This window comes from Planococcus ruber, from assembly GCF_022819085.1.
In the GTDB taxonomy this organism is placed as follows: Bacteria; Bacillota; Bacilli; order Bacillales_A; family Planococcaceae; genus Planococcus; species Planococcus ruber.
In genome coordinates, this window is record NZ_JALHAG010000009.1 from 1 (window position 1) to 56943 (window position 56943).

The following is a 56943-nucleotide window of genomic DNA, read 5'->3' on the forward strand; positions in this document are numbered from 1 at the left end:
GTATTGATTGCTCAATGCTGGCGCATCGCCGCCTCTAATGAGGCGCACGATTCGCTTTGATCTGGCTGAGCCTGATCAGTAATTTATTGACGTTTTGCTGTTCAGTTTTCAAGGTTCATGTTCGCCGCACTCATTGGCGACTTTATTAATATACCTTAGGTCCGACTTGTTGTCAATACTATTTTAAAATATTTTTTCGGTCGTCTTAAGGACATATATAAATATAAACCGCCGAGCGCAGAAAATCAACCCCTTTTTCTAAAAAAGAATGATTTTATTTTTCCGTAGTCTGCTACGAATAAGATTATGCCGCATAATACCACTGTTCCGCCTATAATTTGAGAAGAACTTAATAGCTCTCCAAGTATGAAATAAGCCAGTATAGCAGCTCCCACGGGCTCAAAAAGAATCGCGATCGAGATGACGTTCGTACTCACCCACTTCAAAGACCAATTGAATAATGTGTGGCCAAGTAAGTTAGGAATAATCGCTAAAAGTAAAAACCACATCCATTCGGAAGCAGGATACGGGCCAAAAGATTCGCCTTTTGCAATTATATAGAAGAACAATGTTATTGTACTAAAGCTATAAACAACAAAAGTATAGGTGATGAGCGATAATCTTTGGCGTACATCCTGGCCAAATAGCAAGTAACCTGTGATAAGGGCACATGCAATCAACGCTAATATATCTCCATATAAAGCGGAACCGCTAATTTTAAAATCTCCATAGCCAATTAATACACTGCCGAGTACAGCGATTGCTCCAGAAACGAGCGTTTTAACTGATAGCTTCTCTTTAAAAAAGAAATAGGTTCCTGCGAATGCGAATAAAGGCTGTAAGGTAACAAGAACCGTTGAACTGGCAACAGAGGTGTAATTCAACGATTCAAACCATAGAATGAAATGGAATGCTAAGAAAATCCCAGCTATTGAAGTGAAGGCCCAATCTCTTTTGCTTAGCTTCTTGATTTCCTGGGTATATTTCATAAAGAACACCGGACTCATAAGTAGAACGGAGAAAAGCATCCGATAAAAAGCAGTGACTCCAGAATCAGCAGAAGTCATTTTTACAAAAATCGCTGACAGCGCGACAGAGAATACGCCAATGATGATTGGGATCAAAGGATGAACAACTGGTTTTTCCATAAAGACGCCTCTTCTCTCTATTGCTTATGCAAAGTTTCACACTTTAAATAGTGTGACATGTCCCCCTTTCTTTATCAACCATCATTTGAAAGGAGTGCTGATATGGATTTTTTCACCTTTCTTCCTCTCGCTTCCTTTGAAACTTTTATCAAACTTTTGGTTGCCGCACTTTTAAGTTTAGTTATTGGGCTTGAACGAGAATTGAAAAGAAAACCTGTCGGCTTAAAGACGAGCATCGTCATCGCGACATTCAGCTGCTTATTGACCATCATATCAATTGAATCTGCTTATCTTGCAGAAGGAAGTGAATTTGCGAATGTTAATATCACGATGGATCCGCTGCGTTTAGCTGCACAGATTGTTTCCGGAATCGGTTTTCTTGGTGCCGGCGTTATTTTAAAACGCGGCAATGATTCCATCTCTGGTTTAACTACTGCTGCTATGATTTGGGGTGCTGGCGGCATCGGTATCGCCGTAGCAGCAGGTTTTTATGTAGAAGCTGCATTTTCAGTGCTGATTATCCTGATCGGAATCGAGGTTGTCCCTCCCCTTCTTTTCAAATTCGGGCCAAAGCGATTGCGGTTAATAGAAGCGAATATCAAGATTTTCATTTCAGACCCCTCCCATATTGAGGAGGCCATTAAAGAAATAACGTCAGAAGGCGTTATTATAGAAGCTATGTCTTTGTTTCAACACAGAGAAGAAGATTTTCCTTGCCATGAAATTGCGATACGCGCTTCTTTTTTGCAAGAGACAGAAACTGTAGCTTTATATGAAAGGATTTTAAAAATAAAGCATGTTGAGAAAGCGGAAATTGAATTGATCAGCTGAGGAGGAATTGGGATGGGTGAATTTTTTACATTATTAAAAGGCGGGAATAAACCATCATTGCTGGCTGCAGTGATGAACACAGTAATCGCAATCATGAAAGGAATTGCATTTTTCTTTACAGGAAACGTTGCCATGTTTGCTGAAACGATGCATTCCATTGGAGACGCCGCAAACCAATATTTTGTTTTCATCGGGTCTGCTTTATCTAAAAAGGCGCCGACCAAAAGATTTCCGAATGGGTTTGGCAGGCTTCTAAACCTTGTGCTGTTAGGAGCAGTCTTGGTAGTTGGCATCATGGCTTACGAAACAATTGTAGAAGGTTGGCATCAGCTGACTCATCCAGTTGAAGCAGAAGGTTTTATCATTAGTGTTGTGGTCTTATCGATAGCCGTTATTCTTGAATTTGCTGTTCTTTATAAAGCCGGCAAAGAAGTGTTGCATGAAGCTGGAGTGAAAGGCGGCATCATGGCCCCTGTCACGACAAGCTTTGGCCATTTAAACCGTGCAAAGCCTGCTACTAAACTTGTATTTATGGAAGATTTGGTCGCAACAAGTGGTGGCGTACTTGCATTGATCGCTGTCCTAATTGCACATTTTACCGGCTTCCTTGCAATTGAAGGGGCTGCTTCCATCGCAATCGGCCTCATGATGTTTTATGTAGTCATGAAGGTGTTCCTCGAAAATGCCCGCGGTGCGATTGGCGAAACGGATGAGCAAATGGTCAACCACATTGCCCATGTTCTGTTAGACCACTCAGGGGTGCGGGATATTAAAGAACTTGAAGTGGTAAAAGAAGGCGAGTTTCTGCATGTTGAGACAAAAATTGAAATCGATCCTGAATTGTCCATTAAAGAAGCAGATGAATTGCAGGATTTGTTAGCACAGCTTATTTTAAGCCAGCCAAGCGTCGATGATGTCCTTGTAACATTTGATGCAGACGATGGCGAAACACATTGGAAACATTTAAGCACACGCCCTGAATCCCTGCCACCTCTTAGAGAACCGAAAGCATAGAAAAAGACCAGGCTCATTGCCTGGTCTTTTTTATGATTAGAGCGAAGCTTGAAGAATTTGTTTTACATCTTCTCCATTTAATTTAGCAAAATTGCCGAATTCACCATAGACCATCGCTTTTTCAGCCATTAAATCGATTTTTGAATCGTCTATGCCATAATAATCCAATTTCGTCGGCGCTCCTAATGAAGTCCAGAATTCCTGTAAACGGTCGATTCCTTCAAAAGCAATCGCTTCTTCCGTTTTTCCTTCCGGCTCTACGTCAAATACACGAACTGCCAATTGGGCAAATTTGCTTGGATTTTCTTTTGCATTGTGGCGCATCCATTGTGGGAACAGAATGGCCAGCCCGCCAGCATGCGGAATGTCATAAACTGCTGATACCGCATGTTCGATATTATGCGTGCCCCAGTCTCCGCGATAGCCCATTTCCAGGAATTTGTTCAAAGCAATCGTACCTGCGAACATAATGGTTTCACGGTGTTCGTAGCTTTGAAGGTCTTCCATCAACTTGGGCGCCGTTTCAATTACCGCTTTTAATACTCCTTCACACATCCGGTCTTGAACCGGAGTATGGCTTGCATTATTGAAATACTGCTCGAAAATATGGGACATCATGTCGACAATTCCATATACCGTATGGTTTTCCGGTACCGACATCGTATAAGTAGGGTCCAGAATTGAAAATTTAGGGAATGAAAACGGGCTTCCCCAACCGTATTTCTCTTGCGTTTCTTCATTCGTAATAACAGATCCAGCGTTCATTTCAGAACCGGTTGCTGCAATGGTTAATACTGTACCGAAAGGCAAAGCGCCTTGGGGCTGGGCTTTACGGGAGACGAAGTCCCACGCATCCCCATCATATGTAGCACCACATGCGATTAACTTCGTACAATCAATGACTGAACCGCCACCGACTGCCAATAAAACATCGATGTTCTCTTTTTTGCAGATTTCAATGCCTTTTTGAGCGGTTGTAATCCGCGGGTTCGGCTCTACTCCACCTAATTCGAAGATTTCAAGGCCTGCTTGGTTTAAGGTATCCATTACTTCATCATAGAGGCCATTCTTCTTGATGCTGCCGCCACCATAGACTACTAAAACTTTTTTGCCATAATTCGGCAATTCTGTTTGGAGTGATTCGAGTTGGCCTTTGCCGAAGATCAATTTCACTGGGTTATAAAAAGAAAATGAATTCATTGTTTTAACCTCCTTTTCCTTTACTATTATGTCGATAGCCTAAGGAAAACGCAAAAATTATGCACTAAAAAAAGCCGCCCCTTAATTCAAGGGGCGGCCATTTTTTCTTATACCCAACCACGGAAGCGTGCAGCTTCTGCAGTTCTGCGGGCACCTACCATATAAGCGGCAAGTCGCATGTCGATATTGCGCGTAGTTGCAACGTTATAAACGTTTTCAAATGCATCGACCAGCTTTTTGTTCAGTTTTTCGTCTACTTCTTCCTGTGTCCAGTAATAACCTTGGTTATTCTGTACCCATTCGAAGTAAGAAACTGTAACGCCTCCGGCACTTGCCAATACATCCGGAACAAGGAGAATCCCTCTATCTGTGAGGATCTTCGTCGCTTCTGCCGTCGTTGGACCGTTAGCTGCTTCTACGACAATCGAAGCTTTGATGTTCGGTGCGTTTTCAGCGGTAATCTGATTCGAAATCGCAGCAGGAACGATGATATCGCAATCCAGTTCAAACAATTCCTTATTTGAAATCGTATTATCGAATAGCGTAGTCACAGTGCCAAAGCTATCACGGCGATCTAGCAGGTAATCGATATCCAATCCGTCCGGATCATGCAATGCACCGTACGCATCCGAAATGCCGACTACTTTTGCGCCTGCATCGTGAAGGAATTTCGCAAGGAAGCTTCCTGCATTGCCGAATCCTTGGATCACGACACGTGCGCCTTTCATATCCAAACCGCGTTTTTTAGCAGCTTCATTAATAACAATGGTTACCCCTTGAGCAGTCGCTTTATCCCGGCCTTGAGAACCGCCTAGGACAATCGGTTTACCGGTAATGAAACCAGGTGAATTGAATTCATCGATTTTGCTGTACTCGTCAAACATCCAAGCCATGATTTGAGAGTTTGTAAATACATCCGGCGCTGGAATGTCTTTGTTCGGTCCAACAATTTGGCTGATCGCTCTTACATAGCCACGGCTCAATTTCTCGATTTCATGCATGGACATTTCACGTGGATCACAGATGATGCCGCCTTTACCGCCACCATAAGGCAGATCGACAATGCCGCATTTAAGCGTCATCCACATCGACAATGCCATAACTTCTTCACGGTTTACTTCCGGGTGGAAACGCACTCCGCCTTTTGTCGGCCCTACTGCATCGTTATGCTGTGCACGGAATCCGGTGAATACTTTTACAATTCCATCGTCCATTCGAACCGGAATGCGCACTTCCATAATCCGCATTGGTTCCTTAAGAAGTTCATACATCGATTCTTCGTATCCAAGTTTATCCAATGCAGTTTTGATCACGTTCTGCGTTGACGTCAACAAGTTCAGGTTTTCAGCCATTGTTTTAATTCGCCTCTTTATATTTATAGTAATTACTCCGCCACTAGTGTAACATAATTGACTTTGCATTTGCTAGGTTGATATTATTTTGCGAATACTTTTTGGATGCGCTCAATCGCCCAGTCCAAGTCCTCTTTCGCAATAATCAAAGGCGGCGCAAAACGGATCACCGTATCATGCGTTTCTTTGCATAATAAACCAAGCTCTTTTAGCTGCTCGCAATAAGGGCGAGCTTCTTCCGTCAACTCCATGCCGATGAACAATCCGCGTCCGCGCACTTCTTTAATAGAAGGATGTTCGATTTCGCGAAGTCTTTCCATGAAGTATTCTCCAAGTTCCTGAGAACGCTGTGCCAGGTTCTCTTCTTGCAGCACTTCCATCGAAGCAATCGAAACCGCACATGCAAGCGGGTTGCCGCCAAATGTCGAGCCGTGCGAACCCGGGTTGAAGACTCCCAGAATATCGCTGTCAGCGACAACGCATGAAATCGGGAATACTCCGCCGCCAAGCGCTTTACCGAGTATGTACATATCCGGATTTACGTCCTCCCATTCGCATGCAAACATTTTGCCCGTACGCGCGAGCCCGCATTGAATTTCATCTGCAATGAATAGGACGTTGTTTTCACGGCAAAGTTCTCTTGCTGCTTTCAAAAAGCCTTCTTCCGGCATAATGATTCCCGCTTCGCCTTGGATCGGTTCGATCAGGAATGCAGCCGTATTCGGCGTGATGGCATTTTTCAAGGCTTCAAGGTCTCCAAAAGGAATCAAATTGATCCCTGGAAGCATCGGACCGAACCCTCTGCGATATTCAGGATCAGAAGATAATGATACCGCTGTCATTGTACGGCCATGGAAGTTTCCGTTGCACGCAATAATCTCCGCTTTTCCATCTTCGACGCCTTTCACATCATAAGCCCAGCGACGCGCTGCTTTAAAGGCTGTTTCAACAGCTTCTGCCCCGGTATTCATTGGCAATGCCATTTCTTTTCCAGAAATTTTGCAGATCATTTCATACCAAGGAGCTAGCATATCGTTATGGAATGCACGTGAAGTTAATGTGACGCGATCCGCCTGGTCTTTTAGTGCCTGAATGATTTTCGGATGGCGATGCCCCTGGTTTACTGCAGAGTAAGCTGAAAGCATATCCATGAATTTATTGCCTTCCGGGTCTTTTACCCATACGCCTTCCGCTTCTGTGATAACGATTGGCAGCGGGTGATAGTTGTTGGCCCCGTATTTTTCGGTTGTTTCGATGATTGTTTGCGTCTTAGTCATGTCAATTCCTCCTTATTTTTAAAAAAGGCAGACAACCTGTCTGCCTTTTAATGAATAATTATAACATCAACGGAATGATTATAACATTTCAGATGTAGTTTTTGCTTGCATATGAAGTGTTAGGTAATCTGGTCCGCCTGCTTTGGAATCTGTCCCTGACATATTGAATCCGCCAAACGGCTGGTAGCCGACGATTGCGCCTGTGCAGCCGCGGTTAAAGTAAAGGTTTCCGACATGGAACTCTTCACGAGCTTGCTCCAGGTGTTCACGGTTGTTCGTGATAACGGCTCCAGTCAAGCCGTATTCCGTATTGTTGGCAATTTCAAGTGCATGGTCGAAATCTTTCGCTTTTGAAATTCCGATGACTGGCCCGAAAATTTCTTCTTGCATGATGCGTGAGTTCGGATCCAAATCTGCAAAGACGGTTGGGTTTACGAAGTAGCCAGTTGAATCATCGCCTGTTCCGCCAGCTACTAAACGGCCTTCTTCTTTGCCGATTTCGATGTACTCAGTGATTTTCTTGAATGCCGCAGCATCGATTACCGGTCCCATGAAGTTCGACTGTTCCACTGGGTTGCCGATTGTTAGCTCTTTCGTCAATTCGATCACGCGCTCAAGCACGGTATCGTACACATCTTCGACGATAACTGCACGTGAAGCTGCTGAACATTTTTGTCCACTGAAACCGAATGCTGATTTCACAATCGTTTGAGCAGCCAGTTCAAGATCGGCTTCTTTATCAACGACCATTGTGTCTTTACCGCCCATTTCAGCGATTAAACGTTTGATCCAAATTTGCCCTTCATTCACTTTTGCAGAACGTTCGGCAATGCGAAGTCCGACTGCACGTGATCCTGTGAATGAAATAAAGCGAGTTTTCGGATGGTCAACCAAGTAATCCCCAACTTCTCCGCCTGGTCCTGGGATGTAGTTGACGACACCTGCAGGCATGCCCGCTTCTTCAAGAACTTCGATGAACTTATAAGCTACGATCGGAGTTGTTGAAGCAGGTTTTAATAGAACCGTATTTCCTGTCACCATTGCTGCAACCGTAGTTCCTGCCATGATCGCAAATGCAAAGTTCCATGGGGAAATGACAACGCCGACGCCTAGTGGAATATAGTCATAGCGGTTGTATTCACCCGGACGGCTTTCTACTGGCATGCCGTCTTTTAGGCGAAGCATCTGGCGGCCATAATATTCCAGGAAGTCAATTGCTTCCGCTGTGTCCGCATCCGCTTCGTTCCACGGTTTGCCCGCTTCTTTTGTAAGAAGTGCAGAGAATTCGTGTTTGCGGCGGCGAATGATCGCTGCTGCTTTGAACAATACGTCTGCGCGCACTTCAGGTTTTACTTTTTTCCATGATTTAAAAGCTTCAAGAGCACTTTGCATCGCTTTTTCAGCTAATTCTTTATTCGATTTAGAAACACGGCCAATGATTTCTTCTTTATCTGCCGGGTTGAAGGAAACGATTTTATCTTCAGTCGTTACACGTTCGCCGCCGATGATTAATGGATAGTCTTGGCCAAGATAAGCTTCAACTGTTTTTAACCCTTCGAGGTACGCGTTGCGGTTTTCTTCTTGTGAAAAATCAGTAAATGGTTCGTGTTTATAGGGAATCATGTGAATCCTCCTTGAAATTTGTTTAAGCGCAAAAAAAATTTGCACTTACAAACAGTTTATACTTATAATAATGCAAAAGATAATTGCATTTTTCAAGTATTTTATCGGATAACGTCAAAATAATTTTGGAGTGAAGAACGTGAGCGCGTCAGAAAAAGATCTTTCCTTGTTTTATCAATTCGCTGTTGAACGTGTGGCAGTAGGCATTCATGCCATTGACACCAAAGGAAAAACCATCTTATACAACGATAAAATGAAAGAAATTGAAGGATTTGATTTTGAAGAATTAGCGGATCGTTCACTGTTGGAAATGTTTCGATTCGACCAGCATGAAAGTACGCTGCTGCAAGTGCTGCAGAGCGGCATGCCGGTTTCGAATCGAAAACAGACTTATTGGAATCGGAAAGGGCAGGAGATCACGACGATTAATGATACCTATCCGGTTTTTGATCACAGTCAATTGGTCGGAGCGATTGAAATCTCCCAAGATGTCACCACGCTGGAAAAAGTGGTTTATCAGCCATTGAAAAAATACGAGGAGCCGATTACTTTCAATAGCATTTCCGCCATATCGGACAGCATGCAGCAAGTTATTGCGACAGCCCAAAAAGCGGCGATGATCAAGTTGCCGGTATTGCTGATTGGTGAAGCGGGCACCGGAAAAGAGCTGATTGCAGAAGCTATCCACTTCGCTTCATCTTCTGAAGGACAGCTTCATACTTTGTATTGCCACGGCACAGATCAGGAGAAGATCGACCGCCTCGGGCTCGATCTGGCGGAACATCCAAGCGGCACAATCTATTGCGAACGGATCGATCTTCTCTCCCTTCCGCTTCAAGAGCATCTCTTGAAAATGGCCAAGTCCCGTGCTACGAGTGACACCTATTTCATTGCCAGTGTCGGTGAAGATCCGGTAGACCTCATCAGTTCGGAAAAATTGCTGAAAGAACTATACTATTTCTTTTCAGCTATGACGATTCAATTGGAGCCGCTGCGCAATCGGAAAGAAGATATCGTGCCATTCGTCGAAGACTATCTGTCACGCCATCGCATGCATTTTGGCTCGATTGTTTCGGGGCTTGACGCAGAAGTGGAAGAATTGTTTTTATCATACGACTGGCCCGGCAATTTAAAAGAGCTCGAACTGATACTGGACGAAGCGACTTCCCTATTGACCACTCAAGAAAAAATTACGTACCAGCTGCTGCCGCAGCATTTTAAAGCCAAAACCCAAAAAATCGGATCGGCGACTCCCGAAGATTTCATCTTCCACTCCGGGAAAGACTTGTTGCCGCTGGATGATTATTTGCGGGAAGCTGAAATCTATTATCTTCAAAAAGCGATGGACCTCCACCGCGGCAATGTCACGAAAGCTGCATCCGCCCTCGGCATGAGCCGGCAAAATCTGCAATACCGGCTCCGGAAAATCAAAAAAAACGAAGCGCAAGGATAGCCTCGCGCTTCGTTTTTTTGTTGCCGGCTTTTCAGCCGACTCCACTTTTCTTCCTGTCTAGCTCCGTCGGCCAGCCCCTCGAGGTCGCTTCGACTTCACCTCAATGGCAAAATGCGCCATTTCCGGCAAAGTCTCCAGCGCTTGTCGGGGCTAGATGGCCGACTCCACTTTTCTTACTGTCCAGAACGCTTGATCCACTCTTGCATTTTGTCTTTCAACGAGTTGAATCCTTCTGAATCATTTTCGTTCACGTGTGATTGAAGAGATTGTTTTGGCTTTTCGCTGCGCTGAGCTGCTGGTGGCTGCTCTTGCAATGCGCGGATTGACAAGCTGATTTTTTTAGACTTTTCATCAACTTCCAAAACTTTTACGTCTACTTCTTGGCCAACTGAAAGGTATTCGCTGACTTCTTTAACGTAGCCGTGTGTGATTTCTGAAATGTGGACCAATCCTTGAGTTTGCTCATCAAGTGCTACAAACGCACCGTATGGCTGGATTCCTGTTACTTTTCCTGAGACTGTGTCTCCTGCTTGATATGTTTTTGTCATGTTCTACCCGCTCCTAGTCTTATCTAAATTATCCTATACACCTATTGGCATCTGTATATTATAGCACAACATAGGCAGCAGAGTAAAATCAGTACATATCCATATTGCCAATTCGCCATCCTTTATCCGTTTGGAACAAGGCATGGCCGTTGCCCATCATGTACTCAGCATCTGCCTCTTTCAGTTCATATTGGATTCTGCCGGATCGCCGCAAATTGAGATCGTAATGCAAGGTTTCACTTGAAAACAGCAGGCGGCCAATCTCTGAAAGTTTCGGAACACCCCGTACTTTTAATTGGTGGACAAAATAATCAGCGTCCAGGGCTAACACGTCTTCATCTGACAGTTTCTGCATCGCTGCATAGTCCTCCACCTCTCTTGCGTAGAAAAACATCCCGGAAATTTCGCCCGCTGTTAAGTCCTCAAGCATGTCCTGATCAAAATCAATTGCAAATTTTTCATACAAGGCTTTGACTTTCGCCACAAATTCAGGTTCTTCTTCGAGCACATACGATTCGACCAGCTGGTTTTCAACCAGCCACGTATGGTTTTCCGCCATAATCAGCTTTGGCGTAGGCTCGCTGATCACACCTTGCATTCCATAGCCCATTGAGGGATACAAAAATAAAGTTCGGCCGTTCCGCTCAAAGCCGTCTTTCGCTGTTTCCACCCACCGGACGTCCTCAAACAGATCCGGTTGCTTTCTCCATTCGGATAAGAATTGGTCCTTTTCTGGCTTCCAGCCATTATCGGCTGTCAAATGCCACATCGTTTCTTTATCTTCTTGATTGTTCGCATAATAATAGAGGAATAATATATCCAGCGGGTCGACATTTTCCAGTACAGTAACATCATGGTTTTGGGAAAATGCTTCATACAGTTTTTCGGTCTCAGCGAAATCAAAATTCGCTAAATCAACCATCCGATGTTCCACTTTCACATCGCCATTCGGCATTTTTTCAGCCAGCTGCTCCGCTTTCTCCAAGTAAAGTGCCTGGACAATATCGGTATAGGCCAATGCGTCATAGCTCTCAGACTTGGTCCAGCCGCTCGCTTCCATTTCCTCGACAATCGGAAGAAGCGTATAAATCAGCGGATTTCCAGATTGAATCAGCATTTGTTTCCAGGCACTTTGATACTTTTCATGGACGACGCCTTTGCTGTCGAATATCGGGTCTGCATCCGAACCTTTGACCATGAGCCAAAAACTATGCTGGAAAATGTATTCAAATTCCAAATACAAACGAGAATAATTTTCCGATTCAATCAAAGCCCTTTCCATCCCATTCAACACGTACGACATGAATTCGACATCAACCAATAAACCCTGTTCATCAAAATACGGTTCGTCTTGCAATAAATGCGTGTATTCGCTCGTGTAAAAATCCATGCTCAGCCCTTCATTCGAGAAAAGAGCGTCCATGTTGCGCCGCAATATAAACCGTTCTTCGTATGGGTGCGTGGAAATCACCAAGCCTTGTTCATGCATCCCGGCTAGCAAACGCTGAAGCTCCTCCGGCATTCTTTTCTGATTGCCCATCAACTTTTCAGGGGAAAGCTCCCCCTCGAATTTCATTTCTGCCAACTCTTCCTGATGCGCAAGAAGAGCCGTATCTACGACCCCCATGATTTCTTTCGTTTTCAATGCGTATTCATGAAGGAATTCCTGGGCTTCTTCTGCCGGCAATACCATCCCGCTTAAACTGGCAACCATCCCTTTAGGAGTTTCGATGCTCACTAAAGCCTTTGTCATTTCCTCTTCCAGTATTTTAGGGTTGTTTTCCATCTTTTTGATGTTTTTATCGCTTAAAATACGCTTCAGCTTGGCATCGGCTTCTTTGACGTAGCCAAATTGATCGAACACTTCCTGCTGGATGCCCATCCGCTCAGGCGCTGTTTTACGCGCTTCTTTGTATTGGGCCCGCCAGTCCTCAATCAATTCTCTTGTGATTTGGTCCTCTTTATCTGCAGAAGCCGTAACTTTCGGATTCTCATCATTCAATACAAACGATGCGCCGATTACACCGGTCAAAAACAAGCCCGCTGTGACCAGCAGCGCAGCTACTTTCTTGGTAGGGGCAGCATTTCGGGCGACTGCCGCTATTGCAAGCTCCGGTTCTTCTTCCGATACACCGCTCAGCAAATCTTCCTCCTGAACATGCACCTGGATGCGGTTATACGATTTCTCCAAGAATTCGATTCTTTTCATCGTTTGGCTGATGCTTTCCAACTGTAAAGCATCAGCCAGAAGTTCTACCGCTTTAGCCAACTCTTCCTCGATTTTTTCAGTTGACTGGCCAGTCAACGGCGCAATTGCTTCATTGTCCATATGCTGAAAATAAAATAAAGTGAAGATCACTCTTCTGTCTTCCGCTAATTGCTGGATGGCGCGATGCATTTCCAGGTCTTCCTCAAAACGCAGCAATTCTTCCGTTTCGCCCGATGAGGTTTGGCGTGCATATTCTTTAAAGGCAGCAATTGCCTCTATATATAAAGCTTGTTCCGCTTGATCAACTTCTATTTTCAGGAGCTGCTTTCCAATGGCTCGATAGACGGCTTCCTGATAGAGGACCAGATCGCCAGGCGGCACACCATTTTGATAGCCGAATTGCCCGATACGCGACCCGTGGTTCCTGCACCATTCCCCAAATGCTGCGCCATCGCCGGTCTGTGCAGCATGAAATAATTCTTTCTCTCTCAAGTGATGTCGCCCCTCGCGTTAAAGGAATATTCAATCTTTTCCTTTTTCTATTTATTATACACGATAAATAACCTGTGATTTGAAATATGGCTATTTTTTTCAATGGAGCTCGTGTAGAATGAAAAAATCTATAGATTATAGGAGTGAAGAAATGGAAAAACGCGAACAATGGACTTCGAAGATCGGCTTTATCTTGGCTGCTGCCGGCAGCGCCATCGGTTTAGGAGCCATCTGGAAATTCCCTTATGAGACCGGCTCGAACGGCGGAAGTGTCTTTATTTTAATGTTTATCGTAAGCACCATTGCCATTGGGCTGCCTGTGCTGCTTGCTGAATTTGTCATCGGGCGCCGCGGCCAAGCGGATGCCGTGACGGGGTTGAGAAAGCAGGCTCCCGGCAAGAAATGGTTTTTAATCGGCTGGTCCGGATTCTTTTTCTCTTTCATGATTTTGTCTTTCTACAGTGTAGTCGGCGGATGGATCTTATCGTATCTTGGCCGCTCTTTGCTTCTGCAATTATCAAATCTTGGCGACAATGCATTTGCTGAATTGTTTAATGGCATTATCGGAAATCCTTTGGAAGTCCTGCTCGCCCAAGCAGTCTTTATGTTCTTGACGATTTGGATCGTCCAAGGCGGAGTGCAAGCCGGCATCGAACGCGCTAGCAAAATCATGATGCCTGCTTTGCTGATTTTCTTTGTCGTTTTGATGATCCGTTCATTGACACTGGACGGCGCGATGGCTGGAGTGGAATTCATGTTTGTGCCGGATTGGTCTTTCTTTAATTTCGAGACCGCTTTGACCGCTCTTGGCCAAGCATTTTTCTCGCTTAGTGTCGGGGTTGCTGGTATGATCACGTACGCGTCCTATTTAGACAAGTCGGAGAATCTTACACGCTCAGCGCTCAGTGTCGTTTCGTTGAATATCATCATCTCAATTATGGCGGGCTTGATCATCTTCCCGGCAGTTTTTGCCTTAGGCTACTCGCCTGACCAAGGGCCGGGGCTTGTTTTCATCATCTTGCCAGCGATTTTCGATCAGCTGTTCATGGGTGAATTTTTAATCATCATCTTCTTCATCTTGATGTTATTCGCTACGTTGACTTCTTCCATTGCCATGCTGGAAATCGTCGTTTCAATCGGTGTCAAAAACAAATACGAACGGCGCCGAAAAATTGCTTGGCTTTACGGTTTAATGATTTTCCTGGTGGGAATCCCAAGCGCCTTGTCTTTCGGGGTCATGTCTGATCCGTTCTTATTCGGCTATACGTTCTTTGATTTTGTTGATGTTCTGACAAGCAAAATCGGCTTGCCGATCGGCGCATTGTTCATCTCCTTGTTTGCGGGCTATGTTCTGAAAAAAACCGATACACAAGCTGAACTGGGAGGCGCCTCCAGATGGGTAAGCATTTGGAGCGTTCTTGTCCGATACGTGGCTCCAATCGCCATCGTCATCGTCTTTATCCAAGGAATCATCGACGCTTTCTAAATGAATTGTCTGTAAAATGCCATAATATTCGACTAGCGAAATAAAAAGATTATGGTATTATTTCCATATAGGAAAGTATCACCACGCGAAGGAGTGTTTCACTATGAAAAAAGATTTAGCGGCTCAATTAAAATTTTTGCGCGAAGAGCGCAACTTATCGCTTGATGAATTAGCATTAAAAGCAAGAGTCGGAGTAGCCCGCCTCCAAGCATATGAATCCGGAGAAGAAGTGCCTTCGCTCCAAACCATCTTGAAACTCTCAAATGCGCTTGAAGTTCCGTCCTCCAATTTGACAGACGGTTTGTCAGCAGCAAAATAAAAAGCTATCGGCAGCCAGAGCTGCCGATAGCTTTTTTAGTTAGATGATGGATTTCGCTTCATATTTTAATGCCAAGAGCTTGTATGAAATATCTACGCATTTTTCCAAAGGAATCCACTTCTCATAAGAAACTTCATAAATGCTTTGGATTTGTTTGGCTAAATCGGAAGGATGGTCCAATACGTGCAATTGGTCCACCACATTGCCAATTTCCACGCCGTACCGCTCTTCCCCGAGAGCAAACGGATCCCATTCTTCCAAGACTCTCACCGCTCTTCGGTTCATCTCACTCATACTCATCTTTTTCACCTGACATTTCTATAGTTATAGAAGCTATAATAGCACATTGGCCAAAAAAGAAAAGGGAGCCGGTTCGCAAAACCAGTTCCCTTTTTCTTATGGTTGAAGCACTTCAATGGATTCGATAACGATATCTTCAACCGGCTTGTCGGCTTCAGCCGTTTCAACCGCGGCCATGGCGTCAACGATGTCCATGCCTTCGATCACTTGGCCGAAGACCGTATGCTTTCCGTCAAGCCAAGGCGTACCGCCCAGCTTTTCGTATGCTTTCACGATTTGATCCGTATGGATTTCATTGAAAGCATTCGGGTCAGCGACAGGAGCCTGAACAATGAAGAATTGGCTGCCGTTTGTGCCTGGCCCTGCGTTTGCCATAGACAACGCGCCTTTGAAGTTGTAGAGATTTTCACTGAATTCATCTTCAAAGCTTTCACCGTAGATGCTTTCGCCGCCTCCGCCTGTACCGGTCGGGTCGCCGCCTTGGATCATGAAGTCTTTAATCACCCGGTGGAAAGTGACGCCTTCATAGTAGCCTTCTTCCGCATGCGTCAAAAAGTTCTCAACGGTTTTCGGCGCATATTCCGGGAACAATTTGATTTTCATGGTGCCCATGGACGTTTTCATCTCGACAAGCGCTTCATTTTCCGCCACTTCATTGGAAAGCTGCGGCAATTCCACTTCTTCTTGTGTTTCAGAAGCAGTATCCGAAGCGGTTTGGGCTTCTTTTGGTTCAGCCTTTTCGCCCGCCGTTTCTTCCCCGCTTGAACAAGCAGCCAATACTGCAGCCAATAAAAGCATTAATGCAATTTTCATTTTCATCTCGATTCACCCCGCTCTAGTTTATCACAAGATTTTTGCGAATTCACCCACAGTTCATCATACTTTTTTCGTGAGGCGAAATAATATATAATAAGAGGTAGATGAGTGGTTCAGAAAGAAGGGATTCACGGAATGGATACACAAAAAAAGAACTTTTTCATTATCATGTTTTCCAATTTCCTTGTAGCAGGAAGCACCACTATGATCATGCCTTTTCTTTCTCTTTATATCGAATCGATGGGCAATTTCACGGAAGAATATGTGCAGCGATGGGCAGGGCTGGTTTTCGGGGTCACGTTCGTCGCAGCTTTGGTCATGTCTCCGATTTGGGGGCGGATTGCCGATAAGTACGGCTACAAACCGATATTGATCATCAACGGGTTCGGTATTGCGATCAGCATTTTCCTCATGGGTACAGCTGATTCAGTGCCGCAATTGTTTTTTATCCGCTTGTTTATGGGGTTAGTCACCGGCTTCATCCCGACTTCCCTCGCTTTTGTAAGTTCGCAGACTGCGAAGGAAACGGCCGGGAAAACACTTGGTACGCTTCAGATGGGCAGTGTTTCCGGTACGCTTTTCGGACCGGTGATCGGCGGTTTGATGGCTGACACGTTCGGTTTCATCTACACTTTCGTCATCACTTCCGGCGTCATCGGGTTCGCTGCGTTGATCGTGGCAGTCGGCTTAAAAGAAGTGAAGAAAGTGAAGAAAAAGAATGCCCATGTCTATGCCCGAAAAACCATTGTACAGGGAATCATAAATCACCGGCTTCTTTTTAACGTCATGATCATCACTTCCCTGATCCAAATCGGGAACTTCAGCATCCAGCCTCTCCTGTCATTATACGTTTCCCATTTAACAGACAGCACGAATGTCGCCTTGCTTGCCGGCATCACCTTCAGTGCGACAGGCGTCGGGAATTTGCTTTTTGCCCGGCGCTGGGGCCGGCTCGGGGATCAGATTGGCTATGAAAAAGTCTTGACGTTCTTGCTGATTCTCGCTTTTGTGTTCATCGTACCGCAAGCTTTCGTCACCGAACTTTGGCAATTGATGGTTCTCCGTCTCTTGTTCGGCATCGCTGTCGGCGGCATGATCCCAACAACTACGGCGTTGATGCGCCGGGAGGCGCCGATTGAAATTCAAGGCGAAGTAATGGGCTATAACACCAGCTTCCGCTTCCTCGGCAATATCGTCGGTCCGATGTTCGGCGGAATCGTCAGCGGATTTATTGGCATCTCCTCTGTCTTCGTTGTCACTGGCGTCCTGTTCCTATTGTCGTTTTTCTTCCTGAAATATACGACCTCTAAGCCCGAACAGGATTTCGAAGACGTTCTGCTTGAACAGGAACTGAAATCCACATAGGAAATTCAAGAAAATTTGTGAACATGCACCGGTTTCTTTTTAGGAATCGGTGCTTTTTTCGGCTTTATAACCGGTTTCACAAATTTTTCTTAATTGAGTTTCTTCCTATTTCTAAAGCGTTGGAATTTTGCCTTCTTTTTCAGGCGGACAATTGTGCAACGGTGCAAAATCTTGCTATGTACGTTATAATTTTTCTAGAAACTCATCATGAATGCGCTTGGAAGGAGGATTCATTTGTCACTTGTGTTTTTGATTTTTTTACCATTGATTGCAGCTTTGTTCATTCCGCTGCTATTTAAAAAACTTGGCCGCATCCATACGGGTTGGTTTGTCTTGATTGTTCCAGTGATTCTGTTCATCTATTATTTAACGCTGCTGCCGACTACGCTTGAAGGCGGTACGCTTGTTTCTGAGTTGAGTTGGATTCCTTCAATCGATCTTGCCATCGTTGCCTATATAGATGGGTTAAGCCTGCTATTCTCGCTTTTGATCAGCGGAATAGGAGCACTCGTCGTTTTATATTCCATTTTTTATTTGGATAAAAAACGCGAACAGTTACATAATTTTTATGTTTATTTGCTGATGTTCATGACCGCCATGCTTGGCGTTGTCCAATCGGATCATCTGATTTCCCTCTATCTTTTCTGGGAATTGACTTCGATTTCCTCGTTCTTGCTGATCGGCTACTGGTATACCCGGGACCGTTCGCGTTTTGGAGCGTTGAAGTCGATGATGATTACCGTATTCGGCGGCTTAATGATGCTCGGAGGATTTGTTTTGCTGAGCATTATGGGCAATACTTATTCCATTCGGGAACTGATCGCCCAAGCCCCGGAACTTGCAGGGCATGATTTCTTCGTCTGGGCTTTAGTTTTGATTTTGCTTGGAGCCTTTACAAAATCTGCGCAATTTCCATTCTATATCTGGCTGCCGGATGCGATGGAGGCGCCGACGCCAGTCAGTGCGTATCTCCACTCCGCGACCATGGTCAAAGCTGGCCTCTATCTTGTCGCAAGGTTCACGCCTATTTTTGCGGTTTCAGGCACATGGATTTGGCTTGTCACGGGAGTTGGCTTGTTTACTTTGTTCTGGGGTTCATTCTTTGCCTTAAAACAAAAAGATTTAAAAGGCATTCTTGCCTTTTCGACCGTTTCCCAGCTCGGGTTGATCATGAGTTTGCTTGGCGCATCTGCGATGGGCTTCCATGTTGAGAATGCAGCAGAAACCGTCTTTAAATATGCCGGCTTTGCAGCAATTTTCCATCTCGTCAATCACGCTGTTTTCAAAGGCAGTTTGTTTATGATTGCCGGCATTGTCGATCATGAAACCGGCACACGCGATATCCGCAAGCTCGGCGGCTTGATGAGTTTAATGCCGATCAGCTTCACGATCGCCATGATCGGTTCGTTTTCCATGGCCGGCATTCCGTTATTCGGCGGCTTCCTAAGCAAAGAAATGTTCTTAACGGCCATGCTTGCCATCACGGAATTTGACCTTTTCTCCATGGATGTCTGGGGATTATTATTCCCAGTAGTTGCATGGATTGCGAGCGTGTTTACGTTCATCTACAGTTTCTATTTTGTGTTCCATACATTCGCCGGCAAGCATAAGCCGGAAGAATTGCCGAAGCAAGCCCACGAAGCGCCAATCGGCATGTTGATTTCTCCCGCTATTTTAGCGGTATTGGTTGTCGCCATTTTCTTTGTTCCAAACTTTGTCGGCAAGTGGATTGTGAATCCTGCAGTTGCGGCGATCCAGCCTTTCTTGTATGATTCGCCATCTGATGTCCATGTCCACGTAGCAGCTTGGCACGGAGCCATAACGCCGGAACTGGCCATGACAATCGGCATTTTCCTAATCGGCGGTTTGATGTTCTGGACGCTCCGCAAATGGCAGCGCTCCTATGACGCCTTCCCAGACAAGGTGTCGCTCAACCGCTTATATGATCATTTCATGTACATGAGCGACGGCGGGGCCAATCGTTTTTCAGCCGTTTATATGACAGGGTTCATCCGTTCTTACCTTGTTTATATGTTTGGCTTCTTTTTCTTGATCGTGCTGAGCACGCTATTTTTGAACGAAGCTTTCGCATTCGATCTGACAAATTTAGCTCCGATCGGCTTTTATGAAATTGTCATCGCGCTTGCTTTAGTCGGCGGCACCATTACCATTTTGGCAGCAAAATCAAGGCTTACGGCCATTATTGCGCTTGGTGCGGTCGGCTATTCGGTAGCCTTGTTCTTCGTCATATTCCGGGCACCGGATTTGGCGCTGACCCAATTGGTCATTGAAACAATTTCTGTTGCCTTATTCCTTTTGGCTTTCTACCATTTGCCGAAGTCCAGCAAAAAAGAAGAGCGCATAGGCTTTAAGGTCGGAAACGGATTAATTGCATTAGGCGTCGGGGCCACTATGACATTAGTAGCTTTATCTGCCCATTCACAAAAGATCCTGCCTTCTATTTCAGAATATTATAAGGAAACGGTCTATTCGGAAGCAGGCGGCGGAAATATTGTCAATGTCATTCTCGTTGATTACCGCGGATTTGATACCTTATTTGAAATCACTGTTCTCGGCATCGCCGGCATTGCGATTATCACCATGATCAAACTCCGTTTAACAAAAAAGGAGGGCCAACATGAGAACAAATGATGTGATGCTGAAAACGGCGACAAAAGTGGTCACTTTCATCATCCTGATGTTTGCCGTCCATATCTTTTTTGCCGGACATTACACACCAGGCGGCGGATTTGTAGGCGGCTTGTTAACCGCAAGTGCCATCGTCCTGCTGATGCTGGCGTATGATATTGAAACCGTGAAGAAAATCATTCCGGTTAATTACGTTATGCTGACAGCAATTGGCTTATTGATTGCTCTTTCTACAGCCGCCGCTTCCATTTTCTTTAACGTACCTTTCTTTACGCATGCTTATGATTATTTTGACTTGCCGCTATTCGGCAAAACGTCTTTGCATTCTGCAGCGTTATTCGATTTAGGTGTCTATCTGGTTGTTGTTGGCGTTACGATGACCATTATTCAAACGATTGGAGAGGATGAATAATGGAAATTATTATGTCTTTTGTCATCGGCTTTCTTTTCATGGCCGCTGTCTACTTAATGCTTTCTAAAAGTTTGATCCGTATTATTATCGGAACCGGCCTTCTAAGCCATGGCGCCCATCTCTTAATTTTAACGATGGGCGGGCTCGGTGGAACTGCGCCGCCAGTCGTTGCTGATGGCGTCAGCGTGAGCGACTATGCTGATCCGTTGCCTCAAGCCTTGATCTTGACAGCCATTGTTATTTCTTTTGCTGTAACTTCATTTTTCCTGGTCCTTGCTTACCGTGCATACCAGGAACTCGGCACCGATAATATGAATTTGATGAGAGGAACTGAAGACAATGATTAATTTACTTCTGTTTCCGATTTTAATTCCCCTATTATTTGCTGCCATCTTGTTATTCTTTCCGAAAAATATTAGCCTGCAGCGCATTATTTCGGCTGCCGCTGCTGTCGCTACTTTAATTTCGGTGCTGTTCCTTCTCTTGAAAGTGAAAGCCGATGGTGTCCAAGCGGTCACCTTGGGAAGTTGGGATGCGCCGTTCGGCATAACGATGGTATCAGATATGCTGTCCGTCCTACTTGTACTAAGTGCGACCATCATCACTTTGTTCGTCATTTTCTACAGTATGCCGACAATTGGAATCGATCGGGAAAAATCTTTTTACTATCCAGCTGTGCTGTTTTTATTGGTTGGGGTCAACGGAGCATTTACCACAGGAGACATCTTTAACTTATTTGTTTTCTTCGAAGTACTGCTCATGGCTTCCTATATGCTGATTGTACACGGCGGCGAAAAGCCGCAACTGCGGGAATCCATCAAATACTTGTTGGTGAATGTCATTTCTTCTGCCTTATTTGTAGCGGCCGTCGCCTTTCTCTATTCAGTGACAGGAACGTTAAATATGGCGGATTTGGCCGTGAAAATTCCACAGATTGAAGAGACTGGCATATTGACCGTCATTGCCGTCATGTTCTTGGTCGTGTTTGGCTTCAAAGCAGCTATTTTTCCGCTTTATTTCTGGCTGCCTGGCGCTTACCATGCGCCCCCAATTCCCGTTTTAGCTTTATTTGGAGCTTTGCTGACAAAAGTCGGTGTCTACGCAATTATCCGTACATACACTTTGTTCTTCACCATGAACATAGCTTTTACGCACGAATTGCTCGGCATCATTGCTATCTTGACCATTCTTGCCGGATGCATCGGTGCCCTCGCCTATTTTGATGTCAAGAAAATCATTATTTATAACATCATTATTGCTGTCGGGGTCATCTTATTCGGGATTGCCCAGATGAACGAAGCAGGAATCGAGGGAGCACTCTTTTATCTGGTCCATGACATGTTGATCAAAGCCGCCTTATTCTTCCTCGTAGGGATTGTGGCAGTCATTTTCGGCACTTCCAATCTTCGGGAGATGGGCGGATTGATGAAGACTTACCCTGTGCTTGGCTGGGTCTATCTTATTGCCGCTTTCGGCTTAGCCGGCATTCCGCCGCTTAGCGGTTTCCCTGGTAAGCTATTAATTGTCCAAGGCGGATTTGAAGGCCCTCAGTTCTGGGGCAGCATTGTCGTGCTTGCGACAAGTTTGCTCGTACTGTTGAGTGCGATCCGTATTTTCATCTATGCGTTCTGGGGCGAGCCTGTAAAAACCGTTCCGCTTAAAAAACGCAGTTATTACCAAATGTTCGTCCCTGCTGTCATCCTGGTCGGAATCACCGTTATCCTCGGTGTGGGCGCAGAATTATTCATGCCCCTCATTAATGGAGCAGGAGAAGTTCTACTAAATCCATCCATCTATATAGATGCGGTATTAAAGGAGTAGATGACGATGGCTTTGCAAATTTTACTTAATTTCTTCTTGGCAGGCGTTTGGATGTTCATGACGAACTCCTTCTCGCCTACCGGATTCGCAATCGGTTTTTTGGTCGGGCTTCTTCTCGTGATTTTAATGCGAAGATTCTTCAGCCATCGCTTGTATCTTGTAAGAATCTGGGCAGTGATTTCCCTCTTCTTCCTCTTCTTGAAAGAGTTGGTGATGTCCAGCATTTCCGTATTCAGGTTAGTGATTCAGCCGCGATTGAATATCCGCCCTGCTGTTTTTGAACTTGAAACAGAGTTAAAGCAAGACTGGGAAGTCACGCTGCTATCAGCATTAATCACCCTTACGCCTGGCACTTTAGTTATCGGAATTTCCGATGATCAGAAAAAATTGTATATCCATGCCATTGATTTTGCTGACATCGATGAGGCCGTTTCTTCAATCAAAAATACATTTGAACGTGCCATTATGGAGGTGAGCCGTCCATGATGATGTTTTATTGGATAGCCTTAGTCGTTATCAGCTGTGCGTTCGTAGGACTCTTATATCGGCTCGTAAAAGGGCCTACAGTGGCTGACCGGGTAGTGGCACTCGATGCCTTAGGCGTCGCATTAGTTTCCATCGTCGCCCTTTTGTCACTCATCATCGGCACAGAATTCTTTTTGGAAATTATTCTGCTGTTGAGCATCCTGTCGTTTATCGGCACGACAGCTTTCGCAAAATTCATTGAGAGAGGAGAGATTTTCGATCGAAACGACAATCGCTAATATCCTCATTATTATCTTAATCAGCACTGGGGTTCTTTTCAGCGCTGTTACGGCACTCGGCCTTGTGCGCCTGCCAGATGTGTATACACGCACTCACGCCGCTTCTAAAAGCTCTACACTCGGCGTCATGTGTATACTGGGAGGTACATTCATCTACTTTTGGCTGATTGAAGATCATTTCAACTCCCAATTGATCATCTCCATCATTTTTCTGTTTATTACGTCGCCGGTAGCCGGCCATTTAATTGGCCGTGCCTCTTATATGTCCGGCATTAAACTAGCGGAAGAAACGGTGCGGGACGATATGAAAGAAGCCGTAGCCAAGAAAAAACGCCAACAATAAAACAAGCGGGTATGCTATTGTCGCATAACCCGCTTGTTTTTTTATTCTTTTACGCTTCTTCCGCCATTTTCTCTACCATCATGGCCAGCGTCCGCACCATCGCGCCTGTTCCGCCCTGTGGTCCAAGATCATGCGCTGACGCTGCATGGGATGTGCCGGCAATATCCAAATGGATCCACGGCGTATTGTCGACAAACTCCCCGACAAACCCGCCGCCGAAAATCATGTGGCCATCGCGTCCCGGTGAGTTGTTCAAATCCGCTACATCGCTTTTGCGGATCCGTTTTTTGTCGCTCTCTGTCAGAGGCAATCTCCAAACAAATTCCCCGGTTTCTACTGAAGCTTCCAGGAACGTTTCAAAGAACGCTTCATCGTTCGTCAAAGCGCCTGTTTTATCATTTCCTAATGCCACGATGACGCCGCCTGTTAACGTAGCTACATCAATGATATGCGTTGCCCCCATCTGTTTTGCATAAGTCACAGAATCCGCAAGCACCAATCGCCCTTCCGCATCCGTGTTCAAAATTTCGATGGTCTTGCCGCTTAAAGAGGTAATCACATCATCCGGCTTGAAGGCATTGCCTGACACCATATTGTCTGTCGATGCAATGACCGCAATCACGTTTTTCTCTGGCTTCAATTCGCCGATGACTTTCATCGCACCGAGAACGGCTGCCGCTCCGCCCATATCGCCTTTCATGCCGACAATGCCGTCTTTCGGCTTCAAGGAATAGCCGCCCGTATCGAACGTAATCCCTTTGCCGACTAGTGCAAGCGGCTCTTCAAAATTTTCCGTCGCTTTATATTTCAATACGATTAAGCGAGGCTCTTCGATAGAACCTTGGTTGACTGCTAAAATCGCCCCCATGCCCAGCTCTTCCATTTCGGCTTTGCCCAGGATCTCTGTTTCGAATCCGTATGTTTCTCCTAATTCTTTTGCGTAGTCCGCCATTGCTGTCGCCGTCAATAAATTCGCTGGCATGTTGACAAGTGTACGGGCTTCATTGACCGACTGGCCGAAAACCTGTCCAATGAAAGCAGAAGCCTGCAGTTCTTCTGCATCGTCCTCTGAGAGAATAGAAAGCGTCTCGAGTGACACATCGGCTTCATTGGATGAAGTTTTGTAGTCATCAAATTTATACGTGCCCATCGTGATGCCTTCTACAGCCAAATAAGCGGCATCTTCTGAAGAAATATCATCGTTTAGGAACGAATCCAAATAAACAGCGGCATGTTTGATTTTCTTTTTCGCCAGCTCTTTTCCGATATGGCCAAAAGCGATGCGAAGCGCATCTTCCGTTAATTTCTTGCGGTCATTCAAACCCACAAAAAGAACGCGCGGAATAGATCCCGACAATGCCGGATATGTAATCAATGAATTTAAATCAAATGGCAGATCGCCTTTGACCCATTCTTCCAGCATGCCATTGAAGCGCTCTGAAAACACTTCCCATCCTTTGCTGTTTTCCGGATGCCGGCTTAAACCGACGATTAAAATGTCAGCTTCTGCTTGAGCTGCATCAGCTTGTATGCGTAATTCCATTTTGTCTCCCCCTCTATTTTACTTGCTCTTCCAGTTTAGCATTTATTCAGTAAACGGGGTAGTTCGGCGCCCGAAATGATTTTCCATTAACCCGTAAACCCAGTGTGTTATACTAAACCAATATCAAGGAATGGAAAGGTTGTTTACGGGATGGAATTGTTTTCTAATTTGCCGCTGATGATTGCCCTTTTCGCTATTGTCTTTGCCCAATTTGTTAAAATCCCGATTCAGTATGCGGTGACCCGTGAACTGGATTGGAAATTGTTCACCTCGACCGGTGGGATGCCCAGTTCGCATTCGGCTGCTGTGACCTCCTTGACGACGGCTGTAGCTTTCGAGCACGGGGTGGATTCCACTATTTTTGCTGTGGCAGCGATGTTCGCCGTCATCACGATGTATGACGCTACGGGCGTTCGCTTCCAAGCTGGCCAGCAAGCGTTGACGATCAACAAAATGCGCAACGACTTCTATCTATTCATGGATGAGACGAGAAAATGGCCGCAGAAAAAAGAAGAAGAAAAAATAGCAGAACTGAAAACGCTGCTTGGGCACAAACCGAGTGAAGTGTTTATGGGCGCGCTCACCGGCATTGCCATCGCAATCGTTTTCTATAGCATCCTGCGTTGATAGGCCCACCCCTCGCATACAAAAAACCGCCAGACCTTCCATCGGTCCGGCGGTTTTCTATCGTTAAATTTAGAACATTTGATAACCGTTTTTACGCAAGATTTTCATAACAAATCCGGAAGTGATCGCTCCTGCCCAGCCGGCAAGCAACACGGCAATATCGCTTCCTGTAAGAGAGGCGATGGTATCGCCGAGCATGGAGAAAGACTCGCCTGGATCTGTGAAATAGCTGAAAAAGCTGACATCGTCAATGACCAGCAAAATGACGATTGGATAGACGATCGCCATCAGCCACGTCATCCGCAGCAGCATATTCAATAAAAAACCGATGCCGAAAAACATTACGTAAAACAGTAGAACCGAAATGATCAATTGGACAATGCTAAATGAAGTATTCATGAATTCTAACCTCCGTTATTCCTTTCATCAGTTTACCCGAAAGTCCTGCCCCTTTCAATCACACAATCCCGTGTTCATTGCTTTGTCACATAAAAACCGGCCTTAAGGAATAAATTTGAACAAAGCGTCAGCTTTGTATAATCTACGCATTTCAACGGTGTTTTTTGCAAACTAAAAAAGCATCCACAGGAGGCTTCTCCCATGGACGCTTACATTGATGACGCCGTTATTTTTTGCCGGATCCTGAACAGCAGGAGCACGTTTCCGAACCGCCTAAACGCAACTGGAAATAGCCTTTGCCGCCGCAATAAGGGCACTGGTTCGCAGACTTTGCTTTTTTGAAGATAGTCATTCGAAACACCTCCTCCTGTTATCGTTTTAATATTCTGATAATATAACACGGTTATTTTATACTTGCAAGAAAATTCAATAAAATGTAAACGGATACATCCATCTTTATCTCACGTATGCGCTTTTTTCCTCTTTTATCCTCTATTTTTTAAAGAATAGTTTATAGGAAGAATACCCGAATACATCCCCCGGATCTACGTCTTCAATGGCTTCAAACCCTTCATCAAGCAGAAAATCCGCCATTTCATGAAGCATGACCGAAGCGTCTAGATCTGCCGATAGCTCTTCAGGAGATCGCCACGCCGCTTCGTATAATTCGTCTTGCTGCGCTTGGATTCTTTGCTCGTCATCTACCGGCTTCAATAGGAATATCCCCATATTATCGCTCACTTCTTCTCGAATGACTCCTGAACGGAAACCCACGAACCCAAGCAGCGTACAGTCGATTCCGGTTTCTTCTTTCACTTCTCGCATAGCGGCCTGATCGATGGTTTCATCCCCATTTACAAACCCTGCCGGCAATGACCATTTGCCATTAAGGCCGCCGTATCTTTTCTTAACAACCAGCCATTGGTTTTTTGAATTCATCACTAAACCCGCTGCCCCTAACCAGACATTGCCCCGTTTGTTCCTTTTCATGCCTTCAGCTCCTTTAACAAAAAAAGCCCCCAACTAAACGGCGCTTCCATTGCCAGATGATTATCCAACAATTTCAGTGCAGTTCAAGATGGGAGCCTTTGCTTCTCTTATAGAACGTTGAATTTACCTTTTTTCATCACTAATCCTGGTCCGCCAACCATCAGAAGTGCACGGTTATCGATCATTTTCTTCATGAAGGAAGCGCGTTTACCAGTGATTTTCTTACCGAATACCACACCGATTGCGTCATTTTCACCTAATGAGCAAACTGTTCCTTTAAGGTCAGGAACGAACGGATGTGTTTCTTCGCCTTTGATCAAAGCATTGATGTTGTTTGCCACTGCCTGCCCTTGCTGCATTGCAATTTGAGCAGTCGGTGGGTATGGACGGTTCGTTTCTTCGTTGATCATCAATGCACAGTCACCGATCACGAATACATCTGAATGTCCAGGAGCACGAAGGTCTGCATCCACTTTTACGCGAGCACGCATGTTTTCGATGCCTGATTCTTCGATTAGCTTGCTTCCGCGAACTCCAGCAGCCCAAACAACTGTCCCTGCTTTGATGAATTCAAACTCATCATCGCCTTTTTTGATGTTAACGCCTTCTGGAGTAGCTTCAACGACTGGAGTGCCAATTGAGAACTCGATGCCTTTAGATTCTAAATGGCCAACTGCATAGCTGACAAGTTCAGGATCAAATCCAGGCAATACCATTGGGGCCGCCTCTACACAAACTACGCGAACTTTTTCGCGAGGAACGTCATACTCTTTGCATAATTCCGGTACACGGTTACCCAGTTCCCCTAAGAACTCGATTCCTGTAAATCCGGCTCCGCCTACAACGATTGTCAAACGGCTGTCGTCTTTTACATCTTCTGTAGACCACGTCGCAAATTGGAATTCAATATGCTCACGGATATAACGGGCAGCTTTGACGTTCGCAATTGAAAGTGCGTATTTGTCCAATCCAGGAATTCCGAAAGTTTCTCCTTCGAAGCCTAAACCGATCACTAGATAATCGTATGTAAACACACCATTGTCAGTTGTCACTTTTTTGCCTGCAACATCAATTGCTTCAACTGTCGCTTGGACGAATTTTGTTTTTACGCTGTCAATAACATCTTTGATATCATAGCGAACTTGCTCTGGCAACAATGTACCAGCTGCTGCTTCATGCAGCCAAGTGCTTTCGTAATGGTATTCGTTTTTATTGATCAACGTAATATCTGCGGCATCAGTGCCAAGAACTTTTTGCAAGTTAACTACAGTCATCAATCCACCGTAACCTGCTCCTAATACTAATATTGACGGTCTTTTCAACACAATCGCAACCACCTTCAAGTCATTTTTTTAAACAGAAAAAGTTTAATTAGAAATCATAGTAGTGCCAATAAACTCCTACCCTCTATATTAGCCCTTTTACCAGTTGATTTCAACTGGATTCTCCCGCTTTCCAAGAGCTTCGGCCCGTATTGGCAAAAGCTTTCACGAGATAGCCATTCCAGCGTTCGCTTTTCTGCCGCAAAACAGCACATATCGGCAAAATAAAACACCTGCCTTCTACAAAGTAAAAGGCAGGCGTTCTTTAAGTATCAGCAGTTCTCAGGTGTACCCGCTTTTTTAGCCGTCCGGAACGAAGTCCCGCATCCGCATGAAGCGATCGCGTTTGGATTTTCGATCGTAAATCCGCCGCCCATCAACGACTGTTTGTAATCAACGACTGTCCCATTTAAAATAGGGGCGTCTTCTTTTGCCACCAAAATTTGAAGCCCAAATTGTTCGAGCACATCGTCTTCTGGACCGTGCTCTTTTTCAAACCCCATGCCGTACGTCAATCCGCTGCAGCCGCCGCCTTTTACAGCGACACGAAGAAATGCGCCTTCTTCTTCGTTATGGCGCATCATTTCTTTCACTTGGAAAGAAGCTGCTTCTGTAAGCTCCACTACTTGTGCCATATTATCGCCTCCTTATACCCATCATAGCAAGATTGCGCAAAGCCATTCAAGCAACCCGCTCTGCCAGTTTCAATATGTAGCAAAAAAGGGACCTATGAAAGGTCCCTTGGCATTAAAATACTTGTTCTACTTCAACAACGCCAGGAACTTCTTCCATTAACGCACGTTCAATCCCCGCTTTTAAGGTAATGGTCGAACTTGGGCAGCTTCCGCATGCACCAAGAAGACGAAGTTTTACGATCCCATCTTCTACATCCACTAATTCACAGTCCCCGCCGTCACGCAAAAGGAATGGACGTAATTTATCTAAGACTTCCATTACTTGATCTTCCATCAAAGCTTCAGTCATTAATATCGACTCCTTTCATTATAATCATTATAATGTGATTGAGTAGAAAAAGCCACTATTGAATTTCCAGGAGGTCTAGAAAATGACAAAAGAAATTTCCATCGAAGTGTACGGAACCGAAGTGATCTGTGCAAGCTGCGTGAATGCCCCTTCTTCCATTGATACGTATGAATGGCTGCAAGCGGCAATTTCTCGAAAATACAAAGGCCAGCCATTTTCAATTACGTATATCGATATTGAGAAACCGCAAACGGAAGCGCACCAAAAAGACTACGCCGAGCGCATCCTAGACGATGAATTTTTCTACCCGCTTGTGCTGGTGGAAGGCGAAGTGGTCGGCGAAGGCTACATTCAACTGAAGCCGGTCTACAAAGAACTTGAAAAACACGGCTTTGCCGCAACCGAATAAATACTAATATAAAAAAGCGCACTCATCATCAGATGAGCGCGCTTTTCTTGAATCAGCCATTATGCCATTTGTACATCCAAAGCACGCCGGATTTCATCAGACGCGCAATTCGTCCGGTAACCGTCCGGTCGGCCAGGTAAGCAAACCCTTGTTTTTTCCCGAGGGAGCCAAGGAAGCCTTTTAATTTAATTTCCGGCATGCTTTCAGGAAGCGGCTTGTCTCTCCAAGTCAGCTTCAATACTTCAACAATCTGTTCCGCCTGTTCTTCAGCAAGCTGCGCAGATGGAGCCATCGGCAGCGCTGCACAGTCCCCAACTACATAGACATGTTCGTCGTTCGGCAATTGATGGTATTGGTTGATGACAACGCGTCCGCTGCTGTCGCTTTCAAGTCCCAGATCGCGAACCGGTTTAACCGGCTGAATGCCGGCTGTCCAGACAACAGCGTCAACTGGAATCGTTTCTTCGTGGTTATAAAGAAGATTCGGCTCCACTTTTGTGATATTTGAATTGGAAACTACATCTACATTGTGGTTATCAAACCACTTTTTCACGAAATTACTCAAACGCTCCGGGAAATCACGCAAAATCCGCGGGCTGCGGTCGAATAATTTAATGTTCAAATCGCGTCTGCTTTCGCGCAATTCACTTGCGAGCTCAATCCCGCTAAGGCCGGCTCCGACAATGCCGACGACTGCGCCTGACGGCAATCCTAAAAGTGTTTTGAATGTTTCGCGCGACTTGCCGATCGTCTGGATGCTGTATGTGAATTCATCCGCTCCCGGCACGCTGTGGTATTTGTCTTCGCAGCCTAATCCGATCACCAGATCATCGTATTGAACGCGGTCTCCATTTTCCATCAGCACGCATTTGTCTTCCAAATCGATTTCCAGAATTTCACCATGAACGAGCGATAAGCGGTCGCTTTCCGGGAAAGCTACTCGAACCTCATGGTCGGATGCTGTTCCCGCTGCAAGTGCATAGAATTCTGTTTTCATACTGTGGAAAGGGGTGCGGTCGATCAAGATGATTTCTGTATCCAAGGGTAAATTGTTTGGCAACAAACGAAGCAATATACGCATATTGCCGTATCCTCCGCCAAGTAAGACTAGTTTTCGCATAAAAATCTCCTTTAATTTCATCTGTCTGCTTAATTTCTCAAATATGAGTATAGCTGATTGTGATAACTTTCACAATACATTCTAAAGAAATCAAATAATTGACTATCGCTATAAAAAAAGGTAGGATTTCGTAGTAGCGAGGTGACCAAAATGAAACCGATTGTTGAATTTTGTATTAGCAACATGGCAAACGGATCACAGGAATCGTTTGAGAAATTGGAAAGCGATTCAAATTTGGATGTATTGGAATATGGCTGTTTAAGTTACTGCACCCAATGTGCAGAATCCTTATATGCGTTGGTTAACGGCGAAATCGTTGAAGCCGATACGCCTGAAGAGTTGACTCAGAAAGTCTATGAGTTTATAGAAGAAAACCCATTATTTTAGGCCGCTTTCCGCGGCTTAATTTTTTTTGCCCGAAATTCACCAGGCTTAAACTTCCCATAACGCCAGATTCTCTAAAGCATAGGTAGGCTGAACATCTTTCTCCAGCACTTCTTCCATCGGCGTGACGCCTGTATTGACATGCACAGTATCAATACCGAAATGGATGCCCGCTAAAATATCCGTTTCGTAGTTGTCCCCTACCATGACCATTTCTTCTTTTTCGAATCCGTGCTCATAAAGAATGGCATCCAGCATATGCCCTTCCGGTTTGCCGATATATACCGGCTCCACGCCCGTCGAAGCAGCCACCAATGTAGTAAACGCTCCGTTTCCAGGCACCAGCCCGCGTTCCGAAGGAAAAGCGAGATCGCGGTTTGTTGATAAGAAAACTGCCCCTTTTCGAATTTCCAGGCAGGCAACCGCCAATTTTTCATAATTGATATCGGGATCGATCCCCATCACTACAACATCCGAATTTTCTTCCACTTGCTCAATGCCTTCCTGCTGAAGCGCATCCTTCAACCCATCGGAGCCGATCATATAAACGCTTTTATTTGGATACCAGCGGCTGATGTATTTGGCAGCAGCAATGGCAGACGACATGATTTGCTTATTTTCCGTCACAATACCGAACGTTGCGAGTTTCGCATTCAGCTGCGCCTGCGTCATCGAAGCATTATTCGTGACAAAGAAAGGTTCGATGCCCTTAGCTTGAAGACGCGCCACAAATCCTGGCGCATCCGGCACGGCTTCTTTTCCCCGGTAAACCGTTCCATCTAAATCCAGGCAATAAGCTTTATAATTTTTCATTTTTATTCTCCGGCAAAAACGCTGAAACTGGCCCCAATTCGTGCTCCAAGTAATATTCCACTTTTGGCCCGAAACTCTTTAGCTCTTCCAGGTTCTGGTTCAACACTTCCTGCAGCTCCTGATGATTGACAGCCGCAAATTCACGCACCAGCATTTTCCGCAAGCCAATGACCTGTTTTAACGGTTCATCCATTTCAGGCGTCACTACTTTTTCATCCGTCAAGATATCAATAATGTCTTCGTAGCTTCCCGGATCGCGCATGATGAACCCATCAATCATCGAGTTGCCTACATCAACAATCGATTCAATGATATTGCTTGCTATGCGTTCCAAGGCAAGTTCTTCCGTGAAAGAAGCCCATTGCTCCTTCTCTTCATAAAGATCGATTAATTTCCCCATATAAGTTACGGTGTCTGTAATTTTGTTCCGGTCAATAAAATACATCTTATACCCTCCTGATGGTCTGTTCTTTTCATCGTATTCCCACCTTCTATCATATCATAGGCGCAAAGAAAAACCCTCGGCGGATCATGCATCCGCTTCGAGGGTTTCAGTAGCTGGTTCTGGAATTTCTTTCGTTTCCGGTGCTGGCTCCGGCGCTTTTCCGACTTTTTTGATGACAAAATAAGCGCAGCCAAAATTGCAGTATTCATAGAGATAATCCTGCAATGTGCTGATTTTTGTATCGTACGTAGCTTTATGGTTCGTATCTTCAAAAAAGCCCTTCAAACGCAATTGGCCGTATCCCCAATCGCCCAGAATGTAATCGTATTTGGAAAGGATTTCGCTGTAACGATTGTTCAAAGCTTCTTCTTGGAAGCCGTCGCGGTAATCGATCACCACTTCGTATTGCCATTTATCAACTATAATCATGTTCGTCTTCACCTCTTAACTGTTCACTCCTGCAACTTGCTGATCTCCGAGACGTTGACGTTCTTTTGCAGCGGCATTCACTTGCTCATCCGCGTGATAGCTGCTCCGCACCAATGGCCCTGCTTGGCAATGCGAGAAACCTTTCGCCATTGCAATTTCCCAGAGCTCTTTGAATTCTTTCGGCGAATAATATTTCAACACCTTCAAGTGCTTTTTGGAAGGCTGCAAATATTGGCCGATGGTCATGATGTCTACGCCATTGGCACGCAAATCATCCATCACTTCCATAATTTCTTCTTTCGTCTCGCCAAGTCCGATCATCAAAGAAGATTTAGTTGGAATGTCCGGATACATTTCTTTGGAGCGCCGAAGCAGCTCCAGCGAACGGTCATATTTTGCACGTGCTCTTACTCTTGGCGTCAAACGCCTTACCGTTTCAATATTATGGTTTAAAATATCCGGCTGTGCATCCATCAACGTCCTTAAATTCTCTTCGCTTCCTCCCATGTCGGAAGGCAGAACTTCGACTGTCGTAAACGGATTTTTCCGTTTGATCGCACGAACCGTTTCTGCAAATACTTCAGAACCGCCGTCTCTTAAGTCGTCACGGGCAACCGCCGTGATGACCGTATGCTTTAAATTCATGAGCTTCACAGAATCTGCGACCCGCTCCGGCTCTTGAAGATCCAGTTCATTCGGAAGGCCGGTTTGAACCGCACAAAACCGGCAAGCCCGTGTGCAGACTGCCCCTAAAATCATGAAGGTGGCCGTACGGCGGCTCCCCCAGCATTCATGAATATTAGGGCATTTCGCTTCTTCGCAGACGGTATTCAAGTTATTTTCACGCATCATTTTCTTTAAATCTGTGTAGTTTTCATTTGTATTAAGCTTAATTTTTAACCAATCGGGCTTTCTAAGATGTTCCTGCTTTTCTGACACAACTACATCATCCCTTCGTTCCTTGGTTTTCGGTATTCGCTTATTATCCTTTCCAAATGTACCATATTCTATCTTTGCTCACAACAGCATCTGCCATCTTCTGTAAAATGAAAAACCCGGAAGCGGGTTAGCTTCCGGGCTACTGCTATTGCACTATGGAAAGGGAAGGTTATACACTTCGCTTAGCTTTGCTTTTACTAACGGCGTTCCCAATACTGGCAGCTAAGCCGCCCCAGATAATTACCATTCCAATGATCATGACGATAATTGCACTTGTTGACATATGGTGAACCTCCCTTATTTGTTTTCTTCGTATTGCGCATGGTCTTTATGCCATTTGCCGATGGAGAAGAGGATCCCGAGAACAAGTGCACCTGCCGCTACTGCGACTCCTCCAGTTAATGTAAACATATTGGAGTAGCCCTCATAGTTCCCAGTTTCATTATCAAATTCCTGAAGGATATTCAGTTTCAATAGTCCAAACATCATATAACCTAAAACGATCGGTGTGATGATGCCTAAGCTGAATTTCCACCAGCCGCCAAGGCGGATATCGGAAATAGCATTGGCGTGTTCCTGAAGCATACCGGCTTTGCGGAATACCCAAACAACCAGGACCACTTCGACTAGTCCGATGAATGCAACACCGAATTGGTTGATGTAGTAATCGGCAAGATCCAAGAAGAACAATCCACCCTGAGTTGCAAATAGGATAGAAATCAATGCAGCAAGACCGCCGCCGAACAGAACCGCTTTTTTGCGCGCAATGCCGAATTTCTCAGAAAAACCAGCTACATAAGTTTCAGTGATGGAAATCAAGGAAGTCAATCCAGCAAGCGTTAATGACAGGAAGAACAATGCACCGAACAGGCCATTGAATCCTGGGAATTCATTGATGATCTGCGGGAATACCACAAATGCCAATCCGACGCCAGCTGATGCGACATCCGCCACGGCAACCCCTTGTTGGCTAGCCATGAATCCAAGTGCTGCGAAAACGCCGATCCCTGCCAATAATTCGAAGGCCGAGTTGGCAAATCCAGTGATAAAGGCATTATTGGTAATATCCGATTTTTTCGGAAGATAACTTGCATAAGTAATCATAATCGCAAATGCTACCGATAAACTGAAGAAAATATGGCCATAAGCCGCTACCCAAACCGAAGGATCCATGATGGCATCAAAATTCGGTTTGAAGAATGCATCCAATCCCATAGACGCTCCGTCCAATGTGACAGCACGGATAACAACAATCAAGAAAATTACGACTAAAGTTGGAATGAAAATGCGGTTAGCCATTTCAATTCCTTTTTTAACTCCGGCAAGCAAAATGCCAAGGGTAATAATCCAGACAAGTGCCAGCGGAATAAATACACCCCATACTATTCCACCAGTTTCACCCGGCTGTACAGTCAATTGAAGAAAATCATTGAATAGGAATCCTTCTGTATCGTCTCCCCAAGCTTGATTGAAGGAGAAAATTGTGTACCGCATTGCCCATGCAATGATCACTGCATAGTAGACGGATATGACGAATGATACAAAAACAGCCCACCATCCCATCCATTCCAATTTCTTCCCGCTCATTCTGAAGAACGACAGCGGTGCCGATCCCCGGTATTTATGGCCAATGGTGAATTCCAAAATAAGAATTGGTATCCCTGCGGTTAACAGAGCGAATAAGTACGGTATAAAGAATGCTCCTCCACCATTTTCATAGGCAACATATGGAAAACGCCAAATGTTCCCTAAACCTACCGCCGAGCCGACAGCCGCCATGATAAATCCAGCGCGCGTACCCCATTGCGAACGTTCCATCTCTCTTCCCCCTTAGTATCCTTCCAATTTTCTTACAGAAAAATAGGAAGTTTGTTTATTTTCAGATTATTGCTAATCTAAAAATAGTATAACGAGGGAGTTTACCAAAGTAAAGATAATTTCTCGATTTTTTTAATTAAAGCTATTTCTGGAATAATAAAAAAGCAGAGAAAGTTTTTCCCTGCTTTTGCAATCACTCTATATTCCCATGTTTTTCTGACAAGGTTGTACGTTTTGACCAAATAACGAATAATATCGCTAAAATAACAATTACCACTCCTAAAGCCAGCAAAAGGGAATTGGTAAAACCTATGACAATATACCCTACTGCCGCAATTACTGCAGCTGTAATTGCGTATGGCAACTGAGTAACGACATGGTCCATATGGTTGCTCCCAGCTCCTGTAGAAGACAAAATCGTCGTATCAGAAATCGGCGAACAGTGGTCGCCGAATACAGCGCCAGCTAAAACTGCTGACAACGTCGGCAATAATAATTCCGGTTCAGCTTGAGACATGATTTGCCCTGCGATCGGCAGCAAAATACCGAATGATCCCCAAGAAGTACCGGTAGAAAAAGCCATGACACCTGCCAGCAAGAAAAGCAAGACCGGCAAGATGGAAGTCGGCATATTTGCTTCCGTCACTACATCCGCCAAATACTGTCCCGTTTCCAGGTTGCCAATCAAATACGTCAATGACCATGCAAATACAAGGATCAGAACCGCTCCAATCATCGATTTGATTCCAGCGAAAATTCCTTTTCCTATCCAACCGGCTGTCGCTGTTTCATTTTTTCGCATCTGCAATAGATAGAGAAGAATGGAAGTTAAAGCTCCGAGGCCTCCGCCCACTAATAATGAGGCCGGAACGTCCGTGTTTTCGAAAATCAGCCAGATATCAAAAACCTGATCTGAGTTTTGGTAACCTGTCCAAATCATAGCCCCGACTGTTCCGGCAACCAATACCAAGATCGGCAACAATAAATCAAGAACCCGGCCATGGGAATGGCTTGGAAATTCCTCTTTCATTTCGCCCGGAATTGTTTTAGCCGGATCGAACAATTGGCCTTTCGTAATTGCCAGCTTCTCATGCTTTTTCATTTCACCAAAATCCACATCGCGGATGGCTACAAAAAAGACAATGGCTAGGGAAGCGACCACATAGAAGTTCATTGGCGCCATCCATATAAAAGCTTCCAGAGCGGAGGACTCAACATAAGTTTGGCCCGCTAATATGGTAGCTACAATACCGATAATGGCAGCGCCCCAGCTCGATACAGGCGACACCACACAGACAGGCGCAGCTGTCGAATCGATAAAATAAGCGAGTTTCGCGCGTGATACTTTATAACGGTCCGTAATTGGACGGGCAACTTGCCCTACTGCCAGGGCATTGAAATAATCGTCAATGAAAATGACAATCCCTAAAATTACTGTTACTACCTTAGCGCCTCTTCTCGATTTAATCCGAGTAGATGCCCACTCCGCAAAAGCGTGGCTTCCGCCAGACAAGCTGACAAAAGCGGTGATGACTCCTAAAAGCAGCAAGAAAAGAATAATGAATACATTATAAGCATTGAAGCCCCCGTCCCAAAAAATAACCGCAAAAGACATGTAGAGCTCTTTTAATGCCGCTACCGGCGCAAATGAAGTGTAAATAAATGCTGCCGCGACAATCCCTGCTCCAAGGGACAACAGTACGCGCCGCGTCAATAATACCATCGCAATGGCGATAATTGGCGGCAAAATTGAGAAAATCGTATTCTCCATGAAAAAATCCTCCTTTTTTAGTAGGATGGAAGAGAAAAAAGGCTGATTGTCTTCCCCAAGGGTACAATCAGCCTTCTACAATTCGTCTGTGTGATCAAACATCAAACATCCCTGTAGCTCTTCATTTGCGCAAAACGCAAATGACAGTGCCATTCTTCTTCAGAATGACCCCAGCACTTTTTCCATTGACTGTGAAAAAAGAACTTCGGCAAAATTTCCTTTCAGATGCGTTCAACGTTGTCAAACTCGCGCACCGTACTGATAAATTCCGCAGCCTCTACCCATCGATATAATTTATTTCTTAGTTAGCATAGCCCATAATTAAGACAAAATCAACTGTGTTTCAAGTTCGAATATTCTTTCATTTTAACGTTTTGCTTCTGAAATATTGGCTAAATACATCCCGCAGGAATTCAGGCATAAAGTATTTTTTCGGAGCGCGTTTCAAGGACGGGAAAAAATAGCCGAACGTGAACATATCCAAAGTGATCAGTTTATAGGTTTGGTCTGGATTCGCTGGAATTTCCCCGATGAATAATTGCCGATTCTCCATGGACAGATTGATGCGGATCATTTTGCCGAAAACCGCTCCCCGGAAACCCATCCCTTTCAATTCAATTTTCGGCCAATCGGCATTCAACGATTGCAGATAAATTTCTTTCAGCTCGGCGCCTGTCAATTCGATTAAACAAGGATTGATCGGATGTGGCAGCATCTTATGAAAATCGTAGCGCGTCGCTGTCCCGAGCGGCATATTTTCCATAAAGAGGCCTGCATTGAAGATGGCGCAATCCGCACCTGAAAATTCAATCATCGCTTCCCCAAACATCTCAGCAAGTTTCGAGTCCCTAAACCAGTCTGCATCCAGTACCTGTTCATTGTAGAAAATTGGATCATTCAATTGTTCTTTGCCTTGTGCAATGAGCAAATCATCAAAATCTTCTTCTACACTTTGAAGCAAAGCTGTTTCGATTAAATCCGCTTCTTTGGCGCCGGTTTCTAAATCGACCGCGATATGGCCGATGTACATGCCAAATTTGCCTGCCGCTCCAAGCAATGTATCCCCTATTACTTTCCCTTCATGGAAAATGTGGTGGGTGTGTGCGCCAAGCAAAACATCGATTTCCGGACATAACTCCACTAGCTGTTCATCTTCTTTTATGCCGAGATGAGACAGGCAGATGATGAAATCCGCTTGATCTTTAACCGTTTCAACGGCTTGAACAATTGAATCCTTCGCATCGGTCACTGTCCATCCCAAACGCCGATAGAACGGCGTGAATTCGGCTGTAGCCCCGACCAAAGCCAGCCTTATCCCGCTCTTTGTTTCCATTACATGAAAAGCTTTTGCCCATTCTGGGCGGCTGCCATCCAAATCAAATAAATTCGCCACAATGACTTCAAAATCCGCTTGCAGATAAAGCGAATTGAGCTCTTCTTTCGCCAAGGTGATGCCTTCATTATTGCCGATGGTCACAGCGTCGTAGCCTGCGCCGTTCAGCAATTCGATATTCCCTTTACCGGAAGTTCCTTCGGTGAAAGGGTGCGAGCGGTCCACGTGGTCGCCGATATCCAGGACTAGGCAAAAATCTCCCGCTTCTTCGTGCCAGCGCTTTCGCTCTTTCAGTAATGACCGGATGCGCGGCCAATTTGCAAAATGGCTGTGCACATCGTTTGTATGATAAATGTGAAGGGTTTCACCCATGACTTACACCTCTTTAAGAACTAAATATTCCTTCGTAAACAGACCGGAGCCCTAAAACCAACAAAGCAATCCGCAAAATAACGACGAGTGTCCCGGAATCCACTTTTTTATTCCATGCGGCTCCTATTTTTGCCCCGACATAGGCTCCTGGCACCACTGCCAGCGTATAAAGCCATGGAACGTTGCCAAGCGAAAGATGGGTGATGGAATTGACAATGGCCGATAAAAACACCATGAACATCGAAGTCCCAACCGCCACATGGGGAGGAAATAAGAACAGTAGAATCATGGCCGGCACCATGATCGATCCGCCGCCAATGCCGAATAAACCAGAGGCAAAGCCTACGCCAAATGTTAATAGCAGCGCAAACCACACAGGATAGCCGTATACATATTCCTTGTTCATCGAATCCCGGAAAGTGAAATTCCGGCCGTTTTGCACAAACCAATGGACCGCTTTTAACCGGTCTTTCACCAATAATAACAAGGCCAGAAAAACCAATAGAATACCGAAATACAATTGAAATGAAGGAAGATCCAATCCTTTATTGACAAAAGCACCGATAATCGTCCCCGGTGCGCTGCCGGCAAAAAAGAGCAGGCCGCTCCGGTAATCCACTGTCTTGACTTTCATATAAGAAAGCGTAGAGGACAGGCCGGTGAAAATCATCATGATCACAGATAGCCCGACAATTTTCTGAGGCGGAAGTTCTGGAAAAAAGGCGAACGAAGTTCCGAGAAAAAGCATCGCCGGCACTAAAATAACGCCGCCTCCAAGGCCGATTAGCGCTCCGACGATACCCGAAAGCAAACCGACAAGCGCGATCAAAAGAAAGATCATCAAAACCCTCCATCGAATAAATCAAGCTGCTTCGGCGATAGTCCATTGAATTCCAATCCGTTCATTTCCTGGAATTGCTTCGCATCTCCTGCGGCGTGTCCGCCAGAGTTATTATTGAAAACAATATAAACCCGGTCCGTCGATTTTTCCAGAAGTTTGGCCGCTTCGCTGATTTCTGCCAGTTCTTTTTCATTATAATCGTAAAGATAGCGCACTTCCCGCCATTTTTGGCCATGGCCCGGATTCAGCCAGCCATGGACATTTCGCCCATGGAGCCGTATCAAAACTTTGTCTTCCCGTGTAGATACAGGAACCAAAGGAATCGATCCTTCGCCCGCTTGCGGTTCATCGCAGACAGAGTGAATCAGGTTGTTCTCTCTGAAAAACTCAAGCGTCTTATCGCGAAGTTCAGGCGCATACCAGGATTGATGGCGGAATTCTACCGCCAGATCGAATTCTTTCAGGCGGCCCGTGATTTCACGGATCTGCTCCACATTGTCTTTTTGGCAATCAAACCACGGGGGAAACTGCAATAGCACCATCGCCAATTTTCCAGCTTCTTTTAGCGGCCGTATCGATAAAATAAAGGCCTCGAACATTTTGTCACGGCTTTCAAACGGGTTTTCTCCCCGTTGATGCCCAGTCATCCCCTGGTAAGCTTTGACGACAAATTGGAAGCCTTCCGGCGTTTCGTTGATCCACTTCCGGATATTCCGTTCAGGCTGGACCGCATAGAAAGAAGAATCCAATTCTACAATTGGAAAATGTGCACTATAGTCAATTAACTTTTCTGTTTTTTTAGAACCTGGGCTATAGACATCCGGATGGTCGCCCCATCCAGTCAATCCTACATATATCATGAGTCCGCCTCCAATATTCGTTGTTATTTTATGATAGCATAGAAAAAATAAGGCGTCTTATTAAGAGCTGCCTTTGAAGGAAAAGGATGCTTATAAAGCGAAAATATCCTTTATTCCCTTTTCCCAGTTCCTTCCGAAATTACACTTATCTATAGAACAGGAGCAAGCCGCCATGAAAAAAACGTGGGATCATCAAGCACTTGTTGAAAAATTTGAAGCGAACCGGAATGGGGAGCTGGCTTTGCCGATGGCTGCTTATATGCGCAACCAATTCCCTTTTCTCGGCATTAAAACCCCGCTCAGAAACGCTTTATTAAAACAGCAGTTCGAAGAATATCACTTGCCTTCAACCGATCAGCTCATTGAAGAAGTCTGGAAACTATACCGCTTGCCGGAGCGGGAATATCATTATGCCGCCATCGCTTTGCTTGAAAAAAGGAAGGGCCAGTTAACGCTAAAAGACCTCCCTGCTTTAAGGCAGTTTATTGAAAGCGACTCTTGGTGGGACAGCGTAGATTCGATTGCACCAAAAATTGTCGGCCATGTTGTGGCTACAGACCGGCTGCAGGGATCAGCTATCATGCTTGAATGGTCAGAGGCTGATAATATGTGGACAAATCGGGCCGCTATTTTGCACCAATTGAAATACAAACGGGAGACCGACAGAGAATTATTGGCTATGATCGTTCAGCAGCACGCAGCCTCTACAGAATTCTTCATCCAGAAATCGATCGGTTGGGCATTGCGGGAATATGCCAAAACCAATCCGGAATGGGTCGGGTCTTTTACGGGACGTCATTCGCTTATGCCGCTCAGCCGACGGGAAGCATTGAGAAATATCCATTAAGAAACTGGTATGCTGCCGATAAAATGAGCAGGATTAACAAAAAAGCCCGGCGCCTTATAGGCACCGGGCTTTCTGTATTGGAAAATTAACCGATAGAGCCTTCCATTTCGAACTTGATTAAACGGTTCATTTCTACCGCATATTCCATTGGAAGTTCTTTTGTGAACGGTTCGATAAAGCCCATTACGATCATTTCTGTCGCTTCTTGCTCAGAAACGCCGCGGCTCATCAAGTAGAACAATTGCTCTTCCGATACTTTCGAAACTTTCGCTTCGTGCTCCAATGAAACATTGTCGTTCAAGATTTCATTGTAAGGGATGGTATCTGAAGTTGACTGGTTGTCCATGATCAACGTGTCACATTCAATGTTTGAACGTGCGCCATCCGCTTTACGGCCGAAACGGACAATTCCTCGGTACGATACTTTACCGCCTTGTTTCGAAATGGATTTCGAAACAATTGAAGATGAAGTATTCGGAGCCAAGTGAATCATTTTAGCTCCAGCATCCTGGTGCTGCCCTTTCCCTGCAATCGCAATGGAAAGCGTCATTCCGCGAGCGCCTTCACCGCGAAGGTAGACAGCTGGGTATTTCATCGTCAATTTAGAACCGATGTTGCCGTCGATCCATTCCATTGTACCGTTCGCATCAACGAATGCGCGTTTTGTTACAAGGTTGTAGACGTTGTTCGCCCAGTTTTGGATCGTTGTATAACGGCAGTAAGCATCTTTTTTCACAATGATTTCAACAACTGCTGAGTGAAGTGAATTCGTTGTATAAACCGGTGCTGTACAGCCCTCTACATAGTGAACGCTTGCGCCTTCATCAACGATAATCAATGTACGTTCGAATTGTCCCATGTTTTCCGAGTTGATGCGGAAATAAGCTTGAAGCGGAGATTCCACTTTAACGCCTTTTGGCACATAGATGAACGATCCGCCTGACCATACCGCTGTATTTAGCGCAGCAAATTTATTGTCAGCAGCTGGAATAACCGTCTGCCAGTACTCTTTGAACAGGTCTTCGTTTTCGCGAAGCGCAGCGTCCGTGTCTTTAAAGACGATGCCCATGTCCTCAAGTTCCACTTTCATGTTGTGGTAAACCACTTCTGATTCATACTGCGCAGAAACACCGGCAAGGTATTTTTGCTCCGCTTCAGGAATCCCTAATTTGTCGAATGTGGCTTTGATTTCGTCTGGAACTTCGTCCCATGAAGTTTGGCTCGCTTCCGACGGTTTTACATAATACGTAATTTCGTCAAAATTCAAAGCGTTTAAATCTCCGCCCCATTGCGGCATTGGCATTGAATAGAACAATTTCAATGCTTTTAAGCGTGATTCGAGCATCCATTCCGGTTCACTCTTGATGTTTGAGATTTCACGAACGATTTCTTCCGTCAATCCGCGTTTTGAGCGGAAAACGGATACGTCTTTGTCGTGGAACCCATATTTATAATCACCGATTTCCGGCATTTTTTTAGCCATCATCGTTCCTCCGTTCTTCGTTACGATTTGTCTTCGTTTTGTACGCCTTTTTCCATCGCTTTCCAAGCAAGCGTGGCACATTTGATCCGCGCCGGGAATTGGGAAACGCCTTGCAAGGCTTCAATATCGCCAAGGTCAATGGAATCATCATAATCTTTGCCAAGCATCATATCTGAAAAGATGCTTGAAAGTTTCATTGCGGTATCGACATCTTTTCCTTTTACGGCTTGCGTCATCATCGAAGCGGATGCCATCGAAATCGAGCATCCTTCTCCGTCGAATTTCGCATCTTTAACGATGCCATCTTCCACTTGCAAAGTCAAATGAATGCGGTCGCCGCACGTCGGGTTGTTCATATCGATTTTTACGTTTTCATTTTCCAGCGTGCCTTTATTGCGCGGCGTTTTGTAATGATCCATGATTACGCGTCGGTATAATTGATCTAAGTTATTAGTAGACATCGTTGAAATACTCCTTTGCCGAACGCAATCCTTCTACTAAACGGTCGATATCCGACTCGTTATTATAGAGATAGAAGCTTGCGCGTGCTGTAGCTGATACCTCCAGCCATTTCATAAGAGGTTGAGCACAATGGTGGCCGGCGCGAACAGCAATGCCGTTCATATCAAGGACGGTCGCCACATCATGAGGATGGACATCCTCCAGGTTGAACGTCACAATGCCCGCCCGTTTCGCAGGATCTTTCGGTCCGTAAATCGAAAGGCCTTCGATTCCACTCATCTTATCCATCGCATAGGCAGCCATTTGATGTTCATGTTTTTCAATTTCATTCAATCCGATTTCGTTCAAGAAGTCGATCGCTGCACCGAGTGCAACCGCTCCAGCGATAATCGGGGTTCCGCCTTCAAATTTCCAAGGCAGTTCTTTCCATGTAGAGTCATATAATCCGACGAAGTCAATCATCTCTCCGCCGAATTCTACAGGCTCCATGTCGTTCAATAAAGCTTTTTTGCCGTATAGGACGCCGATGCCTGTCGGACCGCACATCTTATGCCCGGAAAAAGCGAAGAAATCGCAGTCCAACTGCTGCACATCAATTTTCAGATGCGGGGCAGCTTGTGCTCCGTCCACTACCATGACTGCTCCATTTTCATGGGCAATCTCAGCAACTTCCTTAACAGGATTCATCGTTCCAAGAACATTGGATACATAGACCATGGAAACGATTTTCGTGCGTTCAGTAACTGCGGCACGAACTTGCTCCAATGAAATCGTTCCATCTTCTTCAAGCTCGACGTATTTCAAAATGGCTCCGCGTTCTTTTGCCAATTGCTGCCATGGAATGATATTGGAATGGTGCTCCATGTAAGTAATGACGATTTCATCGCCTTCTTCAACATTGGCTCTGCCGTAGCTTTGCGCTACTAAGTTGATGGCCGTTGTCGTTCCGCGAAGGAAAACAACTTCTTCTGTTGAATTGGCATTGATGAAATTCCGGACTTTCTCACGAGCGCCTTCATATTTTTCCGTAGCCCGGTTGCCGAGGGTATGTACTCCCCGGTGGACGTTGGAGTTATCGAATTCGTAATAAGACTTTAACGCTTCGATAACCTGGACCGGTTTTTGAGAAGTAGCTGCGCTATCCAGATAAACAAGCGGATGGCCATTTATTTCCTGATTTAATATAGGGAAATAGCTTTTTATCTCTTGGTTGATCATTAGCGGACTTTCCTTTCGATAACCTCCGTCAATTGCTTTTTAACGCCTTCGATTGGCAGCACATTAACAACTGGCGCCAAGAAACCGTGAATAACAAGACGTTCAGCCTCTTGTTTTGTAATCCCGCGGCTCATTAAGTAATACAATTGAAGCGGATCAACGCGGCCGACAGATGCAGCGTGGCCGGCTGTTACATCATCTTCATCAATCAAAAGAATCGGGTTCGCATCTCCGCGAGCCGCTGGGCTCAGCATCAATACGCGTGATTCCTGTTCAGCATTGGCTTTTGTCGCGCCATGCTCGATTTTGCCAATGCCGTTAAAGATAGAAGAAGCAGAATCTTTCATGACACCATGCTTCAAGATTTGGCCATCAGAGTTTTTGCCCCAGTGGATTACTTGAGTGGTAAAGTTTTGTTTTTGCGTTCCGCGTCCGACAACTACCATTTTTGTATCGCCGATTGAATTATCGCCGATTAAATGCGTTGTATTTTCAGAAATCGTGTCGCTGTCGTTCATCATGCCGATTGCCCACTCAATGCGTGCATCGCGTTTTGCAATTCCGCGGCGATTCACGTAAGTTGTGAAACCTTCTGCCAAAACGTCTACAGCACCGTAAGTGATGCTTGCGTTGTCTTCAGCAATCACTTCAGAAACTATATTCGCTAATCCATTAGAATGCGGAATTGTTGAGAAATAGTTTTCGACATACGTTACTTTACTGCTTGTATCCGCTACAACCAATACGTGGTTGAAAAGAGATGCCTGCTCGTCGTCGTGGATGAATACCACTTGTACCGGCTCTTCAATTTCAACGTTTTTAGGTACGTATAGGAACACACCGCCATTTAAAAGAGCAGCATGGAGAGAAGTCAATTTATGCTCTTCAGCACGAACAGCTTCTTTCATGAAGTATTTTCCGACAAGATCGCTATGTTCGCGGATTGCCGTGAAAATATCCGTCAAAATAACGCCTTTCGCTTTCAAGTCTTCTGAAAGAGCCGAGTAAGCAGGAGTGTTATTGTGCTGGATATAAATATTTTTTTGTTCTAAGTCTACGACTGATTTCACTTCTTCCGGCAATTCTTCTAAAGAGCTGTAAGTTGAGCTCTCCACAGCGTGCACCGGAAATTCCGTGAAATTCCATTTGTCGATCTTTGTCTTATCCGGTTTTGGCAGCGGTAAAGCTTCTGCAGCTGCCAGCGCCTGGATGCGCAAGTTTGTAAACTCTTCTGGTTCTTTATGAGAAGCCGAGAAGGAGCGCACGTCCTGCTCGGTCACTTTAATATTCGTTTCAACCGTCACGTTAGTCTCCCCTTCCAATTATGCTTCCTGTCCTACAGTCTCGTCTTCAATTCCAAGTTCAGCTTTGATCCAGTCATAGCCTTCCGCTTCCAGTTTGTGAGAAAGTTCTTCTCCGCCTGATTTCACGACACGGCCCTGCATCATTACGTGGACATGGTCCGGAGTGATGTAGTTCAGCAAACGCTGGTAGTGAGTGATGATCAAGCAGCCGAAGTCTTCGCCTCTCATTTGGTTAACGCCTTCAGAAACTACTTTCAATGCATCAATGTCCAAACCGGAATCGATTTCATCAAGAACAGCGATTTTCGGTTTGATCATCATCATTTGAAGAATTTCGTTGCGTTTTTTCTCGCCGCCGGAGAAACCTTCGTTCAAGTAGCGCTGAGCCATATCCTGGTCCATATCAAGAACGTCCATTTTCTTATCCAATTCACGGATGAATTTCATCAATGAAATTTCATCGCCTTCTTCACGGCGAGCATTCATAGCCGAACGCATAAAGTCGGCATTCGTCACACCAGAAATTTCGCTTGGGTATTGCATTCCAAGGAAAAGGCCAGCGCGAGCGCGTTCATCAACTTCCATCTCCAGAACGTCTTCGCCGTCCAAAGTGATGCTTCCTTGCGTCACTTCATATTTAGGATGGCCCATAATAGCTGAAGCCAATGTAGATTTCCCAGTTCCGTTAGGTCCCATGATTGCATGGATTTCCCCTGTATTAATTGTTAAGTTCACACCTTTTAAAATCTCTTTGTCTTCGATTTTAACGTGTAAATCTGTAATGACCAAAGTTGACATGTAAATACCTCCATAAAGTGAATTTTGAATGGAAACCATTCTTAATTAGTATCATTCTAATCTTAACCCAAATCCACTTGAGTAGCAAATCTTTAAACCGAATCAAAAATTGTGTTAAAAACATTTTATAACCCTTATTTTAACAAGGTTTTTAAAGAGAAATTCCATTTGAGCTGCATGAATTTTATTTTCAATACCGCTCAACTAAATGAGAATACATATCAATAAAAAAACCAGCGCTCATTCGCGCTGGCCCTGCTTTTCTATTAGTCACGGTGTACTAGACGCTCTAAACGAGCAGCCACTTGCTGGCCTTGCTGATAATCTCGTTCTCTCCGTTGTTCCACTTGTACAATCTTGTCAGTGTCGTTTTGATATTCGTCGATACCAAATCCGTGTACGTCTCTAAACGCCTGTTCCATCTTTTCGGTATGTTCAATTCCGTGTGAATCGATAATGAACCATTCCTCTCTGATTTTGTTTCACTCTCATTATACCCCTTGTTTTCCAGCAAAAACCCATTTAAGCGGATTTTTCTGAAATTAGCCCCATCGTCGGATAAAATTGATGTAAAACAAAAGACCCAGGCTAGGCTGGGTCTTCAGAGTTGATTATTGAGATACTTCGTTAAGAAGGCTTGAAGGAATTAATCCCTGCTCTTCTAGTAATGCGTTAAGTTTTTCATCAGCCTCTGTGAATTTTGCGTTTGCTGCTTCAAAAGAAGGCGCTTCTTTTGTCAGCTCTTCCGCTTTCATGTCGTAAGCTTCTTTAATCGATGCGAATGAAGTTTCAAGATCTGCTTGCTGCTCTTCCAACTCAGCAGGAATTTCAATTCCCTCGACAGCTTTCGCTGATTCTTCTGCTGAAGTTTTTGCAGCATCTTTCATTGTTTGAAGATCTGAACCTTCTGGAAGCGTTTCTTCCGCTTGGGCATTTTCATAAGCGTTCAAGTCGCCGTCAACTGCGTTGATCGTTTTCGAAATGGAAAGATAGAATTTCATCATTTCCTGTTTTACATCCCCATTTTGCTCAGTTGTTTCTTCTGTTTCTTTATCGGTTGAAGCTTTTTCATCAGAAGCTGTATCATCGCTGCAAGCCCCTAAAAATAATGCAGCCGAAAAGCCGATTGCAAGTAGTTTTTTCATGATGTTTTCCCCCTTGGTATCATAATCCTTCCATATAATAGCATAAGCCTATAAAAGCGTATATAGTTGGGGGAATAGCCGGAATAGAGCAAATTTCAAATGTATTCTAAACCTTTTTGCCGTTTGCGAAACGGTCGACAATCATGGCCAATGCTCCGTCGCCTGTTACGTTTGTGGCTGTCCCAAAACTGTCTTGGGCCATATACAAAGCAATCATTAAAGCAATCATTGTCGGATCAAATCCAAGCATCACTTCAAGCAAACCAAGCGCCGCCATAACGGCCCCGCCAGGAACGCCGGGAGCAGCGATCATCGTCACGCCAAGCATGAAGATGAAAGGCAAAAACGAAGTGAAAGAAGGCGTTTGGCCACTTAAAAAGAGAACTCCAATTGAACAAGAAACCAAAGTAATGGTGCTGCCGGACAAATGAATCGTCGCAAACAGCGGCACTGCAAAATCTACAACTCGTTCGTTCGCTCCAGTTTTACGGGCTTGTCTTACCGTTACCGGAATGGTAGCAGCAGATGACTGCGTTCCAAGAGCCGTGAAATAAGCGGGCAACATTGTTTTCAATAAGAAAAATGGATTTTTCTTCGTCATTGCGCCTGCTGCTGAATATTGAAGCACGAGCATGACCCAATGCAAAATGAGGATCAGGACAAAAACGACAGCGAACAAGGAAAGAATTTTCGCTACCGCGCCTCCGTATGCCATATTGGCAAAAATTCCGAAAATGTGGAACGGCAACAATGGAATGATCACATAAGTGATTACTTTCTCAATGATGGACTGAAACTCTTCGAAAAATGAGAACATCGTCTTGCTGCCAGTCGAAGCCATTCCGATTCCCAGCAAAAACGCTAAAATCAATGCTGTCATGACGCCAAAAACCGGCTCCATCGGCATATCGATAAAAGAGGTTGCCAAAGATTCTGCCGGATCGTCCACACCGCTCATGGAACCTTTCTCCATAAAGTTCGGCAAAATGGAACTTGCTGCAAAGAATGCAAGGATTCCGGCAACAATTGTCGAAGTATAGGCAAAGCCTGTTGCTAGCCCCAACAGTTTTCCGGATCCTTTTCCCAGCTTTGCAATGCCGGGAGCGATAAAACCAAGAATAATGAGCGGTACAACAAAATTAAGAAAATTTCCGAAGACGGCCGTAAATGTCGCAAAGATGCGCGCCATCCATTCAGGCGCAAATGAACCGATCAAGACGCCCAAAGCAATGGCTAAAATAATTCGCGGCAATAAGCCGATTTTAAACTTCATGCGATTGTCCTCCCTAGATGAACAAATGTATATTTTATTATCTAAAAATAGCACAGAGCGCACATAATTGTAACCCATTCTCCTATTCTCGTAATATTATCATTATTCTACAAACGATATTTTTCTTTTGTTTAGCTATAATTTTCCATAAAAAAAGAAGGCTCAATTTTACTTGGGCCTTCTTTTTGGCAGTGATCAGTCAACCGGTACGACTGAACCGCCCCACTCTTCCAAGATGAAATCCTGGATTTCTTCTGATTTCAATACGTCAACCAAAGCTTTCACGTTTTCACTGTCTTCATCGCCAGCTCTAACGGCAATCACGTTTACGTATGGAGACTCAGAACTTTCCAAAGCAATGGCATCTTCCAGCGGGTTCAATCCGGCATCAATCGCATAGTTCGAGTTGATCAACAACGCATCGCCTTCGCCTGATTCATATAATTGAACCATCAATGCCGCTTCGTAGTTTGCATCAAATTCAAGATTTTTCGGGTTTTCCACGATATCGCTCACTTCAGCTACTGTCTTATCGACGCCTTCAGCTAAAGTGATCAACCCTTCTGCTTCAAGAAGCGATAAGATCCGGCCATGGTCGGCTACCGAGTTGCTCATTAGAATTGTTGCACCTTCAGGCAGTTCTTCTAATGATGCATACTTTTGTGAATAAACGCCAATTGGTTCAATGTGGATGCCGCCGGCGTTTTCAAAATCATAGCCGAATTCTTCAATTTGAGACTCTAAGTACGGGATGTGCTGGAAATAGTTCGCATCAATTTCTTCTGAATCCAAATCCTGGTTTGGCAGGATGTAATCTTGGTACGTTTCAATTTCCAAGTCAATGCCTTGCTCTTCCAGAATCGGTTTGGCTTTTTCTAAAATCTCCGCGTGCGGTACGTTGGATGCCCCGACTTTTAACGTGCTCGATTCTTCGCTTGATCCGCCGTTGTCGCTTCCGCAGCCTGCTAATGCCAGTACGGATAGTAATGTTCCTGCTACAAGTTTCTTCATGTTTGTGATCTCCCTTTTTTCTAAAATGTTTTATGGTTAACGCTTATCTGAACGAGTGGTCATCCAATCGCCGATAAATTGAATTGCAAATACAATCACCAAGATCAAAATTGTCGCCATCAGCGTGACATCTTCACGGCTCCGTTGGAATCCATCAAGGAAAGCCAAAGTCCCCAGTCCACCGGCACCAATGATGCCGGCCATCGCCGTATAGCCGACAAGTGCGATAGCGGTAACAGTAATTCCTGAAAGCAGCGCCGGCTTGGATTCCGGCAAAAGCACTTTGCGGATAATCGTCCACGTGGTCGCTCCCATTGAACGCGCAGCTTCAATGACGCCTTTGTCAATTTCTTTTAACGCAATCAACACCATGCGTGCATAAAAGGGAGCAGCACCGATAATCAGAGCAGGCAACGCCGCGTTCGGTCCGCGAATGGTGCCGATCAGGAATTTTGTAAATGGAATCAATAAGATAATGAGAATAATAAACGGAATAGACCGGAAAATATTGACAAATGCACCCGTCAGCCAATTGACAATGCTATTTGCCCATAATTGTTTTGGTGCTGTCAAAAAGAGTACGATTCCGAGAACCAGCCCAATGACAAATGTGAAAAACGTGGACATGGCCGTCATGTAAAGCGTTTCAAGCGTCGCTTCCCACATGTTCTCCCAATCAACGTTCGGGAATAATGATTCAACCATTTGACATCACCTCCGTTTGAACGCTTTCCGCATTCAAGTAAGCGAGCGCCTCGCTAATTTCCTGGGCAGAGCCTTTCATCTGTAAAACCAAGGTTCCGTAAGCGCCGCGCTGCGTATGGGCGATGTTCCCTTGCACGATGTTGACATCGACTGGATACTTGCGGATCAATTGAGTTAAAATCGGCTGTTCGGTCTGGTCGCCGACAAAGACCAATTTGACCAATTCGCCCGTCGGATACAGCTTCCGCAGATTTTTTATCGTTTCCTGGGAGTCTTCCGTATCCGTCACCTGGGCCACAAAGCGCTCTGTAATTTCTGCTTTTGGCGACTGGAAAACTTGCAGCACATCGCCGAGCTCTACTACGCGCCCGCCTTCCATTACAGCTACCCGGTGGCAAATCTTCCGGATGACGTGCATTTCGTGGGTAATCAAAACAATCGTCAATCCGAGCCGCTTGTTGATATCGACCAGCAATTCGAGAATCGAGTCCGTTGTTTGCGGATCCAGCGCAGAAGTCGCTTCATCGCAAAGCAGCACTTCCGGTTCGTTCGCGAGTGCTCTTGCAATGCCGACCCGCTGTTTCTGCCCGCCTGACAGCTGGGATGGATACGCATTTTCCCGTCCTTTTAAACCGACCAATTCGACCAGTTCCAATACACGCGCATCTCGCTTGTTTTTCGGCACACCTGCGATTTCAAGCGGAAATTCAATATTCTCTTTGACCGTGCGCGACCACAGCAAGTTGAAATGCTGGAAAATCATGCTGACTTTCTGCCGGGCTTTGCGAAGTTCGCTGCCTTTTATCGCCGTGATGTTTTGGCCATTGATGACAACCGATCCGCTTGATGGTTTTTCCAAACCGTTCAATAACCGGATCAACGTACTTTTACCGGCGCCGCTATAGCCGATGATGCCGAAAATTTCACCGGCTGCAATGGACAAGTCCACATCATCAACGGCGGTAAGGGCCCCTTTTCCTGTATCGAATACCTTCGATAGTTTTTTCAATTCAATCATCTTTTACAACTCCTGCCCCCAAAAATAAAAAACCCTTCTGCGCAGCATTGAGCAGAAGGGTGAACGTGCAATAACACGATAACCGTTCTCTCATCTTCCAAAGTCAGACTTTGTGTGATTTGGCACCATTTCATTTTCATGACGGTTGCCGGGCTTCATAGGGCACTTCCCTCCACCACTCTTAATAAGAGTTACGCTATTTAATTAGTAATCAGAAATTCAATTTACCATGCAGGGATTTATTCGTCAACCGTTTTTAACTTTTCGTATAAAAAAGGCACCGAATGAAACGCATAGATCTTTTCCTTCAATTGGCCATTCTCTGTAATGAGGAGGCATGGCACGCTTTCGACTTGATACAAAGAAGCGATTTCCTGCACATAGTTTAAATTCGCTTTGCCCAGCCGGACATGCGGCACCAGCTCTTTAACGACATCCATCATTTTGGAAGCTACCTGGCAAGTCCCGCACATCGGCGTATATAAATAGTAAGCGGCTGATTGATGGGTGTTCTTTTCTTTCAGCCATTCTTTATGTGTCCATTCATTCATCTTGTTCATCCCTCGGTTACTAGCTTATTGACTTGAACATTTGCTGAAATCAGTACGTCCAGCAAGATCCGGATCGGTGTTGCCGCCACTTCCTTATAGCTTCGGTTGATATAGAAATGCCGGGCTTCCGGAAATTCCCGTTTAACTAGTTTCCGGAGCTGTTCACCTGATTTATCCGCGTCTACCAGAATGATGATATCCAGATCCTCATAAGGCAGCAGCAATTCTTCAAGCCTTGACGCACTTACTGTACCATTTGTGCATAGAATCGTCACGGGTTCTGCAATGAGCGGTGCAATTCGGGTTTTGTCGCTGCGCCCTTCAACCACGATCACCTTTTCCATAAGACTACACCTCACAGGAAGTAGATAGCTGCCTCAATTTGCAAAAGCTTTTAAGCATGGGTTCATACATCTTATTATAAAACGATTGCTGGATTTGTTCTAGGATCCTGCCTGTTCAAATTTGGGGGATGAAAAAAAGCGCCCGAAAAGGCGCTTCGATTTTATTCGTTGATCATTTCTTTGTATTGGTCTGCAGTCATCAATTCGCCAACTTCAGCTTCATTCGGAGATTCGATTACCACCATCCATGCTTGTTCGTATGGAGACTCGTTCACATGTTCCGGATTGTCTTCAAGTTCCGCGTTCACTTCGATGACACGTCCACTGATTGGTGCGTATAATTCTGATACCGTTTTTACCGATTCAACGCTGCCGAATGGCTCATCTTTCTTAATTTCGTCGCCGATTTGCGGAAGCTCAACAAACACGATATCGCCAAGTTCAGCTTGTGCAAAATGCGTAATGCCAATGCGGGCAGTGCCGCCTTCTACTTTTACCCATTCATGTTCTTTTGAATAACGAAGTTCTTGTGGTGTACTCATCGAAATCCCTCCAGATATGTAGTTAACTCAATTTCAGTTTGACATAAACCTCATTGAAATACAAGATTTCAAATGCGTCAGAGCCAAGCATTCTGATAATCCGCTTCCTTGAACCCAAGCGTCGTTTTCTGGCCGTCAAAAGCCAGCGGACGTTTGATCAGCATGCCGTCAGATGCCAGCAATTCCAGCTGCTCGTCTTCGGACATATTAGATAACTTTTCTTTCAAGCCGAGCGATCGGTAGATCATGCCGCTAGTATTGAAGAATTTCTTCAATTCCATGCCGCTGCTCTCGTAAATCTTTCTTAGCTCTTCTTTTGACGGCGGATTTTCAGCGATGTGGATCTCATTGAATTCCACGCCGTTCTGCTCCAGCCATTTTTTCGCTTTGCGGCACGTTGTGCATTTTGGATAAGCGTAATAGGTAATCATATAGAAACCTCCTTTTCCACAAGCTTACCAAAATAAAAGCGGATGGTCGACGAGAAAAAAAGCGCAGCCCGCAAGCTGCGCTTTACAAAAAATCACACGACGTATTTTTCCGCTTCGATCAATTTCACCGCGGCTTCGCGTTTTTTCGCGATGACGTTGTAAGGCGTTGAACGCGTCAATTTGCGAAGCGCTGAAAGCATCATACGCTGGTTGTCGCCTTCGATTGCAGCCAATAATGTTTCCTTCGCGTCTTTTTCGATCTTATCAAACGCTTCTTGGCAATAAATTTGCGTGTAGAGCAATTTTTGCTGGGCTTTTTCTTCGCCTGAAGCTGCAATCGCTTTTTCTGTGCGAAGCACTGCAGATTCCATCGCGAAGACGTTGCTTACGATGTCCGCGATATTGACAAGCACTTCCTGCTCATTTTCAAGCTTCGTGCCGAATGTTTGTGCTGCAAGGCCTGCTGCCAGCAACGCAATCTTCTTGGCATTTTTCACCAAGTATTTTTCTTGCGCCAAAGCTTCTGTGCCGATCTCTTCCGGCATCATCATCAGCAATTCTTCCTGCAATTGCTGTGCATGCTGAAGCAATGGAAGTTCGCCTTTCACTGCTTTGCGGATCAACGTTCCCGGTACAAGCAAGCGGTTGATTTCGTTTGTTCCTTCGAAAATACGGTTGATACGCGAATCGCGGTAGATGCGCTCGATTTCGTACTCTTGCATAAAGCCGTATCCACCGTGCATTTGGACGCCTTCATCGACGATATAATCCAAAGTTTCCGTTCCGAAGAATTTATTCATTGAGCATTCTACTGCGAATTCAGCAATAGCGCTTGCGACCAATTTGCCGTCCGCATGTTCTTCATCCGTGAATCCGCTCATGCGGTCTTCGAACAAGCCGACGGTGCGGTAAACGGAACTTTCCACCGCATATAGATGGGAAGCCATTGTCGCTAATTTCTCACGCGTCAAGTTGAATGAAGAAATCGGCGTTTTGAATTGCTGGCGCTGGTTTGTGTAAGGAATCGTCAATTCCATTGCACGTTTTGAAGCTCCGATTGTGCCTACGCCCAATTTATAGCGTCCGATGTTCAAGATGTTGAAGGCGATGATGTGGCCGCGCCCTGCTTCACCCAGCAAGTTTTCAACCGGCACTTCTGCATCTTCTAAGATCAATGTGCGTGTTGAAGAAGATTTGATCCCCATTTTCTTTTCTTCCGGTCCAACCGATACGCCTGGGAATTCGCGTTCTACGATAAATGCAGAGAATTTATCTCCGTCGATTTTCGCATAAACCACGAATACATCGGCAAATCCTGCGTTTGTGATCCATTGCTTCTCGCCGTTCAAGACGTAATGTGTGCCTGCTTCGTTAAGCTTCGCTACGGTTTTTGCACCCAATGCATCGGATCCTGAACTTGGCTCCGTCAACGCGTAAGCAGCGATCATTTCACCTGTCGCAAGGCGCGGCAAGTATTTCTGTTTTTGGTCTTCGTTTCCGAAAAGAACGATTGGCAAGGACCCGATGCCGACGTGCGCACCGTGTGTGATGGAGAACCCGCCCGCTTTCGACATTTTCTCTGCAATCAAAGCGGAAGCAATTTTATCGAGGCCGAGTCCGCCGTATTGTTCCGGAACATCGGCTCCAAGCAACCCAAGGTCACCTGCCGATTTCAATAAACGCACGGAATGCTCAAATTCGTGGTTTTCCAATTTTTCGACGACGGGCATGACTTCGTTGTTCACATAATCCTCAGTCGTTTTTGCGATCATTTTATGCTCTTCTGTAAAATCTTCCGGTGTGAATACCCGTGATAAATCTGCGTCTTCGATTAAAAAACTGCCGCCTTTGATTAACGTTTTTGACTCTGCCATTTTTCATTCCTCCTAATTTATGTTTATATAAGTTGAACTAAGTAGCTTTACTAAGTGATATTCCGCAAAACAGCTGCGCTTTCCGCGGGCTCGCGCTAAGCTAACTCGGGCTAGACGCCCGAGTGGATCTTAGCACTTCACTGTTCCCGCAGGAGTCTCCGCTGTTTTGCTCCATATCAAGGCTTCCATTTACGTTGAATCTGTGAAAGAGCAACGCACTTTTATGTTTAGAAGCTGGCGCAGCAATACAGAATTAATGATCATTTTCCTGCCCAGACCGACTGAAACGGTGGATAGATTCTTAACCTTCAACTCATAAAATTTCTTCTACAGCATTTCAAAGACGCCTGCTGCACCCATTCCGCCGCCGATGCACATCGTGACAACGCCGAATTGCTTTCCTTGGCGCTTGAGTTCGCTCATCATGCGCAGCGTTAAGATGGATCCGGTTGCGCCCAGTGGATGGCCGAGTGCAATCGCACCGCCATTAAAGTTCACTTTATCGATATCCAGTCCAAGCTCGCGGATAACGCCAAGCGACTGGGAAGCGAAGGCTTCATTCAATTCCCAAACATCGATGTCTTCGATGGACAATCCGGCCAGTTTCAATGCTTTTGGAATCGCGACAACGGGTCCGATTCCCATCACTTCCGGCGGCACGCCGCCTGTCGCGAAGGAACGGAATTTCGCAATCGGCTTCAATCCCAATGATTCCGCTTTTTCACGGTCCATGACAAGAAGTGCGCCGGCACCGTCTGAAGTTTGGGAAGAATTTCCTGCTGTGACGGTGCCGCGTGCAGAAAAGGCTGCCCGCAATTTATCCAATGTCTGGACGGTCGTGCCGTGGCGTACCCCTTCATCCATTTCAAACTTGAATGTTTTTTCCTGGTATTTATTGTTTTCATCAACAAATCGCTTCGTCACTTCGACCGGTACGATTTCTTCGACAAAATGCCCTTTTTCGATGGCAGCTGCCGCTTTTTCGTGGGAACGGACCGCAAATGCATCCTGGTCTGCCCGGCTTACGCCGTACTGGGTGGCGACCTGCTCTGCTGTATGCCCCATGCTCATATAGTATTGAGGAGCGGTTTCAGCAAGCTTCGCATTTGGGCGCAA

At 45.2% G+C, this 56943-nt stretch carries 61 protein-coding genes and 2 riboswitches (1 of these 63 only partly in view); of the genes, 17 read left to right on the forward strand and 44 right to left on the reverse strand.

Going from position 1 to position 56943, the window contains the following annotated elements:
* Nucleotides 1-245 precede the first annotated feature (245 nt).
* On the reverse strand, nt 246-1148 hold the full coding sequence (locus MTR82_RS11180; protein WP_246809087.1) for a DMT family transporter: 903 nt from the start codon (nt 1146-1148) through the stop codon (nt 246-248).
* Nucleotides 1149-1250: 102 nt separating this feature from the next.
* Between MTR82_RS11180 and MTR82_RS11185 the strand changes: the two genes are divergently transcribed.
* Together MTR82_RS11185 and MTR82_RS11190 are read left to right on the forward strand one after the other, a co-directional pair.
* Nucleotides 1251-1979 carry an MgtC/SapB family protein gene (locus MTR82_RS11185; RefSeq protein WP_052652112.1) on the forward strand — a complete coding sequence of 243 codons (729 nt, stop codon included), beginning with the start codon at nt 1251-1253 and terminating at the stop codon, nt 1977-1979.
* A gap of 12 nt (nt 1980-1991) precedes the next feature.
* Entirely contained in the window at nt 1992-2993 is a 1002-nt protein-coding gene (locus MTR82_RS11190) for a cation diffusion facilitator family transporter (protein WP_246809089.1), read from the forward strand.
* A 36-nt stretch (nt 2994-3029) separates the two neighbouring features.
* Here the strand turns inward: MTR82_RS11190 and MTR82_RS11195 are convergent, their stop codons facing one another.
* The 4 genes from MTR82_RS11195 to pruA form a co-directional block, all read right to left on the reverse strand.
* Nucleotides 3030-4193 (reverse strand): iron-containing alcohol dehydrogenase, encoded by a 1164-nt coding sequence (locus tag MTR82_RS11195; RefSeq protein WP_246809090.1) that lies wholly within the window; start codon nt 4191-4193, stop codon nt 3030-3032.
* Nucleotides 4194-4300: 107 nt separating this feature from the next.
* Nucleotides 4301-5545: a Glu/Leu/Phe/Val family dehydrogenase gene (locus tag MTR82_RS11200; protein WP_246809092.1), complete on the reverse strand. Its 1245-nt coding sequence runs from the start codon at nt 5543-5545 to the stop codon at nt 4301-4303.
* 83 nt (nt 5546-5628) lie between these two features.
* Nucleotides 5629-6822: an ornithine--oxo-acid transaminase gene (locus tag MTR82_RS11205; RefSeq protein ID WP_246809094.1), complete on the reverse strand. Its 1194-nt coding sequence runs from the start codon at nt 6820-6822 to the stop codon at nt 5629-5631.
* Between the two features lie 78 nt (nt 6823-6900).
* Nucleotides 6901-8445, reverse strand: a complete 1545-nt coding sequence (pruA, locus tag MTR82_RS11210) for an L-glutamate gamma-semialdehyde dehydrogenase (RefSeq protein WP_246809096.1) — start codon at nt 8443-8445, stop codon at nt 6901-6903.
* A 139-nt stretch (nt 8446-8584) separates the two neighbouring features.
* Here pruA and MTR82_RS11215 point away from each other — a divergent pair, with 139 nt between their 5' ends.
* Nucleotides 8585-9898 carry an AAA-type ATPase lid domain-containing protein gene (locus tag MTR82_RS11215; RefSeq protein ID WP_246809098.1) on the forward strand — a complete coding sequence of 438 codons (1314 nt, stop codon included), beginning with the start codon at nt 8585-8587 and terminating at the stop codon, nt 9896-9898.
* 173 nt (nt 9899-10071) lie between these two features.
* Here MTR82_RS11215 and yugI read toward each other — a convergent pair whose 3' ends face one another.
* Both yugI and MTR82_RS11225 read right to left on the reverse strand, forming a co-directional pair.
* A complete protein-coding gene (gene yugI / locus MTR82_RS11220; RefSeq protein ID WP_052652123.1) occupies nt 10072-10446 on the reverse strand; it encodes a S1 domain-containing post-transcriptional regulator GSP13 in 375 nt (124 codons plus the stop codon).
* 88 nt (nt 10447-10534) lie between these two features.
* Entirely contained in the window at nt 10535-13147 is a 2613-nt protein-coding gene (locus MTR82_RS11225; protein WP_246809100.1) for an RNA polymerase sigma factor, read from the reverse strand.
* A 151-nt stretch (nt 13148-13298) separates the two neighbouring features.
* Between MTR82_RS11225 and MTR82_RS11230 the strand changes: the two genes are divergently transcribed.
* A complete protein-coding gene (locus tag MTR82_RS11230; protein WP_246809109.1) occupies nt 13299-14633 on the forward strand; it encodes a sodium-dependent transporter in 1335 nt (444 codons plus the stop codon).
* Nucleotides 14634-14736: 103 nt separating this feature from the next.
* Nucleotides 14737-14952 carry a helix-turn-helix domain-containing protein gene (locus tag MTR82_RS11235; protein WP_052652128.1) on the forward strand — a complete coding sequence of 72 codons (216 nt, stop codon included), beginning with the start codon at nt 14737-14739 and terminating at the stop codon, nt 14950-14952.
* Nucleotides 14953-14991: 39 nt separating this feature from the next.
* Here MTR82_RS11235 and MTR82_RS11240 read toward each other — a convergent pair whose 3' ends face one another.
* Both MTR82_RS11240 and MTR82_RS11245 read right to left on the reverse strand, forming a co-directional pair.
* On the reverse strand, nt 14992-15237 hold the full coding sequence (locus MTR82_RS11240) for a DUF1871 family protein (protein WP_425024021.1): 246 nt from the start codon (nt 15235-15237) through the stop codon (nt 14992-14994).
* 111 nt (nt 15238-15348) lie between these two features.
* Nucleotides 15349-16071, reverse strand: coding sequence for a peptidylprolyl isomerase (locus MTR82_RS11245; RefSeq protein ID WP_279577073.1), 723 nt, complete (start codon nt 16069-16071; stop codon nt 15349-15351).
* Between the two features lie 132 nt (nt 16072-16203).
* Between MTR82_RS11245 and MTR82_RS11250 the strand changes: the two genes are divergently transcribed.
* From MTR82_RS11250 to mnhG, 8 genes are all read left to right on the forward strand, one after another.
* Complete coding sequence (locus tag MTR82_RS11250; protein WP_246809334.1) at nt 16204-17433, forward strand: MFS transporter; 1230 nt, start codon at nt 16204-16206, stop codon at nt 17431-17433.
* 234 nt (nt 17434-17667) lie between these two features.
* Nucleotides 17668-20085, forward strand: coding sequence for a Na+/H+ antiporter subunit A (locus MTR82_RS11255; protein ID WP_246809112.1), 2418 nt, complete (start codon nt 17668-17670; stop codon nt 20083-20085).
* Entirely contained in the window at nt 20072-20494 is a 423-nt protein-coding gene (locus tag MTR82_RS11260) for a Na(+)/H(+) antiporter subunit B (RefSeq protein WP_052652136.1), read from the forward strand. Before MTR82_RS11255 ends, MTR82_RS11260 begins: the two co-directional genes overlap by 14 nt.
* Nucleotides 20494-20841, forward strand: a complete 348-nt coding sequence (locus MTR82_RS11265; protein WP_052652138.1) for a Na(+)/H(+) antiporter subunit C — start codon at nt 20494-20496, stop codon at nt 20839-20841. Before MTR82_RS11260 ends, MTR82_RS11265 begins: the two co-directional genes overlap by 1 nt.
* Complete coding sequence (locus MTR82_RS11270; protein WP_246809114.1) at nt 20834-22315, forward strand: Na+/H+ antiporter subunit D; 1482 nt, start codon at nt 20834-20836, stop codon at nt 22313-22315. Before MTR82_RS11265 ends, MTR82_RS11270 begins: the two co-directional genes overlap by 8 nt.
* A gap of 6 nt (nt 22316-22321) precedes the next feature.
* Complete coding sequence (locus tag MTR82_RS11275; protein WP_052652142.1) at nt 22322-22801, forward strand: Na+/H+ antiporter subunit E; 480 nt, start codon at nt 22322-22324, stop codon at nt 22799-22801.
* Entirely contained in the window at nt 22798-23079 is a 282-nt protein-coding gene (locus MTR82_RS11280; protein WP_052652143.1) for a Na(+)/H(+) antiporter subunit F1, read from the forward strand. The genes MTR82_RS11275 and MTR82_RS11280 overlap by 4 nt, the downstream gene beginning before the upstream one ends.
* A complete protein-coding gene (gene mnhG, locus MTR82_RS11285) occupies nt 23039-23422 on the forward strand; it encodes a monovalent cation/H(+) antiporter subunit G (protein ID WP_279577074.1) in 384 nt (127 codons plus the stop codon). Before MTR82_RS11280 ends, mnhG begins: the two co-directional genes overlap by 41 nt.
* Nucleotides 23423-23471: 49 nt before the next feature.
* On the opposite strand, the gene MTR82_RS11290 is transcribed toward mnhG, so the two are convergent.
* The gene (locus tag MTR82_RS11290; RefSeq protein ID WP_246809116.1) at nt 23472-24965 is read right to left on the reverse strand and encodes a leucyl aminopeptidase; all 1494 of its coding nucleotides are present in this window, start codon (nt 24963-24965) and stop codon (nt 23472-23474) included.
* A 150-nt stretch (nt 24966-25115) separates the two neighbouring features.
* On the opposite strand from MTR82_RS11290, the gene MTR82_RS11295 reads away from it, so the two are divergent.
* Entirely contained in the window at nt 25116-25592 is a 477-nt protein-coding gene (locus MTR82_RS11295; RefSeq protein ID WP_052652147.1) for a divergent PAP2 family protein, read from the forward strand.
* Nucleotides 25593-25661: 69 nt separating this feature from the next.
* On the opposite strand, the gene MTR82_RS11300 is transcribed toward MTR82_RS11295, so the two are convergent.
* From MTR82_RS11300 to MTR82_RS11325, 6 genes are all read right to left on the reverse strand, one after another.
* Nucleotides 25662-25991: a YuiB family protein gene (locus MTR82_RS11300; RefSeq protein ID WP_052652149.1), complete on the reverse strand. Its 330-nt coding sequence runs from the start codon at nt 25989-25991 to the stop codon at nt 25662-25664.
* A gap of 226 nt (nt 25992-26217) precedes the next feature.
* Complete coding sequence (locus tag MTR82_RS11305; protein WP_199876618.1) at nt 26218-26343, reverse strand: YuiA family protein; 126 nt, start codon at nt 26341-26343, stop codon at nt 26218-26220.
* Nucleotides 26344-26483: 140 nt separating this feature from the next.
* The gene (locus MTR82_RS11310) at nt 26484-26981 is read right to left on the reverse strand and encodes an NUDIX domain-containing protein (RefSeq protein ID WP_246809118.1); all 498 of its coding nucleotides are present in this window, start codon (nt 26979-26981) and stop codon (nt 26484-26486) included.
* Between the two features lie 107 nt (nt 26982-27088).
* Nucleotides 27089-28303: an NAD(P)/FAD-dependent oxidoreductase gene (locus MTR82_RS11315; RefSeq protein WP_235199276.1), complete on the reverse strand. Its 1215-nt coding sequence runs from the start codon at nt 28301-28303 to the stop codon at nt 27089-27091.
* A 272-nt stretch (nt 28304-28575) separates the two neighbouring features.
* The gene (locus MTR82_RS11320; protein ID WP_052652151.1) at nt 28576-28938 is read right to left on the reverse strand and encodes a HesB/IscA family protein; all 363 of its coding nucleotides are present in this window, start codon (nt 28936-28938) and stop codon (nt 28576-28578) included.
* Nucleotides 28939-29050: 112 nt separating this feature from the next.
* Nucleotides 29051-29287: a NifU family protein gene (locus tag MTR82_RS11325; RefSeq protein WP_052652153.1), complete on the reverse strand. Its 237-nt coding sequence runs from the start codon at nt 29285-29287 to the stop codon at nt 29051-29053.
* Between the two features lie 82 nt (nt 29288-29369).
* On the opposite strand from MTR82_RS11325, the gene MTR82_RS11330 reads away from it, so the two are divergent.
* Nucleotides 29370-29696: a YuzD family protein gene (locus MTR82_RS11330; protein ID WP_246809119.1), complete on the forward strand. Its 327-nt coding sequence runs from the start codon at nt 29370-29372 to the stop codon at nt 29694-29696.
* Nucleotides 29697-29748: 52 nt separating this feature from the next.
* Here MTR82_RS11330 and MTR82_RS11335 read toward each other — a convergent pair whose 3' ends face one another.
* The gene (locus MTR82_RS11335; RefSeq protein ID WP_052652157.1) at nt 29749-30816 is read right to left on the reverse strand and encodes an NAD(P)/FAD-dependent oxidoreductase; all 1068 of its coding nucleotides are present in this window, start codon (nt 30814-30816) and stop codon (nt 29749-29751) included.
* Between the two features lie 150 nt (nt 30817-30966).
* Here MTR82_RS11335 and MTR82_RS11340 point away from each other — a divergent pair, with 150 nt between their 5' ends.
* Nucleotides 30967-31203: a YuzB family protein gene (locus MTR82_RS11340; RefSeq protein ID WP_246809121.1), complete on the forward strand. Its 237-nt coding sequence runs from the start codon at nt 30967-30969 to the stop codon at nt 31201-31203.
* Nucleotides 31204-31248: 45 nt separating this feature from the next.
* Here MTR82_RS11340 and MTR82_RS11345 read toward each other — a convergent pair whose 3' ends face one another.
* The 10 genes from MTR82_RS11345 to MTR82_RS11390 form a co-directional block, all read right to left on the reverse strand.
* Nucleotides 31249-32013, reverse strand: coding sequence for a TIGR01457 family HAD-type hydrolase (locus MTR82_RS11345; RefSeq protein WP_246809127.1), 765 nt, complete (start codon nt 32011-32013; stop codon nt 31249-31251).
* Nucleotides 32000-32458, reverse strand: a complete 459-nt coding sequence (locus tag MTR82_RS11350; RefSeq protein ID WP_246809129.1) for a DUF86 domain-containing protein — start codon at nt 32456-32458, stop codon at nt 32000-32002. The genes MTR82_RS11345 and MTR82_RS11350 overlap by 14 nt, the downstream gene beginning before the upstream one ends.
* 84 nt (nt 32459-32542) lie before the next feature.
* Complete coding sequence (locus MTR82_RS11355; RefSeq protein WP_246809131.1) at nt 32543-32887, reverse strand: YutD family protein; 345 nt, start codon at nt 32885-32887, stop codon at nt 32543-32545.
* Between the two features lie 15 nt (nt 32888-32902).
* Nucleotides 32903-33862, reverse strand: coding sequence for a lipoyl synthase (lipA, locus tag MTR82_RS11360; protein WP_341801987.1), 960 nt, complete (start codon nt 33860-33862; stop codon nt 32903-32905).
* A gap of 133 nt (nt 33863-33995) precedes the next feature.
* Nucleotides 33996-34109, reverse strand: coding sequence for a methionine/alanine import family NSS transporter small subunit (locus MTR82_RS11365; protein ID WP_110925629.1), 114 nt, complete (start codon nt 34107-34109; stop codon nt 33996-33998).
* Between the two features lie 14 nt (nt 34110-34123).
* Nucleotides 34124-35644 (reverse strand): sodium-dependent transporter, encoded by a 1521-nt coding sequence (locus tag MTR82_RS11370; protein ID WP_052652169.1) that lies wholly within the window; start codon nt 35642-35644, stop codon nt 34124-34126.
* A gap of 193 nt (nt 35645-35837) precedes the next feature.
* Nucleotides 35838-37415 (reverse strand): Na+/H+ antiporter NhaC family protein, encoded by a 1578-nt coding sequence (locus tag MTR82_RS11375; protein WP_246809135.1) that lies wholly within the window; start codon nt 37413-37415, stop codon nt 35838-35840.
* Nucleotides 37416-37521: 106 nt separating this feature from the next.
* A riboswitch (Lysine riboswitch) is annotated at nt 37522-37703 on the reverse strand.
* A gap of 73 nt (nt 37704-37776) precedes the next feature.
* The gene (locus MTR82_RS11380; RefSeq protein WP_052652173.1) at nt 37777-39120 is read right to left on the reverse strand and encodes a bifunctional metallophosphatase/5'-nucleotidase; all 1344 of its coding nucleotides are present in this window, start codon (nt 39118-39120) and stop codon (nt 37777-37779) included.
* Nucleotides 39121-39133: 13 nt separating this feature from the next.
* The gene (locus MTR82_RS11385) at nt 39134-39961 is read right to left on the reverse strand and encodes a sulfite exporter TauE/SafE family protein (RefSeq protein ID WP_052652175.1); all 828 of its coding nucleotides are present in this window, start codon (nt 39959-39961) and stop codon (nt 39134-39136) included.
* Entirely contained in the window at nt 39961-40821 is an 861-nt protein-coding gene (locus MTR82_RS11390; protein ID WP_052652176.1) for a DUF72 domain-containing protein, read from the reverse strand. Before MTR82_RS11390 ends, MTR82_RS11385 begins: the two co-directional genes overlap by 1 nt.
* Nucleotides 40822-40993: 172 nt before the next feature.
* On the opposite strand from MTR82_RS11390, the gene MTR82_RS11395 reads away from it, so the two are divergent.
* A complete protein-coding gene (locus MTR82_RS11395) occupies nt 40994-41668 on the forward strand; it encodes a DNA alkylation repair protein (protein ID WP_246809136.1) in 675 nt (224 codons plus the stop codon).
* A gap of 85 nt (nt 41669-41753) precedes the next feature.
* Here MTR82_RS11395 and sufB read toward each other — a convergent pair whose 3' ends face one another.
* The 17 genes from sufB to MTR82_RS11475 all read right to left on the reverse strand — a co-directional run.
* Nucleotides 41754-43151 carry a Fe-S cluster assembly protein SufB gene (gene sufB, locus MTR82_RS11400; RefSeq protein WP_052652177.1) on the reverse strand — a complete coding sequence of 466 codons (1398 nt, stop codon included), beginning with the start codon at nt 43149-43151 and terminating at the stop codon, nt 41754-41756.
* Nucleotides 43152-43171: 20 nt separating this feature from the next.
* Complete coding sequence (gene sufU, locus MTR82_RS11405) at nt 43172-43612, reverse strand: Fe-S cluster assembly sulfur transfer protein SufU (RefSeq protein WP_052652178.1); 441 nt, start codon at nt 43610-43612, stop codon at nt 43172-43174.
* On the reverse strand, nt 43602-44831 hold the full coding sequence (locus MTR82_RS11410) for a cysteine desulfurase (protein WP_052652179.1): 1230 nt from the start codon (nt 44829-44831) through the stop codon (nt 43602-43604). Before MTR82_RS11410 ends, sufU begins: the two co-directional genes overlap by 11 nt.
* The gene (gene sufD, locus MTR82_RS11415) at nt 44831-46135 is read right to left on the reverse strand and encodes a Fe-S cluster assembly protein SufD (protein ID WP_052654576.1); all 1305 of its coding nucleotides are present in this window, start codon (nt 46133-46135) and stop codon (nt 44831-44833) included. The genes MTR82_RS11410 and sufD overlap by 1 nt, the downstream gene beginning before the upstream one ends.
* An 18-nt stretch (nt 46136-46153) precedes the next feature.
* Nucleotides 46154-46933 (reverse strand): Fe-S cluster assembly ATPase SufC, encoded by a 780-nt coding sequence (gene sufC / locus MTR82_RS11420; protein ID WP_052652180.1) that lies wholly within the window; start codon nt 46931-46933, stop codon nt 46154-46156.
* Between the two features lie 266 nt (nt 46934-47199).
* Entirely contained in the window at nt 47200-47355 is a 156-nt protein-coding gene (locus tag MTR82_RS17210; RefSeq protein WP_481859807.1) for a YuzK family famiily protein, read from the reverse strand.
* Between the two features lie 189 nt (nt 47356-47544).
* Nucleotides 47545-48078, reverse strand: coding sequence for a hypothetical protein (locus tag MTR82_RS11425; protein ID WP_246809137.1), 534 nt, complete (start codon nt 48076-48078; stop codon nt 47545-47547).
* 106 nt (nt 48079-48184) lie between these two features.
* The gene (locus MTR82_RS11430; RefSeq protein WP_246809139.1) at nt 48185-49351 is read right to left on the reverse strand and encodes a dicarboxylate/amino acid:cation symporter; all 1167 of its coding nucleotides are present in this window, start codon (nt 49349-49351) and stop codon (nt 48185-48187) included.
* Nucleotides 49352-49546: 195 nt separating this feature from the next.
* Nucleotides 49547-50362 carry a MetQ/NlpA family ABC transporter substrate-binding protein gene (locus tag MTR82_RS11435; protein WP_052652183.1) on the reverse strand — a complete coding sequence of 272 codons (816 nt, stop codon included), beginning with the start codon at nt 50360-50362 and terminating at the stop codon, nt 49547-49549.
* 36 nt (nt 50363-50398) lie between these two features.
* The gene (locus tag MTR82_RS11440; RefSeq protein WP_052652184.1) at nt 50399-51067 is read right to left on the reverse strand and encodes a methionine ABC transporter permease; all 669 of its coding nucleotides are present in this window, start codon (nt 51065-51067) and stop codon (nt 50399-50401) included.
* On the reverse strand, nt 51060-52085 hold the full coding sequence (locus MTR82_RS11445) for a methionine ABC transporter ATP-binding protein (protein WP_246809141.1): 1026 nt from the start codon (nt 52083-52085) through the stop codon (nt 51060-51062). The genes MTR82_RS11440 and MTR82_RS11445 overlap by 8 nt, the downstream gene beginning before the upstream one ends.
* A gap of 87 nt (nt 52086-52172) precedes the next feature.
* A riboswitch (SAM riboswitch) is annotated at nt 52173-52276 on the reverse strand.
* 48 nt (nt 52277-52324) lie between these two features.
* On the reverse strand, nt 52325-52636 hold the full coding sequence (locus MTR82_RS11450; RefSeq protein ID WP_246809149.1) for a thioredoxin family protein: 312 nt from the start codon (nt 52634-52636) through the stop codon (nt 52325-52327).
* 5 nt (nt 52637-52641) lie between these two features.
* Complete coding sequence (locus tag MTR82_RS11455) at nt 52642-52980, reverse strand: ribonuclease M5 (RefSeq protein ID WP_052652187.1); 339 nt, start codon at nt 52978-52980, stop codon at nt 52642-52644.
* Between the two features lie 161 nt (nt 52981-53141).
* Entirely contained in the window at nt 53142-53522 is a 381-nt protein-coding gene (gene gcvH, locus MTR82_RS11460; protein ID WP_052652188.1) for a glycine cleavage system protein GcvH, read from the reverse strand.
* Between the two features lie 77 nt (nt 53523-53599).
* A complete protein-coding gene (locus MTR82_RS11465; RefSeq protein WP_246809152.1) occupies nt 53600-53953 on the reverse strand; it encodes an arsenate reductase family protein in 354 nt (117 codons plus the stop codon).
* 92 nt (nt 53954-54045) lie between these two features.
* Entirely contained in the window at nt 54046-55827 is a 1782-nt protein-coding gene (locus MTR82_RS11470) for an acyl-CoA dehydrogenase family protein (RefSeq protein ID WP_246809154.1), read from the reverse strand.
* Nucleotides 55828-56154: 327 nt separating this feature from the next.
* Nucleotides 56155-56943 carry the 3' portion of an acetyl-CoA C-acetyltransferase gene (locus MTR82_RS11475; RefSeq protein ID WP_246809155.1) on the reverse strand. Its footprint extends 384 nt past the window's final position, so 789 of the gene's 1173 nt are visible here — the last part of the coding sequence; its start codon lies off the right edge, out of view; the stop codon is at nt 56155-56157.

Coding starts and splice junctions, on each gene's coding strand:
- MTR82_RS11260 (WP_052652136.1), top strand. CDS start 20,072: ATGAGAACAAATGATGTGATGCTGAAAACGGCGACAAAAGTGGTCACT.
- MTR82_RS11185 (WP_052652112.1), top strand. CDS start 1,251: ATGGATTTTTTCACCTTTCTTCCTCTCGCTTCCTTTGAAACTTTTATC.
- MTR82_RS11365 (WP_110925629.1), bottom strand. CDS start 34,109: ATGTCAACAAGTGCAATTATCGTCATGATCATTGGAATGGTAATTATC.
- MTR82_RS11310 (WP_246809118.1), bottom strand. CDS start 26,981: ATGAAAAGGAACAAACGGGGCAATGTCTGGTTAGGGGCAGCGGGTTTA.
- gcvH (WP_052652188.1), bottom strand. CDS start 53,522: ATGAGTACACCACAAGAACTTCGTTATTCAAAAGAACATGAATGGGTA.
- MTR82_RS11205 (WP_246809094.1), bottom strand. CDS start 6,822: ATGACTAAGACGCAAACAATCATCGAAACAACCGAAAAATACGGGGCC.
- MTR82_RS11335 (WP_052652157.1), bottom strand. CDS start 30,816: ATGCGAAAACTAGTCTTACTTGGCGGAGGATACGGCAATATGCGTATA.
- MTR82_RS11245 (WP_279577073.1), bottom strand. CDS start 16,071: ATGAAAATGAAAATTGCATTAATGCTTTTATTGGCTGCAGTATTGGCT.
- MTR82_RS11345 (WP_246809127.1), bottom strand. CDS start 32,013: ATGAAAAATTATAAAGCTTATTGCCTGGATTTAGATGGAACGGTTTAC.
- MTR82_RS11350 (WP_246809129.1), bottom strand. CDS start 32,458: ATGTATTTTATTGACCGGAACAAAATTACAGACACCGTAACTTATATG.
- MTR82_RS11295 (WP_052652147.1), top strand. CDS start 25,116: ATGGAATTGTTTTCTAATTTGCCGCTGATGATTGCCCTTTTCGCTATT.
- MTR82_RS11435 (WP_052652183.1), bottom strand. CDS start 50,362: ATGAAGAAACTTGTAGCAGGAACATTACTATCCGTACTGGCATTAGCA.
- MTR82_RS11380 (WP_052652173.1), bottom strand. CDS start 39,120: ATGGGTGAAACCCTTCACATTTATCATACAAACGATGTGCACAGCCAT.
- MTR82_RS11465 (WP_246809152.1), bottom strand. CDS start 53,953: ATGATTACCTATTACGCTTATCCAAAATGCACAACGTGCCGCAAAGCG.
- MTR82_RS17210 (WP_481859807.1), bottom strand. CDS start 47,355: ATGGAACAGGCGTTTAGAGACGTACACGGATTTGGTATCGACGAATAT.
- MTR82_RS11250 (WP_246809334.1), top strand. CDS start 16,204: ATGGATACACAAAAAAAGAACTTTTTCATTATCATGTTTTCCAATTTC.
- MTR82_RS11320 (WP_052652151.1), bottom strand. CDS start 28,938: ATGGCACAAGTAGTGGAGCTTACAGAAGCAGCTTCTTTCCAAGTGAAA.
- MTR82_RS11445 (WP_246809141.1), bottom strand. CDS start 52,085: ATGATTGAATTGAAAAAACTATCGAAGGTATTCGATACAGGAAAAGGG.
- MTR82_RS11280 (WP_052652143.1), top strand. CDS start 22,798: ATGATGATGTTTTATTGGATAGCCTTAGTCGTTATCAGCTGTGCGTTC.
- MTR82_RS11325 (WP_052652153.1), bottom strand. CDS start 29,287: ATGACTGAAGCTTTGATGGAAGATCAAGTAATGGAAGTCTTAGATAAA.
- MTR82_RS11450 (WP_246809149.1), bottom strand. CDS start 52,636: ATGAATGAATGGACACATAAAGAATGGCTGAAAGAAAAGAACACCCAT.
- MTR82_RS11385 (WP_052652175.1), bottom strand. CDS start 39,961: ATGATCTTTCTTTTGATCGCGCTTGTCGGTTTGCTTTCGGGTATCGTC.
- sufC (WP_052652180.1), bottom strand. CDS start 46,933: ATGTCAACTTTGGTCATTACAGATTTACACGTTAAAATCGAAGACAAA.
- MTR82_RS11355 (WP_246809131.1), bottom strand. CDS start 32,887: ATGATTATAGTTGATAAATGGCAATACGAAGTGGTGATCGATTACCGC.
- sufU (WP_052652178.1), bottom strand. CDS start 43,612: ATGTCTACTAATAACTTAGATCAATTATACCGACGCGTAATCATGGAT.
- MTR82_RS11425 (WP_246809137.1), bottom strand. CDS start 48,078: ATGAAAAAACTACTTGCAATCGGCTTTTCGGCTGCATTATTTTTAGGG.
- MTR82_RS11340 (WP_246809121.1), top strand. CDS start 30,967: ATGAAACCGATTGTTGAATTTTGTATTAGCAACATGGCAAACGGATCA.
- MTR82_RS11290 (WP_246809116.1), bottom strand. CDS start 24,965: ATGGAATTACGCATACAAGCTGATGCAGCTCAAGCAGAAGCTGACATT.
- MTR82_RS11240 (WP_425024021.1), bottom strand. CDS start 15,237: ATGAACCGAAGAGCGGTGAGAGTCTTGGAAGAATGGGATCCGTTTGCT.
- sufB (WP_052652177.1), bottom strand. CDS start 43,151: ATGGCTAAAAAAATGCCGGAAATCGGTGATTATAAATATGGGTTCCAC.
- MTR82_RS11390 (WP_052652176.1), bottom strand. CDS start 40,821: ATGATATATGTAGGATTGACTGGATGGGGCGACCATCCGGATGTCTAT.
- MTR82_RS11265 (WP_052652138.1), top strand. CDS start 20,494: ATGGAAATTATTATGTCTTTTGTCATCGGCTTTCTTTTCATGGCCGCT.
- MTR82_RS11440 (WP_052652184.1), bottom strand. CDS start 51,067: ATGGTTGAATCATTATTCCCGAACGTTGATTGGGAGAACATGTGGGAA.
- MTR82_RS11180 (WP_246809087.1), bottom strand. CDS start 1,148: ATGGAAAAACCAGTTGTTCATCCTTTGATCCCAATCATCATTGGCGTA.
- MTR82_RS11190 (WP_246809089.1), top strand. CDS start 1,992: ATGGGTGAATTTTTTACATTATTAAAAGGCGGGAATAAACCATCATTG.
- MTR82_RS11300 (WP_052652149.1), bottom strand. CDS start 25,991: ATGAATACTTCATTTAGCATTGTCCAATTGATCATTTCGGTTCTACTG.
- MTR82_RS11375 (WP_246809135.1), bottom strand. CDS start 37,415: ATGGAGAATACGATTTTCTCAATTTTGCCGCCAATTATCGCCATTGCG.
- MTR82_RS11275 (WP_052652142.1), top strand. CDS start 22,322: ATGGCTTTGCAAATTTTACTTAATTTCTTCTTGGCAGGCGTTTGGATG.
- pruA (WP_246809096.1), bottom strand. CDS start 8,445: ATGATTCCCTATAAACACGAACCATTTACTGATTTTTCACAAGAAGAA.
- MTR82_RS11235 (WP_052652128.1), top strand. CDS start 14,737: ATGAAAAAAGATTTAGCGGCTCAATTAAAATTTTTGCGCGAAGAGCGC.
- MTR82_RS11455 (WP_052652187.1), bottom strand. CDS start 52,980: ATGGAAAAGGTGATCGTGGTTGAAGGGCGCAGCGACAAAACCCGAATT.
- MTR82_RS11430 (WP_246809139.1), bottom strand. CDS start 49,351: ATGAAGTTTAAAATCGGCTTATTGCCGCGAATTATTTTAGCCATTGCT.
- MTR82_RS11195 (WP_246809090.1), bottom strand. CDS start 4,193: ATGAATTCATTTTCTTTTTATAACCCAGTGAAATTGATCTTCGGCAAA.
- MTR82_RS11270 (WP_246809114.1), top strand. CDS start 20,834: ATGATTAATTTACTTCTGTTTCCGATTTTAATTCCCCTATTATTTGCT.
- MTR82_RS11330 (WP_246809119.1), top strand. CDS start 29,370: ATGACAAAAGAAATTTCCATCGAAGTGTACGGAACCGAAGTGATCTGT.
- yugI (WP_052652123.1), bottom strand. CDS start 10,446: ATGACAAAAACATATCAAGCAGGAGACACAGTCTCAGGAAAAGTAACA.
- MTR82_RS11470 (WP_246809154.1), bottom strand. CDS start 55,827: ATGGCAGAGTCAAAAACGTTAATCAAAGGCGGCAGTTTTTTAATCGAA.
- MTR82_RS11200 (WP_246809092.1), bottom strand. CDS start 5,545: ATGGCTGAAAACCTGAACTTGTTGACGTCAACGCAGAACGTGATCAAA.
- MTR82_RS11395 (WP_246809136.1), top strand. CDS start 40,994: ATGAAAAAAACGTGGGATCATCAAGCACTTGTTGAAAAATTTGAAGCG.
- MTR82_RS11410 (WP_052652179.1), bottom strand. CDS start 44,831: ATGATCAACCAAGAGATAAAAAGCTATTTCCCTATATTAAATCAGGAA.
- MTR82_RS11305 (WP_199876618.1), bottom strand. CDS start 26,343: ATGACTATCTTCAAAAAAGCAAAGTCTGCGAACCAGTGCCCTTATTGC.
- MTR82_RS11370 (WP_052652169.1), bottom strand. CDS start 35,644: ATGGAACGTTCGCAATGGGGTACGCGCGCTGGATTTATCATGGCGGCT.
- MTR82_RS11230 (WP_246809109.1), top strand. CDS start 13,299: ATGGAAAAACGCGAACAATGGACTTCGAAGATCGGCTTTATCTTGGCT.